This is a genomic window from Pseudonocardia halophobica, assembly GCF_050948485.1.
Taxonomy (GTDB): domain Bacteria; phylum Actinomycetota; class Actinomycetes; order Mycobacteriales; family Pseudonocardiaceae; genus Pseudonocardia; species Pseudonocardia halophobica.
This window is the reverse complement of record NZ_CP192046.1, coordinates 4537601-4592963: the sequence shown is the minus strand read 5'-3', so window position 1 is coordinate 4592963 and position 55363 is coordinate 4537601. Positions and strand designations below refer to the sequence as shown.

60 protein-coding genes and 1 pseudogene (2 of these 61 cut by a window edge) are annotated in these 55363 nt (G+C 74.8%); 24 read left to right on the top strand and 37 right to left on the bottom strand.

The window, feature by feature from the left end; all coding sequences use genetic code 11:
* A protein-coding gene (locus ACQP04_RS21810) for an ATP-binding protein (RefSeq protein ID WP_433502410.1) crosses the window boundary here: on the top strand, positions 1–2200 show its 3' portion. The gene continues 365 nt to the left of window position 1, outside the view; 2200 of the gene's 2565 nt are visible here — the last part of the coding sequence; its start codon lies off the left edge, out of view; its stop codon occupies positions 2198–2200.
* Positions 2201–2212: 12 nt separating this feature from the next.
* On the opposite strand, the gene ACQP04_RS21805 is transcribed toward ACQP04_RS21810, so the two are convergent.
* Entirely contained in the window at positions 2213–2467 is a 255-nt protein-coding gene (locus ACQP04_RS21805; protein WP_433502409.1) for a hypothetical protein, read from the bottom strand.
* 244 nt (positions 2468–2711) lie between these two features.
* On the opposite strand from ACQP04_RS21805, the gene ACQP04_RS21800 reads away from it, so the two are divergent.
* From ACQP04_RS21800 to ACQP04_RS21790, 3 genes are all read left to right on the top strand, one after another.
* A complete protein-coding gene (locus tag ACQP04_RS21800) occupies positions 2712–3287 on the top strand; it encodes an OsmC family protein (protein ID WP_433502408.1) in 576 nt (191 codons plus the stop codon).
* A gap of 65 nt (positions 3288–3352) precedes the next feature.
* Complete coding sequence (locus ACQP04_RS21795; RefSeq protein ID WP_433502407.1) at positions 3353–4462, top strand: NAD(P)/FAD-dependent oxidoreductase; 1110 nt, start codon at positions 3353–3355, stop codon at positions 4460–4462.
* Positions 4459–4818, top strand: coding sequence for a hypothetical protein (locus ACQP04_RS21790; protein ID WP_433502406.1), 360 nt, complete (start codon positions 4459–4461; stop codon positions 4816–4818). The genes ACQP04_RS21795 and ACQP04_RS21790 overlap by 4 nt, the downstream gene beginning before the upstream one ends.
* A gap of 981 nt (positions 4819–5799) precedes the next feature.
* Here ACQP04_RS21790 and ACQP04_RS21785 read toward each other — a convergent pair.
* Both ACQP04_RS21785 and ACQP04_RS21780 read right to left on the bottom strand, forming a co-directional pair.
* Positions 5800–5931: a hypothetical protein gene (locus tag ACQP04_RS21785; RefSeq protein WP_433502405.1), complete on the bottom strand. Its 132-nt coding sequence runs from the start codon at positions 5929–5931 to the stop codon at positions 5800–5802.
* Positions 5932–6475: 544 nt separating this feature from the next.
* On the bottom strand, positions 6476–7708 hold the full coding sequence (locus ACQP04_RS21780) for an NAD(P)-binding domain-containing protein (RefSeq protein WP_433502404.1): 1233 nt from the start codon (positions 7706–7708) through the stop codon (positions 6476–6478).
* 230 nt (positions 7709–7938) lie between these two features.
* On the opposite strand from ACQP04_RS21780, the gene ACQP04_RS21775 reads away from it, so the two are divergent.
* Both ACQP04_RS21775 and ACQP04_RS21770 read left to right on the top strand, forming a co-directional pair.
* Positions 7939–8370, top strand: coding sequence for a MaoC family dehydratase (locus tag ACQP04_RS21775; protein ID WP_433502403.1), 432 nt, complete (start codon positions 7939–7941; stop codon positions 8368–8370).
* Positions 8367–8735: a hypothetical protein gene (locus tag ACQP04_RS21770; RefSeq protein WP_433502402.1), complete on the top strand. Its 369-nt coding sequence runs from the start codon at positions 8367–8369 to the stop codon at positions 8733–8735. Before ACQP04_RS21775 ends, ACQP04_RS21770 begins: the two co-directional genes overlap by 4 nt.
* Before the next feature lie 4 nt (positions 8736–8739).
* Here the strand turns inward: ACQP04_RS21770 and ACQP04_RS21765 are convergent, their stop codons facing one another.
* Positions 8740–9201 carry a MarR family winged helix-turn-helix transcriptional regulator gene (locus ACQP04_RS21765; RefSeq protein ID WP_433502401.1) on the bottom strand — a complete coding sequence of 154 codons (462 nt, stop codon included), beginning with the start codon at positions 9199–9201 and terminating at the stop codon, positions 8740–8742.
* Between the two features lie 50 nt (positions 9202–9251).
* On the opposite strand from ACQP04_RS21765, the gene ACQP04_RS21760 reads away from it, so the two are divergent.
* Both ACQP04_RS21760 and ACQP04_RS21755 read left to right on the top strand, forming a co-directional pair.
* Positions 9252–9749: a pyridoxamine 5'-phosphate oxidase family protein gene (locus ACQP04_RS21760; RefSeq protein WP_433502400.1), complete on the top strand. Its 498-nt coding sequence runs from the start codon at positions 9252–9254 to the stop codon at positions 9747–9749.
* 58 nt (positions 9750–9807) lie between these two features.
* Positions 9808–10539, top strand: a complete 732-nt coding sequence (locus tag ACQP04_RS21755; protein WP_433502399.1) for a helix-turn-helix domain-containing protein — start codon at positions 9808–9810, stop codon at positions 10537–10539.
* Here ACQP04_RS21755 and ACQP04_RS21750 read toward each other — a convergent pair whose 3' ends face one another.
* The 6 genes from ACQP04_RS21750 to ACQP04_RS21725 form a co-directional block, all read right to left on the bottom strand.
* On the bottom strand, positions 10540–11025 hold the full coding sequence (locus ACQP04_RS21750) for a nuclear transport factor 2 family protein (RefSeq protein WP_433502398.1): 486 nt from the start codon (positions 11023–11025) through the stop codon (positions 10540–10542).
* Positions 11026–11054: 29 nt separating this feature from the next.
* Complete coding sequence (locus ACQP04_RS21745) at positions 11055–12272, bottom strand: cytochrome P450 (protein ID WP_433502397.1); 1218 nt, start codon at positions 12270–12272, stop codon at positions 11055–11057.
* A 29-nt stretch (positions 12273–12301) separates the two neighbouring features.
* Positions 12302–13240, bottom strand: coding sequence for a PDR/VanB family oxidoreductase (locus tag ACQP04_RS21740; RefSeq protein WP_433508415.1), 939 nt, complete (start codon positions 13238–13240; stop codon positions 12302–12304).
* A 129-nt stretch (positions 13241–13369) separates the two neighbouring features.
* Positions 13370–14149, bottom strand: coding sequence for an IclR family transcriptional regulator (locus ACQP04_RS21735; RefSeq protein WP_433502396.1), 780 nt, complete (start codon positions 14147–14149; stop codon positions 13370–13372).
* Between the two features lie 25 nt (positions 14150–14174).
* Complete coding sequence (locus ACQP04_RS21730; RefSeq protein WP_433502395.1) at positions 14175–15023, bottom strand: PrsW family intramembrane metalloprotease; 849 nt, start codon at positions 15021–15023, stop codon at positions 14175–14177.
* A 103-nt stretch (positions 15024–15126) separates the two neighbouring features.
* Positions 15127–16326: an alpha/beta hydrolase family protein gene (locus ACQP04_RS21725; RefSeq protein WP_433502394.1), complete on the bottom strand. Its 1200-nt coding sequence runs from the start codon at positions 16324–16326 to the stop codon at positions 15127–15129.
* 212 nt (positions 16327–16538) lie between these two features.
* Here ACQP04_RS21725 and ACQP04_RS21720 point away from each other — a divergent pair, with 212 nt between their 5' ends.
* The gene (locus ACQP04_RS21720) at positions 16539–18014 is read left to right on the top strand and encodes a class I adenylate-forming enzyme family protein (RefSeq protein ID WP_433502393.1); all 1476 of its coding nucleotides are present in this window, start codon (positions 16539–16541) and stop codon (positions 18012–18014) included.
* Positions 18015–18017: 3 nt separating this feature from the next.
* On the opposite strand, the gene ACQP04_RS21715 is transcribed toward ACQP04_RS21720, so the two are convergent.
* Genes ACQP04_RS21715 through ACQP04_RS21705 form a run of 3 tightly spaced genes read right to left on the bottom strand, consistent with a single transcriptional unit; the run spans position 18018 to position 20117 of the window.
* Positions 18018–18665: a hypothetical protein gene (locus ACQP04_RS21715; RefSeq protein ID WP_433502392.1), complete on the bottom strand. Its 648-nt coding sequence runs from the start codon at positions 18663–18665 to the stop codon at positions 18018–18020.
* Positions 18662–19441 carry an ATP-binding cassette domain-containing protein gene (locus ACQP04_RS21710; protein WP_433502391.1) on the bottom strand — a complete coding sequence of 260 codons (780 nt, stop codon included), beginning with the start codon at positions 19439–19441 and terminating at the stop codon, positions 18662–18664. The genes ACQP04_RS21715 and ACQP04_RS21710 overlap by 4 nt, the downstream gene beginning before the upstream one ends.
* Before the next feature lie 31 nt (positions 19442–19472).
* Positions 19473–20117: an FMN-dependent NADH-azoreductase gene (locus ACQP04_RS21705; RefSeq protein ID WP_433502390.1), complete on the bottom strand. Its 645-nt coding sequence runs from the start codon at positions 20115–20117 to the stop codon at positions 19473–19475.
* A gap of 94 nt (positions 20118–20211) precedes the next feature.
* Here ACQP04_RS21705 and ACQP04_RS21700 point away from each other — a divergent pair, with 94 nt between their 5' ends.
* The gene (locus ACQP04_RS21700) at positions 20212–20700 is read left to right on the top strand and encodes a MarR family winged helix-turn-helix transcriptional regulator (RefSeq protein WP_433502389.1); all 489 of its coding nucleotides are present in this window, start codon (positions 20212–20214) and stop codon (positions 20698–20700) included.
* A gap of 6 nt (positions 20701–20706) precedes the next feature.
* On the opposite strand, the gene ACQP04_RS21695 is transcribed toward ACQP04_RS21700, so the two are convergent.
* Positions 20707–21165, bottom strand: coding sequence for a nuclear transport factor 2 family protein (locus ACQP04_RS21695; protein WP_433502388.1), 459 nt, complete (start codon positions 21163–21165; stop codon positions 20707–20709).
* Between the two features lie 117 nt (positions 21166–21282).
* Positions 21283–21849, bottom strand: coding sequence for a TetR/AcrR family transcriptional regulator (locus tag ACQP04_RS21690; protein WP_433502387.1), 567 nt, complete (start codon positions 21847–21849; stop codon positions 21283–21285).
* Positions 21850–21916: 67 nt separating this feature from the next.
* Here ACQP04_RS21690 and ACQP04_RS21685 point away from each other — a divergent pair, with 67 nt between their 5' ends.
* Entirely contained in the window at positions 21917–22822 is a 906-nt protein-coding gene (locus ACQP04_RS21685) for a cation diffusion facilitator family transporter (protein WP_433502386.1), read from the top strand.
* Between the two features lie 13 nt (positions 22823–22835).
* Here ACQP04_RS21685 and ACQP04_RS21680 read toward each other — a convergent pair whose 3' ends face one another.
* The 4 genes from ACQP04_RS21680 to ACQP04_RS21665 form a co-directional block, all read right to left on the bottom strand.
* Positions 22836–23240, bottom strand: coding sequence for a VOC family protein (locus ACQP04_RS21680; RefSeq protein ID WP_433502385.1), 405 nt, complete (start codon positions 23238–23240; stop codon positions 22836–22838).
* A 198-nt stretch (positions 23241–23438) separates the two neighbouring features.
* Positions 23439–24731 (bottom strand): MFS transporter, encoded by a 1293-nt coding sequence (locus ACQP04_RS21675; protein WP_433502384.1) that lies wholly within the window; start codon positions 24729–24731, stop codon positions 23439–23441.
* Between the two features lie 414 nt (positions 24732–25145).
* Positions 25146–26153: an HNH endonuclease gene (locus ACQP04_RS21670; RefSeq protein WP_433502383.1), complete on the bottom strand. Its 1008-nt coding sequence runs from the start codon at positions 26151–26153 to the stop codon at positions 25146–25148.
* A gap of 148 nt (positions 26154–26301) precedes the next feature.
* Positions 26302–26775: a group II truncated hemoglobin gene (locus tag ACQP04_RS21665; RefSeq protein ID WP_433502382.1), complete on the bottom strand. Its 474-nt coding sequence runs from the start codon at positions 26773–26775 to the stop codon at positions 26302–26304.
* A 136-nt stretch (positions 26776–26911) separates the two neighbouring features.
* Here ACQP04_RS21665 and ctaD point away from each other — a divergent pair, with 136 nt between their 5' ends.
* Together ctaD and ACQP04_RS21655 are read left to right on the top strand one after the other, a co-directional pair.
* On the top strand, positions 26912–28666 hold the full coding sequence (gene ctaD / locus ACQP04_RS21660) for an aa3-type cytochrome oxidase subunit I (RefSeq protein WP_433502381.1): 1755 nt from the start codon (positions 26912–26914) through the stop codon (positions 28664–28666).
* Positions 28667–28721: 55 nt separating this feature from the next.
* Positions 28722–29024 carry a hypothetical protein gene (locus tag ACQP04_RS21655; RefSeq protein ID WP_433502380.1) on the top strand — a complete coding sequence of 101 codons (303 nt, stop codon included), beginning with the start codon at positions 28722–28724 and terminating at the stop codon, positions 29022–29024.
* 12 nt (positions 29025–29036) lie between these two features.
* On the opposite strand, the gene ACQP04_RS21650 is transcribed toward ACQP04_RS21655, so the two are convergent.
* From ACQP04_RS21650 to ACQP04_RS21635, 4 genes and pseudogenes are all read right to left on the bottom strand, one after another.
* On the bottom strand, positions 29037–29843 hold the full coding sequence (locus ACQP04_RS21650; RefSeq protein WP_433502379.1) for an alpha/beta hydrolase: 807 nt from the start codon (positions 29841–29843) through the stop codon (positions 29037–29039).
* A gap of 152 nt (positions 29844–29995) precedes the next feature.
* Complete coding sequence (locus tag ACQP04_RS21645) at positions 29996–31084, bottom strand: aromatic acid exporter family protein (RefSeq protein WP_433502378.1); 1089 nt, start codon at positions 31082–31084, stop codon at positions 29996–29998.
* A 109-nt stretch (positions 31085–31193) separates the two neighbouring features.
* Positions 31194–31985, bottom strand: coding sequence for an MSCRAMM family protein (locus ACQP04_RS21640; protein WP_433502377.1), 792 nt, complete (start codon positions 31983–31985; stop codon positions 31194–31196).
* 326 nt (positions 31986–32311) lie between these two features.
* Positions 32312–33645, bottom strand: a pseudogene (locus ACQP04_RS21635) (MFS transporter); the annotation flags it as partial.
* Positions 33646–33888: 243 nt separating this feature from the next.
* Here ACQP04_RS21635 and ACQP04_RS21630 point away from each other — a divergent pair.
* Together ACQP04_RS21630 and ACQP04_RS21625 are read left to right on the top strand one after the other, a co-directional pair.
* Positions 33889–34590, top strand: coding sequence for a TetR/AcrR family transcriptional regulator (locus ACQP04_RS21630; protein ID WP_433508414.1), 702 nt, complete (start codon positions 33889–33891; stop codon positions 34588–34590).
* Entirely contained in the window at positions 34590–35801 is a 1212-nt protein-coding gene (locus ACQP04_RS21625) for a cytochrome P450 (RefSeq protein WP_433508413.1), read from the top strand. The genes ACQP04_RS21630 and ACQP04_RS21625 overlap by 1 nt, the downstream gene beginning before the upstream one ends.
* 12 nt (positions 35802–35813) lie before the next feature.
* Here ACQP04_RS21625 and ACQP04_RS21620 read toward each other — a convergent pair whose 3' ends face one another.
* From ACQP04_RS21620 to ACQP04_RS21610, 3 genes are all read right to left on the bottom strand, one after another.
* A complete protein-coding gene (locus ACQP04_RS21620) occupies positions 35814–36875 on the bottom strand; it encodes an LLM class flavin-dependent oxidoreductase (RefSeq protein ID WP_433502376.1) in 1062 nt (353 codons plus the stop codon).
* A gap of 72 nt (positions 36876–36947) precedes the next feature.
* On the bottom strand, positions 36948–37490 hold the full coding sequence (locus tag ACQP04_RS21615; protein ID WP_433502375.1) for a nitroreductase family protein: 543 nt from the start codon (positions 37488–37490) through the stop codon (positions 36948–36950).
* Complete coding sequence (locus tag ACQP04_RS21610) at positions 37487–37822, bottom strand: DUF6092 family protein (RefSeq protein WP_433502374.1); 336 nt, start codon at positions 37820–37822, stop codon at positions 37487–37489. The genes ACQP04_RS21615 and ACQP04_RS21610 overlap by 4 nt, the downstream gene beginning before the upstream one ends.
* Between ACQP04_RS21610 and ACQP04_RS21605 the strand changes: the two genes are divergently transcribed.
* Entirely contained in the window at positions 37812–38150 is a 339-nt protein-coding gene (locus tag ACQP04_RS21605) for an alpha/beta hydrolase (RefSeq protein ID WP_433502373.1), read from the top strand. The two genes, ACQP04_RS21610 and ACQP04_RS21605, sit on opposite strands and share 11 nt — an antisense overlap.
* Here ACQP04_RS21605 and ACQP04_RS21600 read toward each other — a convergent pair.
* From ACQP04_RS21600 to ACQP04_RS21580, 5 genes are all read right to left on the bottom strand, one after another.
* Positions 38137–38421, bottom strand: a complete 285-nt coding sequence (locus ACQP04_RS21600; protein WP_433502372.1) for a hypothetical protein — start codon at positions 38419–38421, stop codon at positions 38137–38139. The two genes, ACQP04_RS21605 and ACQP04_RS21600, sit on opposite strands and share 14 nt — an antisense overlap.
* Positions 38422–38496: 75 nt before the next feature.
* A complete protein-coding gene (locus ACQP04_RS21595) occupies positions 38497–38706 on the bottom strand; it encodes a hypothetical protein (RefSeq protein ID WP_433502371.1) in 210 nt (69 codons plus the stop codon).
* Positions 38703–39176, bottom strand: coding sequence for a DUF1707 SHOCT-like domain-containing protein (locus ACQP04_RS21590; protein ID WP_433502370.1), 474 nt, complete (start codon positions 39174–39176; stop codon positions 38703–38705). Before ACQP04_RS21590 ends, ACQP04_RS21595 begins: the two co-directional genes overlap by 4 nt.
* 20 nt (positions 39177–39196) lie before the next feature.
* Positions 39197–40630, bottom strand: coding sequence for an ATP-binding protein (locus ACQP04_RS21585; protein WP_433502369.1), 1434 nt, complete (start codon positions 40628–40630; stop codon positions 39197–39199).
* Positions 40627–41322 carry a response regulator transcription factor gene (locus tag ACQP04_RS21580; RefSeq protein ID WP_433502368.1) on the bottom strand — a complete coding sequence of 232 codons (696 nt, stop codon included), beginning with the start codon at positions 41320–41322 and terminating at the stop codon, positions 40627–40629. The genes ACQP04_RS21585 and ACQP04_RS21580 overlap by 4 nt, the downstream gene beginning before the upstream one ends.
* A gap of 385 nt (positions 41323–41707) precedes the next feature.
* Here ACQP04_RS21580 and ACQP04_RS21575 point away from each other — a divergent pair, with 385 nt between their 5' ends.
* Together ACQP04_RS21575 and ACQP04_RS21570 are read left to right on the top strand one after the other, a co-directional pair.
* Complete coding sequence (locus ACQP04_RS21575) at positions 41708–42280, top strand: hypothetical protein (protein ID WP_433502367.1); 573 nt, start codon at positions 41708–41710, stop codon at positions 42278–42280.
* 105 nt (positions 42281–42385) lie between these two features.
* Positions 42386–43321, top strand: coding sequence for a chitosanase (locus ACQP04_RS21570; RefSeq protein WP_433502366.1), 936 nt, complete (start codon positions 42386–42388; stop codon positions 43319–43321).
* Between the two features lie 3 nt (positions 43322–43324).
* On the opposite strand, the gene ACQP04_RS21565 is transcribed toward ACQP04_RS21570, so the two are convergent.
* Complete coding sequence (locus tag ACQP04_RS21565; protein WP_433502365.1) at positions 43325–44659, bottom strand: histidine kinase dimerization/phospho-acceptor domain-containing protein; 1335 nt, start codon at positions 44657–44659, stop codon at positions 43325–43327.
* 84 nt (positions 44660–44743) lie between these two features.
* Complete coding sequence (locus ACQP04_RS21560; protein WP_433502364.1) at positions 44744–45448, bottom strand: response regulator transcription factor; 705 nt, start codon at positions 45446–45448, stop codon at positions 44744–44746.
* 77 nt (positions 45449–45525) lie between these two features.
* On the opposite strand from ACQP04_RS21560, the gene ACQP04_RS21555 reads away from it, so the two are divergent.
* Positions 45526–46413, top strand: coding sequence for an LLM class flavin-dependent oxidoreductase (locus ACQP04_RS21555; protein WP_433502363.1), 888 nt, complete (start codon positions 45526–45528; stop codon positions 46411–46413).
* A gap of 23 nt (positions 46414–46436) precedes the next feature.
* On the opposite strand, the gene ACQP04_RS21550 is transcribed toward ACQP04_RS21555, so the two are convergent.
* Positions 46437–47294 carry a MerR family transcriptional regulator gene (locus ACQP04_RS21550; protein WP_433502362.1) on the bottom strand — a complete coding sequence of 286 codons (858 nt, stop codon included), beginning with the start codon at positions 47292–47294 and terminating at the stop codon, positions 46437–46439.
* A gap of 361 nt (positions 47295–47655) precedes the next feature.
* Between ACQP04_RS21550 and ACQP04_RS21545 the strand changes: the two genes are divergently transcribed.
* From ACQP04_RS21545 to ACQP04_RS21530, 4 genes are all read left to right on the top strand, one after another.
* Complete coding sequence (locus ACQP04_RS21545; protein WP_433502361.1) at positions 47656–48501, top strand: phosphatase PAP2 family protein; 846 nt, start codon at positions 47656–47658, stop codon at positions 48499–48501.
* Between the two features lie 85 nt (positions 48502–48586).
* Complete coding sequence (locus ACQP04_RS21540; RefSeq protein WP_433502360.1) at positions 48587–48997, top strand: helix-turn-helix transcriptional regulator; 411 nt, start codon at positions 48587–48589, stop codon at positions 48995–48997.
* A gap of 290 nt (positions 48998–49287) precedes the next feature.
* Positions 49288–49989, top strand: a complete 702-nt coding sequence (locus ACQP04_RS21535; protein ID WP_433502359.1) for a YoaK family protein — start codon at positions 49288–49290, stop codon at positions 49987–49989.
* Positions 49990–49996: 7 nt separating this feature from the next.
* Positions 49997–50767 (top strand): DUF6544 family protein, encoded by a 771-nt coding sequence (locus ACQP04_RS21530; protein WP_433502358.1) that lies wholly within the window; start codon positions 49997–49999, stop codon positions 50765–50767.
* Here the strand turns inward: ACQP04_RS21530 and ACQP04_RS21525 are convergent.
* Together ACQP04_RS21525 and ACQP04_RS21520 are read right to left on the bottom strand one after the other, a co-directional pair.
* Positions 50760–51137, bottom strand: coding sequence for a hypothetical protein (locus ACQP04_RS21525; protein ID WP_433508412.1), 378 nt, complete (start codon positions 51135–51137; stop codon positions 50760–50762). The two genes, ACQP04_RS21530 and ACQP04_RS21525, sit on opposite strands and share 8 nt — an antisense overlap.
* Positions 51138–51798: 661 nt before the next feature.
* Positions 51799–52278, bottom strand: a complete 480-nt coding sequence (locus tag ACQP04_RS21520; protein ID WP_433502357.1) for a DinB family protein — start codon at positions 52276–52278, stop codon at positions 51799–51801.
* A gap of 768 nt (positions 52279–53046) precedes the next feature.
* Here ACQP04_RS21520 and ACQP04_RS21515 point away from each other — a divergent pair.
* Entirely contained in the window at positions 53047–54921 is a 1875-nt protein-coding gene (locus ACQP04_RS21515) for a N,N-dimethylformamidase beta subunit family domain-containing protein (protein ID WP_433502356.1), read from the top strand.
* A gap of 3 nt (positions 54922–54924) precedes the next feature.
* Here ACQP04_RS21515 and ACQP04_RS21510 read toward each other — a convergent pair whose 3' ends face one another.
* Positions 54925–55363, bottom strand: partial view of a N,N-dimethylformamidase beta subunit family domain-containing protein gene (locus ACQP04_RS21510; protein WP_433502355.1) — the end only. 1604 nt of this gene lie beyond the right edge of the window; the window shows 439 of its 2043 coding nt (coding positions 1605–2043); its start codon lies beyond the right edge, outside the window; it ends in the stop codon at positions 54925–54927.

Here is a 55363-nt window from a genome sequence, read left to right as displayed (position 1 = left end):
CACGCTCGACGTCCTGCGCCACGTCGGGCGGCGGATCGCGGACCTGCCCGCGATGCTCGTGCTGACCTACCGCGACGACGAGCTGGGCCCCGACCACCCGTTGCGCCCGGTCCTCGGGGCCCTGCCCCGCTCACGCCGGCTCCCGCTGACCGGCCTCTCCCGGGGTGCAGTGGCGACGCTCGCCGGCGGTACGACCGCGACCTCGGCCGCGCTGTACCGGCTCACCGGCGGCAACCCGTTCTTCGTCACCGAGGCCGTCGCGGCCGGGCCGGACGCGGTGCCCGCCACCGTCGTCGACGCCGTGCTGGCCCGCGCCCGGGGCCTGCCGCCGGACGCACTCGCGGCCCTGGAGCAGCTCGCCGTCGTCCCCTCGGGGGCGGGGCTGCCGCTGGCCAGGGCCCTGCTCGGCGACCTGTCGGTGCTCGCCCCCGCCGAGCGCGCGGGAATCCTCGAGGTGCACCCGGGTGCGGTGACCTTCCGACACGAGCTCGCGCGCCGCGCGGTCGAGGGCTCCCTCCCCGCGACGCGGCGGATGGCCCTGCACTCCGCCGTCCTGCGGGCCCTGCTGACCGACGACGAGCCGGACCTCGCCCGCGTCGTGCACCACGCCGCCGGCGCGGGCGACGACGCCGCGCTGGCCGAGTACGCGCCCGCCGCCGCGCGGCAGGCGGCCGCCGCCGGCGCGCACCGCCAGGCCGCCGCGCTGTACGAGCAGGCCCTGCGCACCGCGCTCCCCGACGCCGAGCGGGCCGCGCTGCTGGAGGACCTCGCCTGGACGCACTTCCACGGCAACGACCGGCCGGGCGCGGTCCGCGCGGGCACCGAGGCCGTCGCGCTGCGCGAACAGCTCGGCGACCCCGCCGCGCTCGGGCAGGCGCTGAGCACCCTGGCGCTGCAGCAGTGGGCCGCCCTGCAGATCGACGACGGGCTGCGGTCGGTCGACCGGGCCGTCGCGTCGCTGCGCCCCGGGGGAGACTCGTTCGCGCTGGCCTTCGCCCTGACCTACCGCGCCGTGATCCTGGTGAACCTGGACCGCGAGCGCGAGGGGCTGGAGGCCGCGGACGAGGCCCTCACCCTCGGCGGGCGGCTCGGCCTGGCCCCGCTGCGGCCCACCGGCCTGATCTACCGGGGCCGCGCGCGGTGGCAGCTCGGCGACGCCGGCGGCCGCGAGGACGTGCTGGCCGGGACCGCCCTCGCGGAGGAGCTCGGCCGGCTCGACGACGTCGTCATGGGCCACACGAACCTCGCCTCGCTCCTCTGGCGCTATGCCCGGTACGCCGAGCTGGAGGAGGTGCTCGAGGTGAACCGGCGCCAGACGGACGTCACCGAGCACACCACGCACGACCGCGTGGTGCGCTCCTTCGGCGCCCGGCTCACGGCGCTGCGGGGGAACTGGGCCGAGGCCGACGCGGAGCTGCGGTGGGGGCTCGACGACGTCGAGGGCGGCGGGATGGTCGCCCGGCAGGCCCTGCCCACGCTGGCCCAGATCGCCGTGCGGCAGGGCAGCGCCGAGGCGCCCGAGCTGTTGGCGACGGCCTGGGCGAACGCCGAGAGCGCCCGCACCCTGCCCGCGATGGTCGCCACGGCCGTCGCGGAGGCCGAGCAGGCGTGGCTGACCGGGCAGGACTCCCTCGCCGACCATGCCCGCGCCCTGCTCGCGCGGACCGAGGGCTCCGGCCGTGAGCGGGAGCGGGGCGAGCTCCTGCGCTGGCTGCACCGGCTGGGCGACGCGGTCGCCCCCTTCCCCGGGTGCCCCGAGGAGTACGCCGCCGGGCTCCGCGGCGACTGGCGGGCGGCGGCGGCCGCATGGGAGCACATCGGCGCCCCGTACGAGCGGGCGCTCGAACTGACCGCGTCGGGCGAGCCCGCCCCCACCCTCGAGGGCCTCGCGGTGCTCGACGCCCTCGGCGCCCGGCCGGCCGCCGCGCTCGTCCGCGCCCGGCTGCGCGGAATGGGCGTGCACCGGGTCCCGCGCGGACCCCAGCAGGCCACGCGCGAGAACCCGGCCGGCCTCACCGACCGCCAGCTGGAGATCCTCCGGCTGGTCGCCGCCGGGCGGACCAACCCCGAGATCGCGGCGACCCTCGTGCTGTCGGTGCGGACCGTCGACCACCACGTCTCGGCGGTGCTGCAGAAGCTGGGCGTCGCCTCCCGCCGGGACGCGGCGAGGGCGCTGGCCGCGCTGGAGGTGCCGGACTGAGCGGCTGATCGCTCATGCCGCGTCGCCCGCCTTGACCGCGCGGAGACCCGGAGCCCAGTCGGGCTGCGCGCCGGGGGGCAGCGGGGCGGCGAGGATCTCGTCGGCCACCCGCATCGAGAGCCGCCCGCCGCCGAAGCGGTGCCCGAAGTCCTGCCAGGCCAGCAGCTCACGGTGCAGCAGCTCGCCGATCGGGCCGGGATGGGTGCGCAGGGCGCGCGCCGCCGCACGGCGCAGGTGGGACGCCTCGGCGGGGGTCATGGCGGTCATGTCTCGTCCTCCGTGTCTCGTCTCCTCGGATCGGAACGCCGGAATCGTCCGTCCGCGGGGGTGCCGCTCTCATCGGTGACGGACACCCATCTCGGGCACCTACCCATGCCCACCCGCACGGGCATGGGTAGGTGCCCGGCCGAGATGGGTGGCTCTCGCCGATGGGCCGACCCGCCGCTCCCGGGCACGGTGTGTCCCGTCGGGCCGGACCGCCGGCCGCGAGACCAGCACCGAGGAGCACCCCATGAGCCAGACCGTCACCGACACCGTCCGCAACGGCGTCGACACCGCGACCATGTTCGCCACGCTCGACGCCATCAAGGCCCAGCCGGAGATCGCGCAGTTCCGGTTCCGCGCCACCAACACCTGGATCGACGGCGCGCACAACCGCTCGACGATCAAGGGCTTCTACGCCGCCTGCGCCGAGGACACCTCGCGCACCGAGGCCTTCACCCTCGACGCCGGCGAGCCCGCGATCCTGCTGGGCACCGACACCGGCCCCAACCCGGCCGAGTTCCTGCTGCACGCCCTCGCCGCGTGCGTCACGACCTCGCTGGTCTACTCCGCCGCCGCCCGCGGCGTACGGCTGACCTCGGTGTCCTCCATGCTCGAGGGCGACCTCGACGTGCAGGGCGCGATGGGCGTCAACACCGAGGACTACCGCAACGGCTTCGAGCGGATCCGGATGACCGTGACCATCGCGGGCGACGCGCCGCCGGAGAAGCTGCGCCAGGTCGTCGAGCGGGGTCGCGACCGGTCCGTGGTGTTCGACTCGGTGACCAACGGCGTCCCGGTCGACCTCGAGGTCGTCACCGCCTGAGCTGCAGGTGGCCGGGCGCGCCGAGGGGTCGCCCGGCCACCTGCCCGTCATCCCGGAGGTCCGTCATGGACTCGTACGACGCGATCGTCGTGGGCGCCCGGTGCGCCGGCTCCGCGACCGCGATGCTGCTGGCCCGGGCCGGGCTCGACGTCCTGCTCGTCGACCGCGCCGACCCCACCCGGGACACCCTCTCCACCCACGCGCTGATGCGCGGCGGGGTGGTCCAGCTCGAACGCTGGGGCCTGCTCGACGCGGTCGTCGCGGCCGGGACGCCGCCGGTCGCCACCACGACCTTCCACTACGGACCTGAGTCCGAGGTCGTCGAGATGTCCGCGCCGCTCTACGCGCCGCGCCGGACCGTGCTCGACGCGGCGCTGCTCGACGCCGCGCAGGCGGCCGGTGCGACCGTGCGGCTCGGGGTGGACGTGACCGGCCTGCTCCGGCGCGACGACCGCGTGTCCGGCATCGAGGCGCGGGTGCGCGGCGGGGGGACGCTGCGCGCCCGCGCCCCGCTGACCGTCGGTGCCGACGGGGCCCGCTCGACCATGGCGACGCTGGTCGGCGCCGGGACCGTGCGCCGCGGCCGGGCCGCGAGCGCGATCGTCTACGGGTACTTCCCGGCGCCGGCCACCGGGTACGAGTGGTTCTACGTCCCCGGGGCGACCGCCGGGATCATCCCGACCAACGACGGCCTGGCCTGCGTGTGGGCCGGGATGCCGCCGGCCGAGTTCGCCGCGGGCCGGCCCCGCGGGCTCGACGTGCTGTTCGACGACGTGTTCGGCCGGGCCGCGGGCGTCGCGCTGGGGGAGCGGCAGGGTCCGCTGCGGGGGTTCCCCGGCGCACCCGCGGTGCTGCGCACGCCGACCGGGCCCGGCTGGGCGCTGGTCGGCGACGCCGGGTACTTCAAGGACCCGCTCACCGCGCACGGGATCACCGACGCGCTGCGCGACGCCGAGCTGCTCACCCGCTCCGTCCTGGGCGAGCTCGACTACGGCCGCACCCGCGACCACGTGTCCCGGCTGCTCTTCTCGGTGGCCGAGGAGATCGCGGGGTACCGCTGGGACCTGCGGGAGATCCGCGCGCTGCTGCTCGCCGAGAGTGCGGCGATGCGGCCCGAGGTGCGCCTCCTGCGCCGGCTCGACGAGCGGGACGCGGTGGGGGAGGTGGCAGCATGATCGGCATGGTCGGGGTGGTGAGCGACCGGGATCGGTTGCTGCTCGCCCTCACCGAGCTCGTCCGGTACGGCGTGGCCGCGGAGGAGTCGCTGCCGGGCACCGCCGACGAGGCCCGGGAGCGCCTGCTCGTGGACCTGTGGACGCGGGCGCCCGAAGCCCTCGGGTCCTACGCCTTCTGGCTCCGCACCGACGAGACCTGCTTCGGCCCCGACGGCACTCTGCGGGCCGCCCTCCCGCTCCACACCAGTGACGAAGTGCACGAGCCGCTGCAGTTCCTCCTCGCCCGCGCGGGCTTCGAGGTGCACACCTCCGGCCCGGAGCTGCTGGTCGACGTTCCTCTTGCCGAGGCCGCCTGAGTTCCGCCCGATCGCCGTCCCGGGTACCGGGGCGGCGATCGGTGGTGTAGGGGGTCTCGCGCCACTCTCGGCGAGTGATCGCGATTGCGGTGCACACAGGGCTCGTGGCACTGCCACAACGGCACGCAAACGCCGATCACCGGGCGGAGGATCGGCAGTGTGCGGCGTCAAGCAGCCCGGCGTGCACCTGCACCTGGCTTCCATGATCGGCGGAAGTATGCGCGGAGGGCTAGTGAGCTCGCCACCACCGCACTCAAGCACCGATCACGAGCGCCGGCAGCACCTTTGTGATCGCCATTGAAGTGCAGATGCGGCTGGTCGAACCGCCGCTACCGCAGGCAGACACCGATCATGGACGGACGTCCGGGTGGCGGCGCGTAGTGATCACGTGCGGACTGTCCTCGGGAGCGCACGCACGCTCCGTTTCCATGATCGCCAGTGATGTGCACTCAGGGCTCCCTGGACCGCCATCACGGCACCGAAGCGCTGATCACGGCGCCGGCTGCACCTCGTGACTGCGCCGACAGCAGCTGGTGATTGCCGATGGCGGGCGCGTGCGGCTGGTCGAACCGCCGCCGCCGCACGCAAATGCCGATCACGGGGCGGAGGGGCGTTGATGTGCCGCACCGACAGATGGGGCGCGCACCTGTAGCCCGTCTTCATGGTCGCCGGGAGCGTGCGCCGAGGGCTCGCTCGATCGCCACCATCGCACGGGGCACTGATCACGGCGCCGGCCGCACCTCTCAGTGCGCCGACAGCAGCGGGTGATCGCTGATGACGTGCACGTGCGGCTGGTTGAACTGCCGTCGCTGCACACGAACGCCGATCACGGGCGGAGGGGCGCGGAGGGGCGTGATGTGCACCGACACGTGGGGCGTGCACCAGCAGCTCGGCTCCGTGATCGTCGGCGATGTGCACTGAAAGCACTCCTGACCGCCACCACCGCACGCAAGCTCTGATCACGGCGCTGGCTGCACCACATCAGGGCGCCGACGGCAGCCGATGGTCGCTGATGGCGTGCACCTGCGGCTGGTCGAGCCGCCGCCGCTGCACCCGAACGCCGATCGTGGGCGCGAGGACGTTGGTGGGCGGCCCGACTAGCGCGGCGCGCACCAGCAAGCTCGTTCTCGTGATCGTCGAAGACGTGCGCCCAGGGCTCAGAGGACCGCCGCCACCGCACGCAAGTGCCGATCACGGACGCGGGCTGCAACTTGTGATCGCCGTTGGAGTGCTCGTGCGGCTGGTTCGGACCGCCGCCTCCGCACGCAAGTGCCGATCACGGACGCGGGCTGCAACTTGTGACCGCCGTTGGAGTGCTCGTGCGGCTGGTCGTACCGCCGCCTCCGCACGCAAGTGCCGATCACGGACGCGGGCTGCAACTTGTGACCGCCGTTGGGGTGCACGTGCGGCTGGTCGGACCGCCGCCTCCGCACGCAAGTGCCGACCACGCGGGCTGCATCTCGTGATCACCGTCGGGGTGCGCCTGCGAGTGGCCGGGCCGCTGCTGTCGCACGTAGACAGCGATCACGCGGGCGTCGGCGGCATTTCACCAACGAGGACGAGCGGGTCAACCTGCTGCCACCGCCTCCACCCAGCTATCACGGGCACCCCGAGAACGCCGGACGCCACGCACCTGGCGGGGCGTCCGGGTCGGTGGTCAGGCGGCGAGGGCGGTGGGGCGCTCCGCGGCCCGCTCGGCGATCACCTCCGCCAGGTACTGCGCGTCGGCGCCGACGCCGTCGAGGAAGCTCGAGGAGCGGCGGTACTGCCAGCGCAGGCCGAGCACGTAGAGCCCGGCGGCAGCGGTGACGCCGCGTGAGTGGACGATCTCCCCGTCCATGCCGGACACCGGCGCCTCGATCCAGCCGTGGTCGCGGCCGAACCCGGTCGCCCACACCACGGCGGCGATCCCGTCCAGCGCCGGCGCCGTGCCGGCCTGCGCGGAAGCGGCCGGAGGTGCAGACTCGACCGGCACGTCCATTCCCGTCCGCGTGACGAACTCGTCGACCGCGCGTCGGAAGCGGGTCGCGTTGGCCGCGGCGTCGGCGACCACGGCGGCCAGGTCGTCGTCGCCGAACCGGAACCGGCCGTCCGCGCAGCCCAGCAGCCGCCCGTGCACGACGACGCCCTCGCCGGCCAGTCGCGGGACGTCGAGGTCCCGGGTCCCGCCGGCCAGCACGGCGTTGGGGGTGCGTCCGGGCGGGCCGGGCAGGGTGTCGACCGTGCGGTCCAGCATGCCGAGCCGCTCCATCCAGCAGTAGGCGTCGTGCCCGCGGTAGCGGCGGGGCAGCGCCTTGTGCCGCCCGACGGCGAGGTGCACGGTCCGGCCGGCCCGGGCCAGCTCGAGGGCGATCTGCTGCCCGGAGGGCCCGGCGCCGACCACCAGCACCGCGCCGGGCGGCAGCTGGTCGGGGTTGCGGTAGTCGGCGGTGTGCAGCTGGTGGATCCGTGCCGGGAGGTCCGCCGCCACCGCGGGGATCCGCGGGCGCGCCAGGTCCCCGGTCGCGACGACGACGCTCCGCGCGAGAAACCGGCCCGCGCTCGTCGTGAGCCGCCAGCCACCGGCGACCCGGTACAACCGCCGGACGTCCACCCCGGTGCGCACCGGCGCGTCGAACGACCAGGCGTAGTCCTGCAGGTACCGGGCCACTTCCGTGCCGGTCATGAAGCCGCCCGGATCGGCGCCCGCGTAGTGCCAGCCCGGTAGCCGGGTCTGCCAGTTGGGGCTGAGCAGCCGGAACGAGTCCCAGCGGCGGCTGTGCCAGCTGTCGGCGATCCCGGCGCGTTCCAGCACGACGTGCGGCAGGCCGCGGTCGGTGAGGCAGCGGCTCATCGCGAGTCCCGCCTGCCCGGCGCCGACGACGACGGTCCCGGTCACGGTCTCGATCATGGTGCCCTCCTGGGGGATCCGGTGTGGTGACGACGCTAGGGAGCGGGGGCCCGCGGGCCATCGGTGGCGAGTGCCCATCTCCGGCGGACGATGACCCATGTGGCGCGGGGGCGGAGGGTGGGCAGGTGGGCCCGCGAGATGGGTAGCCGACACCGATGGCGGGGCGGCGCCGCGCTCCTAGCGTCGATCCCGACCGAGCACCACCCCGACACCACCTCCGGGAGCCCGACATGACCGACACCCGCGACACCGCCCAGCGGACCGTGCCCCGCGTCGGCACGACCGCGAGCCGCTCCCGGCTCGTGACCCGCCGCGACATCACGCTGTTCACCGAGATCTCCGGGGACCGCAACCCGCTGCACTACGACGAGGAGCGCGCCGCCGCGACCCGCTTCGGCGGGATCGTGGTGCAGGGCGGGGTCACCACGGCGCTGCTGAACGCCGTCGTCGCGGAGGACCTGCCCGGTCCCGGGAGCGTGTTCCTGCAGCTCGACCTGGGGTTCAAGGCCCCCGTCCGGCCCGGCGACGTGATCACCGGGACGGTCGAGGTCACCTCCGCCCGCGAGGACAAGCCGATCACCGCCCTCGACGTCCGGGTGACCCGCGACGACGGCGTGGTGGCCGTCGAGGGCAAGGCCGTCTGCTACACCGAGCCGTTGTGACCGCCGACCCGGTGGCCGCGCTCGTCCCGGACCGGGACGTCGTCGCCGGCCAGGCCCGCGAGGCCGCCGCCCGGTTCGCCGTGCCGGTCCGCCGGATCGGCCCGGGCGACCCGCCCGCCGTCGGGGACTGGTCGGTGCGCGACGGGGCGGTGCACGTGGCCTGGGCGATGGACCGGTACACCGACTTCCTCGGCGGCACGCCCTCGACGGCCACCGCCGTGGAGCAGACCGCCACGTCCAGCGCCGCCACGATCGCCGAGGCCACCGAGCGCACGCCCGAGGGGCTGGCGCGGGCCGTCGACGAGGCGGGGGAGCGGTACCTCGTGGCTCGGTTCGCGCTGCCCGGCTACTTCCGTCGACCGTGACGGTTCACGAGAGGGCGCGGACCCGGCGGGCCCGGACGGCCTCCCCGCCGCCCGCCCAGTCCAGGGCCTCCTGGGCCGCGGACCGCAGCGCGGCGGCGCGACCGGCGCCGAGGACGTCGGCCAACTCCTCCTCCATCTCCGCGCGGATCCGCCGGGTGTCCTCGACGACCGCCGTGCCGCGCGCCGACAGCCGCACGAGCCGGACTCGCGCGTCCCGCGGATCGGACGTCCGCTCCAGGTAGCCGAGCCGTTCGAGCTCGGCGACGGCCTTCGACGCCGCCTGCTGCGTGACCCCCATCCGCTCGGCGATCTCGCCGATCGGCCGCGGCCCCTCGACGACGTGCTGGACGACGAATCCGTGCGACACCCGGATCTCCGGGTGCCCGGCGGCGTGCACCCGGCGCAGCGCCTCGGCGTTCAGGGCGAGGCCCGCGAGGTGCACCGCCGTGACGAGGTCGATCTCCATGCGAACAACCCTAGTTGTGCAACCATGGTTGTGCATCTACCGTGGTCGGCATGTCCACCACGGCGTCCGAGTTCGCCGAGTTCGTCGCGATCGCCCACCGCATCGTCTGGTGCACGCTCGCGACCGTCGACGCCCGCGGCCGCCCCCGCTCCCGGGTGGTGCACCCGCTGTGGACGGTCGAGGCCGACGGGAGCCTGGTCGGGCGGGTGACGAGCCGGCGCTCGTCGCCGAAGTCCGCCCACCTCGCCGTCCACCCCTACGCCTCGTGCTCGTACTGGGACCAGCAGCACGACGTCGCGGTCGCCGAGTGCCACGCGGAGTGGGACCCGGAGCCGGCCCGCTCCTGGCACCTGTTCACCGAGCCGGACCCGCCCGTCGGGTTCGACCCGGCCGCGATGTTCGCCGGCGGTCTCACCTCGCCCGACGCCGGGATCGTCGTGCTGCGGCCGTGGCGGTTGCGGTGGGGACGCGCCGAGGATCTCGCCGCGGGCGCGAGGCCCACCGTCCGGAGTCTCGGTGCCGCGGTGAGTGACAGGTGTCACCTCTGATGTAACACGGCTAGTTCCGTGCCGAGCGTCTTCCTGCGGGGAGCGGAAGGGCACGCGGATGGCGACGAGCGAACGTCCGGAGGGGCGGGACGAGGGCGCCCGGGCCCGGGCCGGCGACTCGCAGGCCCGGCGGGACTCGCGTCGGCGCACCGCCCTGGCGCGCCGCGCCCGCACCCGCACCGCGCTGCTGACCGCGGCTCGCGACGTCTTCGCCGACCAGGGCTGGGTGGAGACGCGGGTGGAGGACGTCGCGCGGGTCGCCGGGGTCAGCCCCGCCACCGCCTACAACCACTTCTCCACCAAACACGCACTGATCGGCGCCGCCTACGCCGTGGCGTGGCAGGAGGGCCTCGACGCCGAGCCCGAGGAGGAGGCCGAGCCCGAGGGCGAGACCGCAGGCGGGGGGCCTCCGCTGCCGGGGGCCCGAACCGCGGCGCTCGCCGCCCACCTGCGGCGGATCAGCCGGGTCGCCCGGCGGCAGCAGGCGCTCACCGCGGCCTTCGCCTGCGCGGTCCAGGACTACACCGCCCGGGTGCAGCGCCGGCCGTCGGCGCCGGACCCGGAGGACCCCCGCCTCGGCACGCCCGTTCCCGAACCGATCGCGGTCCTGCTCGACGCCGCGCAGCGCAGCGGCGAGCTGGGCCACCAGCGCGACCCCGTGGACCTGGCCGAGCAGCTGACCTTCCTGCTGTTCCTGCGCTGCTTCACCCACCCCGACGAGGACGCCGCCGACACCGCCGCGATGCTCCTCGCCATCGCCGTGGGCGTGCTTCCCGCGGCCCGGCGCTGATCACCGACCGCCCGGCCCGTGATCCTCGGCGCCCGGGTGGACGAGGCTGCGCTCCGCACCGGGCACGGAGTAGCCGCGCTCGGCGTAGGGGAACCCGTTGAGCTCCGTGGTCTCGGGCCGCAGCTGGTAGTAGGAGCGGATCTCCCGGATCAGCCCGTCCTCGGCCGTGAACCACTCGGCCCCGCGGGTGGCGACGCGGGCGGCCGCGCCCTCGGGCAGCCAGAACATGGTCCACTCGATGACCGCCTGCTCGCGCGTGGCGCAGATGCCGTCGACGACCCAGCGCGCCTGCAGCATGCGGGTGACCTTGCGCCAGTACCGGGCGAGGTGCTCCGCGCCCGCGACCGCCGTCGAGCCGGTGTTCGGGGCCAGGAACCAGTGCACGACGTCGCGGTGCAGGGTCGCGAGCATCGCGTCGACGTCGCCCGCGCTGCACCCGTCGTAGTAGCGGGTGATCAGCGCGGTCCACTCGGCCTCATCGGGCACGGGTCCCTCCTCCGCTCGAGGTGGCGCGCTCAGGCCGGGCGCAGCCGCAGGGGGAGAGCCTCCCAGGCGCGCAGGGTGTTGTTGAGGTGGCGCCGTGGCGGGCCCGCGAGCTCGATCGTCTCCACCCGCCGGGCCAGGGCGGTGAGCAGGGCCTCCGCCTCGAGCCGGGCCACGTGCTGCCCGACGCACTGGTGGATGCCCATCCCGAACCCGACGTGCCCGGACGGGTCCCGGGCCAGGTCGAACGCGTCGGCGTCGGGACCCCAGCGGGCCGGGTCGCGGTTGGCGGCGCCCAGGAACATGAGGATCTTGTGGCCGTCGGGGATCACGTGCCCGCCGATCGCGACGTCCCGGGTCGCGGTGCGGAAGAAGGTCTGCACCGGGGACTCCCAGCGCACCGCCTCGTCGAAGGCGACCCGGGCCAGGCCCGGCTCCTCCCGCAGCCGGCGCCACTGCTCGGGGTGGGTCGCGAAGGTGCACAGCACCGCGGACAGGCCGTGCACGGTGGTGTCCACCCCCGCGGTGAGCAGGGAGCGGACGACGAGCGGCGCCTGCTCGGGGGTGATGTCCCCGCGGTCGGACGCGGCCCAGATGTCCGCGCCGAACCCCTCCGGGGCGAGGACCTCGCGCGCGCACTGCGCGGCGACCCACGCCGACAGCTCGCCGACCCGCGGCGCCCCCGTCTCCACCAGCGCGTTGGCCGGGCCGAAGGCGTTGAACGCATGGTCGCCGTAGGGCAGCAGGTGCTCGCGGCCCTCCTGCGGGATGCCGACGGCGTCGGGGAACACCCGCAGCGGGAAGGCCTCGGTGAGGTGCGGGACGGCGTCGAACTCCGGGCCCTGCGCGTCGAGGACCTCGGCGACGAGCCGGTCGGCGTCGGCGAGCCAGGCCTCGTGCAGCTTCCGCAGCGCCCGCGGGCCGAGGATCTTCTGCAGCACCCGGCGGGGCGCGTCGTGCCGCGGCGGGTCGGCCTCGAGCAGCAGGCTCGGCGGGCGCCACGGCTTCTCGTGCCGGAAGTTCGACAGCCCGACGCCGGCGGCGGACTGGAACCCCTGCCAGTCGACGAGGGCGGCGCGGACCTGCTCGTAGCGGGCGAACGCGAACACGTCGTAGCGGCGCAGGTGGACGACCGGGCCGGCCTCGCGCAGGGCGGCGTGGAAGGGCAGCGGGTCCTCCAGGACCTCCGGCCCGAACGGGTCGACGTCGCTGGTGGGGAGGTCGTGGGCGGGCTCGGCGGTGAGCGTCACGGCGGGCTCCTGGTGGTGGAGGGTGGGCGTCAGAGGTCGAGGACGAGGCGGTCGCTGCGGGCCCGGGAGACGCACGGGAACAGGCAGTCGCCGGCGGCGCGCTCGTCGTCGTCGAGGATCGAGTCGCGGTGGTCGGGCTCGCCGGCGAGCACCCCGGTCTCGCAGGTCCCGCAGGTGCCCTGCCGACAGGACGAGAGGACCTCCACGCCGGCGTCCGCGATCGCGGCGAGCACGGACCGCCCGGGCGGGACCGTGACGGTCCGGCCGCTACGTGCGAGCTCGACCTCGAACGCCGTGTCCCGGGCGGGCGTGCCGAGCTCCCGGGCCACGAACCGCTCGGTCCGGACCGTATGGGTCGGCCACGCGGCGGTCGCGTCGGCCAGCGCGGCGAGCATCGGCGCGGGGCCGCAGGCGTAGACCCGCGTGCCGGGGTCGGGATCGCCGAGGAAGCCGCGCAGGTCCAGCAGGCCGTGCTCGTCCTGCGGCACGATCCGGACCCGCTCGCCGTGCTCCGCCAGCTCCCCGACGAACGCCATCGACGCGCGCGTCCGGCCGCCGTAGAGCAGCTCCCAGTCCGCCCCGAGCAGCGCGGCCTGGCGGATCATCGGCAGCAGCGGGGTGATCCCGATGCCGCCGCCCACGAACAGGTACCGCTCCGCGGGCACGAGCGGGAAGTTGTTGCGCGGGCCGCCGAGACCGACCGCGTCGCCCACGGCCAGGCGGTCGTGGACGTAGGCGGAGCCGCCGCGGCCGGCGGGCTCGCGCAGCACCCCGACGCGGTAGCGGTGGGCGTCCCACCGGTCCCCGCACAGCGAGTACTGGCGCGTCGTCCCGTCCGGCAGGACCAGGTCGACGTGGGCGCCCGGGGTCCAGTCCGGCAGCCGCGCGCCGTCGGGGGCCACGAGCTCCAGGGACACCACGCCGTCGGCCTCGACGCGCTTGGCGGCGACCCGGACCGTCGCCGCCACGGCGGTGCTCGGGACGGACGGTTCGGGGGCGACGGGCGGGCGATCGGCGGTGATCACGGGCGGTCCTCCGGCGGTGGGATCGGGTGGACAGAGGATGCGGACCCCGTCCCGCCGCGCAGAAGGCCGTTCTCAATGATTGAGAGAGGTTCTCCGTTCGCGCTGGTCAGGTGCCAGTGCCCGCTCGATGCCCCGTGCCGCGGCCTTCAGCACGGCGACGACGGTGAAGGCCTGGCCGTCGTTCGGCACGATCGCCGACAGCGCGGCCACGACCTCGCCGCCGGCGTCGCGCACGGGCACGGCGGTCCCGGTCGCGTCGGGATGGATGTGCCCGGGCGTGATCACGTGCCCGTCACGCCGGATCGCGGCGAGGACGGCCCGCAGCCGGCCCGCGTCGGTGAGGGTCTCGGCGGTGTACCGCTCCCGTGGTCCGGCGAGCACGCGTTCCTGCAGCTCACGCGGCCCGAACGCGGTGAGCACCAGCCCCGACGACGAGGCGTGCAGCGGAAGCCGGCCGGCGATCCGGGTGTAGTTGATCACCGCGCCGGGGGCGGACAGCCGCTCGAGGAACAGCACCTCGTCCCCGTCGAGGACGCCGACCTGCACGTGGTGCCCGACGACGGCGTGCAGGTCCTCCAGGAACGGCATCGCGGCCTCGCGCAGCGACAGGGTGGGGGAGGCCCGCTGGGCCAGCTCCCACAGCCGCACCCCGATCCGGACCCGGCCGTCCGGCCGCCGGGCGAGCAGCCCGTGCTCGACGAGCTCGGCGACCAGCCGGGACGCGGTGGCGACGTGCAGCCCCGACCGCCGCGCGATCTCCGTGACGGTCAGGTCCGGCTGCGCCGCCCCGAACGCCTCGAAGATCCGTACCGCGCGGGAGAGCACGGACTCCCCGGTCGCCACCCGTGGCATGCCGCCCAGCCTGCCACCCCTCCGCTCATCGGACGGCGGCCCGCCGGCCGTGCCGACCGGGCACGCCGGCACTGCGCGCGACCCGGTGGACCGTCCAGCCGAGGGCCGCGAGGCTCACGATCGCCACGATCGCCGTCCCGATCAGCGAGGACTGGCTGTCCCACAGGGTGTGCAGCGCGACGGCCAGCAGGTACGCCGCGATGAACCGGCCGATCGCGCGACCCCGCCAGTGCGACTCCGCTGCGGCGAACAGTGCGGCCGCCGCGATGCCGGTCCACGCCATGTGCCCGGCCGGACTCATGATCCCGCGCAGGAGCAGCACGTCGACGGTCGCGATGAGGCTGCCCTTCGACTGCAGCAGGGTCACGAAGGCGTAGCCCATCGTCTCCAGGGCGGCGAAGCCCGCGCCCGCGGCGACGCCGACGAGCAGCCCGTCGGCCGCGGTGCGGTAGCGGCGGAAGAAGATCAGCACGGCGAGCGGGATCAGCAGCTTGCTGGTCTCCTCGATCAGCCCGACGGCGGCCATCGGCAGGAAGCCGAGGTCGCGCTGGGCGTCGTACTCCAGGGTGCCGGCGACGACGGTGCCGATCACGCCGCCGAGGAAGGCGGCGGTCGCGACGACCGGGGCCGGGACGTCGTAGGGAAGCCGGCGGCCGTAGACGAAGGTCAGGAACGCGGCCGGGACGATCGCGGCGCCGAGCAGGATCGACGAGGGCACGAAGTTCGGGTCGCCGGTGGCGACCATGGTCCGCTCGACCGCGAGGAACAGCACGGCGCCGACCACGAGCACCCCGATCCAGGCGTGCCGGCGGGCGAAGGACGGGGGCGCGGAAGCCACGCCGCTGGGGCGCCGGGCGGCGTCGTCGGTGGTCACGGGTATCACGATTCTCCTCGCAGGGGCGTTCGAAGGGGTTCGACGGGGATGCAGCGGAGACGGTCGCCCGGCCGTCTTCCGATCCGTCTCCAGGCCGGACGGGTCAAGCGGGGACGTGCTCGTCGAGCCAGTCGAGGACCCGCTCGTCCCGTAGGCCGGCGGCGAGGGGCTCGCAGTGCCCGTCGGCACCCTCGGCGGCGGTGAACGGCATCAGCGTGATGTCGCAGGTCAGGGCCTCGGCCATGCGTGCGGACTGGCCGGGCCAGAACTGCTCGTGCTCGGGGTCGGTGACCAGCATCGGGCAGGTGATCGCGGCCAGCTCGGCGTCGGTCAGCGTGTACGCGCGGGCCGCGGTGAAGAAGTCGAAGGGCGAGGTGACGCCGTAGGGGCGCATCCGCCACTGCAGCACCCGGCGGGTGCGGGCGGAGAGCTTCAGCGCCCAGGCCATGTCCCGGTCGAACTTCTCCCGCTCGCCGGCGTCGAGGAGCTTCACCATCGAGTGCCCCAGCTGGGCGAGCATCGTGGTGGAGACGTCGACGACGCCGGGGTCGGCCACGGCCGCGGCGATGCGGTGCTCGTACGCGACGGCGCGCGGCACCCAGAAGCCGCCCTGGCTCACGCCCGCCACCGCGATCCGGGCGGGATCGACGTCCGGCCGCGCGACGAGGTGGTCGACCACGGGCGTCAGGACGTGCTCCCAGTCGGGACGGAACGGGATGCCCTGCCGGACCAGCGCCGCGTTCTGCCCCGGGCCGTCGTAGGTGACCACGGTCCACCCGCACTCGAGCGCGGCGGCCGCGGCGCGCGTCCACACACCGACGACGGAGCCGTCGCTGCCGTTGGTGAAGACGAGGGTGCGGCGGGGGCCGTCGGCGGGGCCGGAGCGGAAGACGTACCCGGGCAGGGTGGTGTCCTCGTAGGGGATCGCGAGGCGCTCGACGGCGACGTCCCCGATGCCGTTCGTGAGGTCGACGAACCGGTCCCAGGCGTCGCGGTGGCGCTCCCACAGCTGGGCGAAGCCGGGATCGCCGGCCATGTTGGCGGCCTCGGCGTAGTAGGTCGCGGCCCGCAGGTACCGGGCGGCGGCGGAGCGGGCGTGTCCGGCGGCCTCCGCCGTGCGGGCCTGCTCGACGACCCGGTCGGCCGTGGCGGTCCACTGCGCGACCCAGGCCGCGGCGTCGCCGTTCGGGATGCGGTCGATCGTCGCCAGCACCTCGCCCACGTCGGTGGCCCGGTGGAAGGCGCGGCCGAGCAGGTTCTCGACGGCGAACTGGAAGTCGGCGTCCTTGTAGAAGGCGTGCACGGGAGCTCCTCGACTGGTCGTGCGTCCGGTGTCCTGCTCGGTGCCGTACCGCCCGCCGCTACGTGCCGCGCCGTCCGACCGAGTGTCCCCACGCTCGCCCGCGCGCCTGTAACCGCGGTCCAACGGTCGTCGAGCAGCGGCTGGAGCGGAGTTGGAGCGCACCCCGGGAGGGTCGGCCCGGCACCGACACGGACACGGGGAGAGGAAGCGTCGTGCACGTCTACATCGAGGACCTGGTCACCACGCTGGAGGCGGCAGGGGAGCGGCCCGTGCTGCGCTGCGACGGGGTCGACACCACCGGCTCCGAGCTGCTGGCCGCCATCCGGCGGACCGCCCGGGCGCTCGACGGGCTCGGCGTCGGCCGCGGCGACCTCGTCGCGCTGCTCGCCCCGAACCGGCCGGAGGCGCTGGCCGTGCGGTACGCCGCGCACCTGATCGGGGCCGGCGCGGTGTTCCTGTCGGTGCCGCCGGACCCCGACCGCCGCGCCCGGATGATCGCCCAGTTCGACCCGCGGCTCGTCGTGGTCTTCCCGGAGACGGCGGAGCTGCTGCCCGCGGGCGTCACCGCCCCGGTGGGCGCGGTCGGCCCGGTGCCCGGCGTCGACCAGCGGCTCGACGAGCTGGCGGCCGCCGAGGACGCCGGCCCGCTGCCCTGCCGCGCCCGTCCCGAGGACCTCGCCGTGGTGATCTCCTCCGGCGGGACGACCGGCGTGCCGAAGGGCAGCCGGCGCGACTTCACCCACTACAGCGCCATGACCGCGGTCGCGCCCGCCCCCGGGCGCCGCCAGCTGGCCAACGGCAGGCTGGCCTACCTCACCCAGATCCTGGTCGACCAGACCCTGCTCGCCGGCGGCAGCGTGGTGCTGCAGGACCACTACGAGCCGCTCGCCACCCTCGAGACGATCGAGAAGGAGCGGATCACGCACCTGTTCCTGGTCGAGCCGCAGCTGTTCGACCTCATGGACCGCCCCGAGCTCGCCGAGCACGACCTGAGCTCGCTGCGCGCGCTGACCCACATCGGGGCGATGGCCGCGCCCGTGCTCCGGATCCCCGCCCACGACCGGCTGGGCCCGGTGATCATGCACACCTACGGGGCCAGCGAGATCGGGATCGTCAGCGCGCTGCTGCCCGCCGAGCACGACCGGCCCTCCCGCTTCCGCTGCGCCGGGCGGATCTTCCCGGGCGTCGACGTCCGGTTCCGCGGCGCGGGCGGCGCCCTCGACCCGCGGGCGGGGGCGATCGAGGTGCGGTCGCCGGCCATGGCCCAGGGCTACCGGCACCGCCCGGTGGAGGAGGCCGAGCACTTCGTCGACGGCTGGTACCGCACCGGGGACCTCGGCGAGCTCGACGCCGAGGGCATGCTGCGCGTCCTCGGCCGCGAGACCGACATCGGCGCGCTGGGTGCGGTCACCACGGTGGACCTGCAGGACACGCTGTGCCGGCTGCCGTCCGTGCGGTACGCGGTGCTGGTGGCGGACCTGGAGGAGGGCGTGCGCATCGCCGCGGTGGAGGCCTGGCCGGGCGGCACCGTCGACGCCGAGGAGTGCCGCGACGCGGTGGCCGCCGAGCACGGGCCGGAGGTGGCGGCGTCCCTGCGCGTGCTGCCCGTCGACCGTGTCCCGCTCACCGAGCAGGGCAAGCCGAACCGGCCGGCGATCCGGGCAGCGGCGCTGAGCGGCCGCGTGTAGCGCTCACTCCCGCCGGGCCCGCACGACGCCCGCCCAGGCGACCAGCACGGCCAGGCCCAGCGCGAGAAGGACGGGGAGCACGAACGCGCCCGGCCCCGCCCCGCGCTCCAGGGCGCGCACGGCGCTGCCGACCGGCGGCAGCCAGGGCTGCACGGCGGTCGCGATCACCACGACCGCCCCGACCAGCAACGACCGGCCGATCCGGCGGATCCACGGCCGCGCGCACAGCAGACCGACGGCCGTGCCCGTCGCCCCGGCCGCGAGGTGCGCCAGCAGCCCGGCGACGACGACCGCGGGCGACGCGGAGTACGGGGTCGTGACCAGCGGCCACACCACGCCGAGCACGGCGAGCCCGACGTCCCCGGCCAGTGCGACCAGCAGTGTTCCGGCCGCGACAGGCCCGAACCCGCCGGCCGCGGCGACCGTGACGCCCCGCTGCACCGGGTCCTCGGTGTGCGCGACGGTGAGCGCGAGCCAGGCCGCGACCGGGTAGAGCGTGATCACCGAGGCACCCCACGGCTCCGGCAGCCGGCCGGGATCGCCACCGAACAGCACCGCGAGCACCGCCACCTGCAGCACGACGGGGAGCACCACGCGCTGCGACCGCACGGCGTCGGCCAGCAGGTAGCGGGCCACGGCGACGGCGGTCACGCCGGCCCCACCGACTCGACCGAGCACCCCAGCTGCAGCGCCGTGAACAGCACGGCGTCGGACTCGGCGGGCGCGGCGCGCAGGTGCAGCCGCCCGCCCTCGAGCCGCCCCGCCGGCCCGAGCCGGCGCCGGACCTGCTCGGCGTCGGGGCATCGCAGCACGATCGCGACGGCCGGCGGGGGAGGCGGGGCCTCGCCGACCCGTCCCCCGGCCAGCCGCAGGTGCCGGGCGCCGCGGAGGCGCGCGGCCCGCCCGGTGTGGTCGGTGACCAGCACCGTCGCCTCGGCCGCCGCCTCGGCGAGCAGGTCGGCGAGGGTGTCCGCCGCCGCCGCGTCGAGGCCGGCCCACGGCTCGTCGAGCACGATCAGGCCCGCTCCGGCGCCGAGCGCCTGTGCGAGCCCGACCTTCTGCGCGTTGCCCTTCGACAGCCGGGCCATCGGCTCGCGGCGCGGCCCGGCGAACCCGAGGCGGTCGAGCAGGCCCGGCTCGGGCCCGACGCCCCGGATCCGCGCGAGGTGGCGCAGGTAGGCGTCGGCGGGCAGGCGCAGCTGGGCCGGGAAGCGGTCCGGGAGGTACCCGACGACCGCCGGACGCCCGGTCACCCGGCCCGCGGTGGGGACGGCACAGCCGGCCACGATGCGCAGCAGCGTCGACTTGCCGGACCCGTTGCCGCCGGCGAGCACCACCGGTGCGCCGGGCCCGAGGGCGAGATCGACACCGGCCAGGACCGGCGGGCCGTGCCGGTATCGCTTGTGGACCCCCTCCACCCGCAGCACGGGTGTCAGGTTTCCACGGGGGCCGGGAGCCTCAGGCGGCGGTCCGGCCGAAGTCCTTGCCGACGGTCTCGGCCCGCTCGTGGGCCTGCGCCCGGACCTGGGCGGCGAGGGGGCGGAGCTCGGCCATCGCGGGCTGCACGTCGGCCAGGGTCAGCTCGGCCTCGATGAGCGTGACGTCGGCACCCCAGACGTCGGCGAGGATCCGGACGATCCAGCCCGTGGCGTGGTCCCAGCCCTCGCGGGGCGTGCCGGCGCCGTAGCCGCCGCCGCGCGCGACGACCAGCGCGACGGACCGGCCCGCCAGCGGCGCGGTGCCGGGCGCGAAACGCGGGTCGGTGATGAGCAGGTCGATCCATGCCTTGAGGTGCTGGGACACCCCGAAGTTGTAGAGCGGCGTCGCGAGGACGACGGCGTCGGCACGGAGCACCTCGTCGGCCAGCCGGGCGGCCAGCCCGAGGGCCTCCCGCTGGGCGTCCGTGCGCTGGTCTTCCGGGGTGAAGCCGGCCAGCGCGGCGGTCGGCCACGCGTCGACGGGGATCGGGTCGGCGACGAGGTCGCGGCGCACGACGGTGCCGCCCGGGTGCTGGTCGAGGTAGGCCCGCTCGAGGGTGTCGGCGACCTCGCGGCTCACCGAGCCCTCGGTGCGGATGCTGCTGTCGAGGCGGAACAGGGACACGGGAACCTCCGGGAAGAGAAAACGCGGTCGATAGATGTTCTGTATAACAGATTATCTTGTCAACAGAGCGCCTCGTGACGGTAGTCTCGACGGCGTGACCACCCCGCAGCGCGTCGACGCCGACCTCGGCTGGGCGCTGGGCCGGGTCACCCGCGCGCACCTGCACACGGCGCAGGAGGTGGTCTCCGGGCTGCCCGGCGGCCCGCGCGGCTACCAGGTGCTGGCCGCCGCGAACGACGGCGAGGTCAGCACCCAGCTCGCCATCGCCCGCATGCTCGGCGTCGACCGGACCGTGATGACCTACCTGCTCGACGAGCTGGAGGGCGCCGGCCTGGTCGAGCGCCGTCCGGACCCGGCGGACCGGCGGGCCCGCCGGATCGTCCTCACGCCGGCCGGCCGCGAGCGGCTCTGCGACCTCGACCGCAGGCTCCGCGAGGCCGAGGAGCGGCTCCTCGCCCCGCTCGAGCCGGCCGAGCGGGACACGCTCCGGGAGCTCCTGCGCCGCCTTGCCACCGGCACCGGGCACGACGGCGCCTCCGCCTGCCAGGTCGCCGAGGAGATCACCGCGACGGACGGCTGCTGACCGGCGCTACTGCAACGGGATCTCCAGGTCGCGGTCGGCCTCGCCGCGCGGCCCGAAGATCCGCCGCTCGGACTCGTCGATCACGAGGTCGTTGATGCTGGCCTCGCGGCGGACCATCAGCCCGTGCTCGTCGAACTCCCAGTTCTCGTTGCCGTAGCTGCGGTACCAGGTGCCGGCGGCGTCGTGGCACTCGTACTGGAAGCGGACGGCGATGCGGTTGCCGGCGAAGGTCCACAGCGACTTCCGCAGCGCGTAGTCGAGCTCGCGCTCCCACTTCTCCGTGAGGAAGGCGACGATCTCCGCACGGCCGCGGACGAAGCGGTCGCGGTTGCGCCACACGGAGTCCTCGCTGTAGGCGAGCGACACCTTCTCCGGGTCGCAGGTGTTCCAGGCGTCCTCGGCGGCCTGGACCTTCTTCCGTGCGGTCTCGAGGGTGAACGGGGGGAGGGGCGGTCGGTCGGCCACGGCGTCGTCTCCTGACGGGGTTGAGAACGTGCGTTCTCCCGGACCGTAGAGAACAGGCGTTCTCCGATCAATGCCGGTCACACGAAGTTGTCCGCCGATAACCGGACGGACATGCGGTCAGCCCCGCGCGGCCCGGAGCAGCGCCGCGGCGGCGGTGCGGGCCTGGGCGGCCGGCGCGTCCGTGCCGAAGATCCCGGCCGTGACCATCGCGCCCTCGGCGAGCAGCACCAGCTGCGGGCCGACGTCGACGGGCAGGCCGGCCGCGGCGACCAGGCCGTCGAGGTAGTCGGCGAACGCCCGTTTGTGCGCGCGGGCCTGGCGGGCCATCGCCGCCGACACCGCGCCGAGCTCGCCGAACCCGTTGATCCAGGCGCAGCCGCGGAAGCCGGGCTCGCGGAACCAGGCGCCGAGCCAGTCGAACACCGCGAGGATCCGTCCATCCGGGTCGTCGACCCCCTCGACCGCGGCGGCGAGCCGGCCCCGCCACCGCACGTCACGGCGCTCGAGGTAGGCCTCGACGAGGCTCTCCTTGGCCGGGTACAGCGCGTAGACGCGCTTGAGCGGCAGCCCCGCGCCGGTCCGGATGTCGTCCATGCCGACGGCCTGGATCCCACGGGCGTAGAAGAGCTCCTCCGCGGCGTCGAGCAGCCGGGTGCGGGCGGCCTCGGTGTCGAAGGGCGGCATGGGTGTGGTCCTCGGTACGGCGGTGGTCCTCGCGGGAAACGGTCGTTCTCCACGCTACCGTCCGGCCGTGACCTCCTCGCGGGACGACCGGGTCCTGGCGATCTCGCTCTGGGCCTCTGCCGGGTTCGCGGTGCTCGCGCTGGTGTGGGGCGCGCTGACCGGCTCCCGGCTGATCGTGTTCGACGGCCTCTACTCCTTCGCGAGCGTCGGGCTCACCCTGCTCGCGGTCCTGGCCCTGCGCACCGCGCGCCGCGGCCCGGACGAGCGGTACCCCTGGGGGCGGGAGGCGTGGGAGCCGCTCGCGGTCGTCCTCAAGGCGGCGGCGATGGCCGGGCTGTGCGTGTACGCGCTGGTGGGCGCGGTGCTGGAGCTGCTCGCCGGGCCCACGGGGATCGCGGTGCGCGCCGCGCTGGTCTACGGCGTGGTGTCGACGCTCGGCGGCGTGGTGGTGACGGCCCTGCTGCGGCGGATGTCCACGCGCGGCTCGGACCTGGCGCGCGCGGAGGCGGCGGAGTGGGCGGGGGACACGCTGCTCAGCGTCGGGGTGCTCGTCGGGTTCGGCGTCGCCTGGGCCCTGGAGGCGACCGAGCGGGCCGCGGCGGCCGCCTACGTCGACCCGGTGATGGTCGTGCTCGCGTCGGCAGCGTTCCTGCCGGTCCCGGTGCGGCTCATCCTGCGCAGCGGCCGCGAGATCCTCACGATGGCGCCGCCCGCGGAGGTCCTCGACCGCATCCGGGCGGAGGTGCGCGCGGTCGAGGAGGCCCACGGCTTCGCCGAGTCGTTCGTCCGGGCAGGCAAGGTCGGGGGCCGCCTCGACCTGGAGGTCGACTTCGTCGTCGACGCCCGCTCGACGGCCCGCACGGTCGAGGACCTCGACGACGTGCGGGCCGAGCTGTACCGGCGGTTGCGCGACCTCGACCCGCCGCCCGCGATGTCGGTGGGGTTCACCGCCGACCGGGGCTGGGTCAGCTGACCGCGGGGGTGGATCAGCCCTGGCCGGCGTCGGGGTCCATCCACACGACCTCCCAGTGGTGGCCGTCCGGGTCGAGGAACGAGCGGCCGTACATGAAGCCGTGGTCCTGGGGGTCCTGCGCCTTCGCGCCGCCGTTCGCGAGCGCCGCTTCGGCGAGCCGGTCGACCTCGTCCCGGCTGTCGACGCCGAGGGCCAGGATCGCCTCGGTGGCGCTGCCGTCGGCGATGGGCTTGACCGTGAACCCGCCGAAGTGCGAGTGGGACAGCAGCATCGCGGAGATGCCCGGCCCGATCTCGAGCGCGAGCGACTCGTCGCCGGAGAAGTCGGCGTTGAACGTGTAGCCCAGCGCGGTCCAGAACGCGCGGGTGGTCGCCAGGTCGGTGATCGGCAGGTTGACGAAGATCTGGGTGGTGGCCATCGGGGGTGCCTCCTCGCTGCGGTCCGGTCGGTCCGGAGTGCGTGCGCTGTCGGGGTGTCGCAGGGGAGACCGGGGCCCCACGCGGAAGTCATCGCCCCCGGTACGGCCGATCGGGTGATCGTCGATCATGGGCGACGTCATCGACGGTGGGGCCCGGGCTGACGGTGCGGGCCCGGCAGGTGCCGGGCCCGCACGTCGTCAGGCGACGGGCGTCGGCCGGGCGACGGCGCGGCGCAGGCCGTGCCGCGCGGCGTCCCGGTCCGGCCGCACGACGAGCATGGCGGTGAGGCCGCCGAGCACCATCAGCAGGCCCGCGATGTCGAAGGCCCGCGCGTACCCCTCGACGGGGGTGGGTGCGGCGTCGACCAGTACGCCGGTGAGCAGGGGCGACACGACGCTCGCCACGGAGACGATCGCGTACCAGATGCCCAGCGTGGCGCCCCGCTGACGGGTCGGCGTCACGTCCGCGACGGCGGCCTGCGAGAGCGGGGTCTGCGAGTTGCCGATCCCGAAGGCCAACGCGACGAACGGGAGCAGCAGGATCGGCGCGTCGACCCGGGTGATCAGCAGCATGCTGATCCCGGCGACCAGCGCGAACGCCCCGCCGAGCACACCCTGGGCCAGGTGCCGGGACAGGCCGCGGCGGAGCAGGCGCTGCGACAGCCACCCGCCGACCAACATGAACACGATCGAGATGTACGCCGGGACGGTCACGACGAAGCCGAGGGCGGTGCCGCTGAAGCCGGCCTGACCGAGGTAGAGCGGCAGGAACGCGATGGCGAGCGCGAGGCCCCAGTAGACGGTGAACCCGGAGAACATCGTGCCCAGCCAGGTGCCGGAGGTGAGCAGCCGGCGGTAGGGCACCCGCGGCTCGTCGGTCGCGGCCGGCGCGACCCGGGCGGACTTCGCGGCGGTGGTGGCGAACGGGCCGTCGCCGCCGACGATCACCCACGCGATCGCCCAGAGCAGCCCGATCGCGCCGAGGATGCCGAAGGCGGAACGCCAGCCCCACGCGGCGATGGCCGCGTTGAGCAGCGGAGCGCCGATGATCACGCCGAGGCCGGAGCCGACGGTCAGCAACGCCGCGGTGAACCCGCGCTTGCGCTCCTCCACCCAGGAGAAGGCGACGTGCATACCGAGCGGGATGCCGGGACCCTCGCCCGCGCCCAGCAGGACGCGGGTGATCAGCAGGACCGCGAAGCCCGCGGCGGGCACCAGGATCGGCAGCTGCGCGGCGGACCAGATCACCGCCAGCGCCACCAGCATCCACTTCGCGGAGAACCGGTTGCCGAGGAAGCCGAACACGACGGCCGAGATGCTGAACAACAGGTAGAAGGAGCTGGCGATGGTGCCGTACTCGGTGGCGCTGAGCCCGAGCTCCTTCATCATGGGGGCCGCGGCGAGCCCGATGATCGACTTGTCGGCGAAGTTGATCGCCACGAACAGCATGAGCAGGGCGATCACCCAGCGGGTGCGGGTCTGGGGAGTCACAGGGTCTCCTGACGTCCTCGTCGAGGTGACATGGGGCACAGTGTGGCCGGACGACCTTAACGTACGTTCGGCAAGATTTGTCCAGCTTCAGTGGTGGCGTCCGATGTGGGCGGGCGGCGGCCGCGAGCCTGGCGGCGTGAGATCGAGATCGGCGTGACGAGCGGCTGTGGCAGCTGATCGTCAGATCGGAGCAGAGCCAGGTCTGGTCCGGGGTCGAGGGGATAGGTGGCGCGCAGGAGGCAGGTGCGGGTCAGGCCGCAGGTGACGGGGCCGGGCCGCAAGTGACGAGCGCTGCAGCGCCGGTGATGGGACACCCCCGAGGTGACGGGCGCCGGGAAGGCGCACCGGGCGGTGGTCCCAAGCGAGACGATCGCTGCGCTTCCGTACCGGGCCGGTGCTCGTTCCTGGAGCTGGTCAGCGCGGAGAGCGAAGCACATCGGCCCTGGCGCGCCAACTGCCGTTCAGCCACGCCGCGGTGCTGTGGCACCTTGCCGTCCTCGAGAGGACGAGCCTCGCTTCCCGCCACCGCTCGATCGCGAGGTGCGGACCGGGTGCGGACCAACCCGCTGCAGCGCACGGCCGCTGTCGCGCGCGTAGCGGGCGGGGGGCTCGACGCCCCGCGCCGGCTCGCCGAGGGGGTTGAGGGGGCGGCGCGGCCGGTGATCGTGCGGGAGCGGTGTCCGAGGTCGGCCAGGGCTGCGGTATCGCGCGATCAGAATGGGGCGGGGTCATCGAGATCGGCGGGGAGGACCTCGCCGCGCATGCTGGCGAGGGTCCAGCGCCGCGGGGAGCGGCGGGCGGGATGTCACCGGGCTGATCGGTGTCGGCGTCGGCGTCGAGCTGGGCGCGGGCGGCGAACTCGGCGGCGGTGTCCGGATCCGGGACGGTCGGGTCGTCGGGCGCGGAGGTGAAGGGCCGGTAGTCGTACGGCCGGCTGACATACCGGTATCCGGTGGGGGTGACCCAGGTCAGCGAGCCGTCGGGGTGGGCGAGGACCTGCCAGGTCTCGTGCTCCTTGAGGGTGTGGTGGTGCTTGCACAGCCCGTGCAGGTTGCGCTCGCAGGTGGGCCCGCAGTCCGCCGCGCGTTGATGGTGGTCGAGGTCGCCGTCGAGGGCGCGGCGGTTGCAGGTGGGTAGGCGGCAGGTCTGGTCGCGGGCGGTGACGAAGTCGCGCACGGCGGTGGGTGGTCGGTAGACGGTGCGGTCGTGGTCGAGCAGCGCCCCGGACAGCGGGTCGGTGACCAGTCGTTTCCAGACGCCGTCGGCGGCGGCTTCGCGGGCGAGCCCGGCGGGGATGGGTCCGTAGCCGATGAGTTCGGCCGGGGTGTCGGTGGTGCCGGTGAGGGTGTCGTAGCCGACCACGACCTGGATCAGTGGTTTCCCGCGCCCGACCGTGCGCGGGTCGGGCCGGTGGGCGAGCACGGCCTCGACCGCGGCCGCGAGTTGCGCCTCGCTCCAGGCCGACGCGGCTTCCCCGAGCGGGTTCGCGTTCTCCCTGCGTGGTCGCGGCTCGGGCGGAGGGCTCCCTGCGGAAGCTCCGGCGGGTTCGGCTGGGTCGCAACCACCCGGGTCAGGGCTGGTACGGCGGGGCCACTCCCCACCCCCACCGCGGCACCGGGGCGTGGGCGACGACGTCGTCGGCGCCCGGGCGGGAGTTGTGCAGGGCCAGCCGCGTGCCCCACTCCACGTAGCCGACGAAGGCGGCGCGGAACTCGGGGTCGTCCGGGAGGCCCGCGTCGTCGGCGGCGAGGCTCATGAGCGAGGCGAAGCGGAAACGCTGCTCGGGGGTGATGCCGAGGTCGCGGTGGTGGGCGAGCATCGCCTCGTAACCCCCGTGCTCGCGGGTGTAGCGGGGCTCGCCCCCGAACACCTCGATCCACCACGTGGTGACGTGGCTGCGGTGGGCCTCGGAGACGCCGCCGGGGAAGAAGGGGGCGAGGAGGTCGTCGCGCTCGACCCGGTCGTAGAAGGCGTCGACGAGCTTCCGGAAGGCGGCGTCGCCCCCGGCCCAGGCGTGCAGGGTGGGAATGGTGGCGTCGGTCATCTGCAACAAGGTAATCAAAATCGTTGCACGGGGAAGAGGTTTTCCGCCCGACGCTGCCGGTCGGCCCTACCCGGGCAGGTCCGAACCGCAGTACGGTGGTCGCCCACCTAACCGGCACCGCCGTCGAGGGGGAGCGATGACCGCAGTTGCGCCGCGCCCGATCGAGACCCGGCCCTATCCCGCGCGACGCACGGGCAAGGGGTCGACGTTCCTCAAGATGCTCAAGACGACGGACCCCAAGGACATCGCGATCCTGTACCTGGTCACGTCGTTCGGCTTCTTCATGGCGGGTGGCGCGATGGCGCTGCTGATCCGCGCGGAGCTGGCCCGGCCCGGACAGCAGTTCCTGTCGAGCGAGCAGTACAACCAGCTGTTCACGATGCACGGCACGATCATGCTGCTGCTCTACGCCACGCCGATTCTGTTCGGCTTCGCGAACTACATCGTGCCGCTGCAGATCGGCGCACCCGATGTCGCCTTCCCGCGGCTGAACGCCTTCTCCTACTGGCTCTTCCTGTTCGGCGGACTGATCGTCATGTCCGGCTTCCTCACGCCCGGCGGCGCGGCGGACTTCGGGTGGTTCGCCTACACCCCGTTGTCCGACGCCATCCGCTCGCCGGGGGCGGGCGGCGACCTGTGGCTCGGCGGGCTGATCGTCGCCGGTCTGGGGACGATCCTCGGCGGCGTCAACTTCATCACCACGATCATCTGCCTGCGCGCCCCCGGCATGACGATGTTCCGGATGCCGATCTTCACGTGGAACATCTTCGTGACGGCGCTGCTGGTCCTGATCGCCTTCCCCGTCCTCACCTCGGCGTTGTTCGGGCTGCTGATGGATCGGCACCTCGGCGCCCACGTGTTCGACCCGGCCAACGGCGGGGCGATCCTCTGGCAGCACCTGTTCTGGTTCTTCGGCCATCCCGAGGTCTACATCGTGGCGCTGCCGTTCTTCGGGATCGTCACGGAGATCTTCCCGGTGTTCAGCCGCAAGCCGATCTTCGGCTACAAGACCCTGGTGTTCGCCACGATCGCGATCGGGTTCCTCTCGGCGGCGGTGTGGGCGCACCACATGTACGCCACCGGCGCCGTGCTGCTCGCCTTCTTCTCGTTCACGACGTTGCTCATCGCGATCCCGACGGGCATCAAGTTCGTGAACTGGATCGGCACGATGTGGCGGGGCAAGCTGACCTTCGAGACGCCGATGCTGTTCGCCCTCGGCTTCCTGGCCACCTTCCTGTTCGGCGGGGTCACGGGCGTGCTGCTGGCCTCGCCGCCGATCGACTTCATGGTCTCGGACACGTACTTCGTGGTGGCGCACTTCCACTACGTGCTGTTCGGCACGATCGTGTTCGCGACCTACGGCGGGATCTACTTCTGGTTCCCGAAGATGACCGGCCGGATGCTCGACGAGACGGTGGGCAAGTTCCACTTCTGGCTCACCTTCATCGGCTTCCACACGACGTTCCTGGTGCAGCACTGGCTGGGCAACGAGGGCATGCCGCGCCGCTACGTGGACTACCTGCCGACGGACGGCTTCACGGTCCTGAACATGGTCTCGTCGATCGGCGCGTTCGTGCTGGGGTTCTCGATCCTGCCGTTCATCTGGAACGTCTTCCACAGCTACCGCTACGGCCGGGTGGTGACCGTCGACGACCCGTGGGGCTTCGGGAACTCGCTGGAGTGGGCCACCACATGCCCGCCGCCGCGGCACAACTTCACCGAGCTGCCGCGGATCCGCTCGGAGCGGCCCGCCTTCGAGCTGCACTACCCGCACCTGGTGGAACGGGCGCGGGCCGAGGCGCACAGCGGGGGACACGCGGCGCCCTCGGAGCACGTCGCGCAGGCCGTGGGGCGTGAGCAGCAGCCGGACGAGGATCCGCGCTCACGCTGACGACAACGGCTCCGCACCACCGGAGCCGACCGATCCGAGTGTCGGGGAGGCGACCATGACCCTCGACGACCGGGGCGTGCGCCCGCTGACCGCGCGGGAGCGGCGCGTCCTGGCCCGCCTCGAACAGAGCCTGACGGGCCGCCCCCGGGAAGCCGCGCCGCCCGGCCCGCCAGGGCCCACCGGCGACGTCGCGATGCACCGGGCGGACCGGGTGGCCGCGGTGGTCGGCCTGCTCATCCTGTGCGGCATGACCGCCGAGGCCGCGATCGCGGGCGGACCGGTCCTGGGGCTGGCCGTGGGCATCGCCTTCGTGATCATGGTGCTCGTGTTCGTCCGGGTGGTCCGCTGCCGCCGGTGACCTGCGGGAGGGTCAGCCGGCCGCCCGCACGACCGCGTCGACCAGCGCGGGCCCGTAGCCGAGGTCCGGGTCGTCGTGGCGCGCTCCCGGCACCTCGACGGCGGCGCTGCCGGCGGCCGCGGCGACCGCCCTGCTCTGCTCGACGGGCACGATCTCGTCCGCGCCGCCGGCCACCACCGTGACCGGGGCGGCCACCGAACCGACCGTCGTGACGACCGGGAACCGGTCGCGCAGCAGGGTCCGGACGGGCAGGAACGGGTACTGCTCCGCGGCCACGTCGGCGAGCTCGGTGAACGGGCTGCGCAGGACCACCGCCCGGACCGGCCGCTCCTGCGCGAGCCGGGTCGCGACCGCCGCACCGATGCTCTCGCCCAGCACCACGAGCCGCGACGGGTCGATGCCGCGGTGTCCGGTGAGGTACCGGTGCGCGGCCAGGGCGTCGGCCGCCAGTCCCTCCTCGCTCGGCGATCCCGGGTTGCCGCCGTAGCCGCGGTAGTCCAGCAGCACGACGTCGAGCCCCCGGGCCGTGAGCGCCTCGGCGAGCGGCACGCGATCGGCGCGACTGCCGGCGTTGCCCGGCAGCACGAGCACGGTGACGCCGCGGGACGGGCCGGTGGCGGGCGCGTGCCAGGCCGCGAGGACGAGCCCGTCGGCGGTCGGGACCGCCAGCGGGCTCCCGCCGGCCAGCACCTGCTCCGGCGCGACGGACGGCGCCCCGCCGGGCAGGAACACGAGCCGTCGCTGGATCGCCCACAGCAGCGCGACCGCCACGGCGACGACCACGACCAGGCCGATCACCAGCCGCAGCGCCGTGCCCATACGGGCATCGTGCCAGCCCGCCCCGTCGTCGCGGCCGCGAAGCCGCAACCCCCGTTACGTTGAACCGCCCGGCTCAGTGATGTAGACCACAACGGGGGGTTCGGAGGGGGTCGGCGGGATGGCGCCGGAGGGTGCCGGCGCCATCCCGTGTGTCACGGCCCGGAACCACCCGTGCCGGCGGGCCGGTCGGGCCCGGCGAGGGCGGTGAGCACCCGTTCGGCGCGCCGCAGCGGGCGCCGGATCAGGCCTCCCAACGCCGAGTGGTCCGCCGCCGCGTGCGCCTCCACGGCCGCGGCGGCCTCGGCGAGTGCGTCGCGATCGGGAGTGCCCTTCAGACCGGCCGCGACGGCGTCGGCCAGCGGCCGCACGACGGCCCGGGTCCGCGGCGCCGTGCGGGCCCACCACGCGCAGGTGTCCGGGCGTCTGCCCAGCTCGACGACGTCGGTGACGTGCGTGCGGACCAGCTCCGTGATCTCCGGCGCCGCGGCCGTCGGCTCCTCCAGCGCCGCCAGCTCGGCGGTGTGACGGCGGCGCCAGAGCGGGTGCAGGCGCACCGCCCGCCGCGCCGACGCGAGCTGGCCCGGGAGCTTGCGGGCGACGTCGTCGCGCCGGTGGGACCGGTCGGTCAGCCGGGCCGCCAGGTCCTCGCGGGCCGGGTCCGCCGGATCGACCGGCAGGTCCGCGGCCAGCAGCAGGTCCTCGGCCGCGCCGTCGGCGACCCCGCGCAGCGCGGCGACGAAGGTCCGCGCCGGGTTCGTCGGCAGCAGCAGCGGCGACAGGACGACGGTGACCACCGCCCCGACCGCCGTCTCCCACAGCCGGGCCACGGCGTAGGACGAGGGATCGGAGTTCGCGAAGACGAGCAGGGCGGACACCGCGACCTGGACGTTCAGCGTGTCGCCGATGCGCAGCACCATCCCGATCGCGAGCGCCACGGCGAGGACCAGCGCCACCGTGAGCGCCGACGGCCGCAGCCACGCCAGCACCCCGATGCCCACGGCGAGCCCGGCGACCACCCCCACGAGTCGGGCCAGCGAGACGTTGAGCGCGGAGCCCGGCGCGTCCCGGATGGCCACGAGCGGGACGACCACCGCGTAGACCGGCGGCTGGGTCGCGCCGAGCCACACGCAGACCTGCCAGCTCACAGCCGCGGCGACCACGATCCGGACCACCGAGGGGCCCTCGCGGGGCAGGGCGGCCCGCACGGCGCTCCACGGGTGGACGTCGCGCAGCACCGGCACGTGCCGAGCAGACCAGGTGATCGGCCCGTGGTCATCCCTTCCGGCGGATGGTTCACGCCCCGTGGCGACGCCGATCACCGAGCGTCGCGTGGCTCCGCCCGCCGCGGGCTCAGCGGGGGGCGAGGGTCAGGTGACAGACGCCGTCGTCCGGCCCGATCCCCGCCGCCTGCGGCCCGCTGGTGGCACTGCGGACCGTGTAGCTCCCGGCCGGGACGCCCTCGAAGCGGTACGTGCCCTCCGCGTCCGTCCGGGCGTGGGCGACGGTCCGGCCGCGGTGGTCGTGCAGCGTGAGGGGGAGCCGGGGGAGCGGTCGCCCGCCCCCGGTCACGGTGCCGGTCAGCGTGCTGAGGGTCTGCACGGCCAGGTCGACGGTGTGCTCGCCACCGGTGGCGCCGAGCTCGACGCTGCGGGCGACCGGGTCGGCACCCGGCGCGGCCACGACGAGCGTGAGCGGACCGGCGGTGTCGACCCCCTCCAGCAGGTAGCTGCCGTCGGGCTCGGACATCGTCGACGCGACGACCTCCCCGGCCGGGTCCACGGCGACGACGGCGGCCGCGACCACCGGCAGTCCGGTGTCCGGGTCCCGGACCGTGCCCCGCAGGCTCGCGACGGGTTCGAGCACCAGGTCCAGCCCGCCGTCGTGCCGCACCCCGCCGGGAGGCAGTGCCTCCACGGCCGTGGCCTGCGGCCGGTGCCCGTTGCGGTGCGCGACCAGGACGTACCGGCCGGGCCGCAGGCCGGGGAACGCGAAGGCGCCGTCGGCCGCGCTGCGGGTGCGGGCAACCTGGATGCCGGCGCCGTCGGTGAGGGTGAGGGTCGCGTCGGGGACCGGGCGTGCGGTCGTCCGGACCTGGCCCGCGACCTGCACCGACGCGGTCCCGTCGAGGCCGGGGTCGATCACCGGAGCTCCACCCCGACGGCGCCGGCGAGCGGTTCCGGATCCGGTTCGGGTGGCGACGACGTGTCCGCGGGGAGCGTGATGTCGTGCCGCTGCGTGAGCCCGGCCCGGACCGTCACCGCCTCGTGGACCGCCGGGTGCTCGACGGCGACGAGGGTCAGCGGCCCGGCCGGGACGTCGAGCCGGTAGCGGCCGTCGGGGTCAGCCCGCGCGGTGCCGACGACCGCGCCGTCGGCGCCGTGTGCCGTCACCGTGACAAGAGCGGGAACCGGCCCGGCCACGCCGTCGATCCTGCCCTTCACGGTCCGGCCGGTGGGGACGGGGGGTTCTCCGGTCCGGACGGGTGCGGTGGCGGGCCGCCGGCCCGGGATGAACGCGGCGACCAGAACCGCGACGAGCGCGGCTCCGGCGCCGACGGCCAGGACGACCCGGAAGCCGTTCTGGGTCGGCAGGGCCACGCCCCCGATCTCCACCGTCATGTGCGCCAGGACCACGCCCGCGACAGCGCTGGACACCGACGTGCCGATGGAACGCATCAGGGTGTTCAAGCTGTTGGCGGCGGCTGTCTCCGAGCGCGGGACCGCGCCCATGACCAGGGCCGGCATGGCGCCGTAGCCGAGCCCGATGCCCGCGCCGATGACGCTGGAGGCCAGCACGAAGTGCCAGATCTCGGACATGAGCAGGATGCTCACCCCGTACCCGACGGCGACGACCAGCGCGCCGAGCATCAGCGTGGTCTTCGGGCCCGACACGCGCGAGATCCGGGCCGACACCGGTGCCATCGCCATCATGACCAGCCCGCTCGGCGCCATCACGAGACCGACGGCGAGCATGCTCTGCCCCAGCCCGAAGCCCGTCGCCCCGGGCAGCTGGAGCAGCTGCGGCAGCACCAGGGACATCGCGAACATCGCGAACCCGTAGACCGCAGAGGCGATGTTGGTCAGCAGCACCTGGCGGCGGGCGAGCGTGCGCAGGTCGACCAGCGGCTGCGGCCGGCGCAGCTCGTACCACCCCCACACGCCGAGCACGACCACCGCGCCGGCGAAGAGGCCGAGCGTGTTGCCGCTCGCCCAGCCCCAGTCGGCGCCCTTGGAGATACCGAGGAGCAGGCAGAGCAGCGCCACCGAGATGCCCAGTGCGCCGAGCCCGTCGAACCGGCCCCCGCTCCGCACGGACGACTCGGGGACGAGCGTGAGCACGGGACGGCGGCGACCAGGCCGAGCCCGCCGGAGACCCAGAACAGGACGTGCCAGTCCGTCTCCTCGGCCAGGAACGCCGCGGCGGGCAGGCCGAGCGCGCCGCCGACGCCCAGCGAGGCGCTCATCATCGCCGTGGCCGAGCCGAGGCGCTCCGCGGGCAGCTCGTCGCGCATGATGCTGATGCCCAGGGGGATCACGCCGGCGGCGAGGCCCTGCAGGGCCCGGCCGACGATCGCGGGCACGAGCGAGTCGCTCAGCGCGGCCACGACCGAACCCGCCATCAGTACGACCAGGCTCAGCAGCAGCATCCGCCGCTTGCCGTACATGTCGCCGAGCCGGCCGACCGTCGGCGTGGCGACCGCGGCGGCGAGCAGGGTGGCGGTGACCACCCACGCCGTGTCGGCCGGCGACGCCCCGAGCAGGGCGGGCAGCCGGGGGACCAGCGGGATGATCACGGTCTGCATGAGCGCGACGACGATCCCGGAGAAGGCCAGGACGGGGACGAGCGCGCCCGGGCGGGCACGGTCCGGCTGGAGGGGGGTCACGGGGCTCCCTGGGCGCTACTTCAACCACGTGTTTGACGAAGCGTGGCACGAGGATGTGCGCCGCGACCAGAGCGAGCCAAGTTTAAATCACTCGGTTGACTGAGTTGTGCGGTGAGCGGTTCACTGGACGCGGCGGAGAAGGACGGCGAGGCGGGGGACAGGGTGAGGCGCGAGTACGGCGGCCGGGCGGCCGCCACCCGGGAGCTCCTCCTCGACACCGCCGAGCGGCTGTTCGCCGAGCACGGCGTGTACACGGTGTCGAACCGGCAGATCGGCGAGGCCGCCGGGCAGGGCAACACCGCCGTCGTCGGCTACCATTTCGGCGGCAAGCAGGACCTGGTGCGCACGATCGTCCGCCGGCACACCGCGGACATCGAGCGGATCCGCGCGGCGATGGTCGCCGAGGTGGCCGGGTCGACCGAGGTCCGGGACTGGGTGGCGTGCCTGGTGCACCCCACGACGGAGCATCTGGAGGCCCTCGGCAGCCCCACCTGGTTCGCCCGCTTCGGCGCACAGCTCGCCACCGACCCGGCGCTGCGCGAGATCATGGACGACGAGGCGCTGTCCTCGCCCTCGCCGCTGCAGGCCCTCGACGGCCTCAACGCCTGCCTGCCGGCGCTGCCGCTGGAGGTGCGCGCCGAGCGCGGCGCCATGGTGCGCCAGCTGATGGTGCACCTGACCGCCGAGCGGGAGCGCGCACTCGCCGACGGCACCGCCACCCCGCGCGCGACCTGGCGGGACGCGGCGACCGGCCTGGTCGACGCGATCACCGGAATCTGGCTTGCCCCCTGGACGCCGCCCGGCGCGGTGCGGCCCACGGTCCCGTCCCGAACTCTCCCAGCACCCGGAGGACCCCCGCAGTGATCTCAGCACGGCCTTCCGTCCCCGCCCCCGACCGGCCGCTCACCCTGCGCAGGGACGGGTTCGGACCCGCCCCCGACCTCGCGGCGCTGCGCGCGCAGGAGGGGCTGATCCAGGTCCCGACGCCGTTCGGACCGCCGGCCTGGCTGCTCACCCGGCACGCCGACGTCCGGCGGATGCTCGGCGACGCCGAGTCGTTCGCCAACGGCTGGACGCCGGCCGATCTCGTGGGCGCCTCGCGGGACCCGCGCCAGCTCACCGGCGACCGCAGCGGCAACCTGCTCGCACTCGACCCGCCGGACCACACGCGGCTGCGCCGCATGCTCACCCCGGAGTTCACGGTGCGCCGGATGCGGCGGCTCGAACCGCGGATCGTCGAGATCGTCGACCAGCACCTGGACGCGCTGGAACGCCACGGTCCGCCGGCGGACCTGGTCGCGCGGTACGCCCTGCCCATCCCGTCGCTGGTCATCTGCGAGCTGCTGGGCGTGCCGCCGGCGGACCAGGAGGAGTTCCAGGCCCGCACCGGCCGCCAGCTCGACGTGTCCCTGCCGGACGACGAGCGCGCCGCCCTCGCCGCCGACTCGCTGGCCTACATGCAGGACCTGGTCGCCCGAGCACGCCGCGACCCGGGCGAGGACATGCTCGGCATGCTCATCCGCGACCACGACGAGGACCTCACCGACCCCGAGCTCGTCGGGATCGCCACCCTCCTGCTCGTGGCCGGGCACGAGACCACGTCGAACATGCTCGGGCTGGGCACCCTGGCCCTGCTACGGCACCCGGACCAGCTCGCGCTGGTGCGCGACGACCCGGACGCCGTACCGGGCGCGGTCGAGGAGCTCCTGCGCTGGCTGAGCGTGGTGAACTCCGGCTCGCCGCGCCTGGCGACCCGCGACGTCGAGATCGACGGCACGATCATCCGCCGCGGCGACCTCGTGTCGTTCAACCCGCCCGCGGCCAACCGGGACCCCGCGCTGACGGACGACCCCGACCGGCTCGACGTCACGCGCAAGGCCGGCACGCACGTCGGGTTCGGGCACGGCATCCACCACTGCCTCGGCGCCCCGCTGGCGCGGATGGAGATGCGGGTGGCCTTCCCGGCCCTGCTGCGCCGCTTCCCGGGCCTGCGCCTCGCCTGCGCCGACGACGAGGTTTCCTTCGCCGTGCACAAGGCGATCTACGGCCTGGAGGCGCTGCCCGTCGCCTGGTGACGGGGCCGCTGGTCAGACCGCGATGCCCTCGGGTCGCTCGTCGGACCCGTCGGCGAGCAACTCGCGCACGCGGGGCGCGACCACCGTGCCGTACAGCTCGATCGACTTCATCAGCTCGGCGTGCGGCAGCGTGCCGGTCGTGTACTTGAGGTCGAAGCGCTGCAGGCCCAGCGCCCGCACCGTGCGGGCGATCTTGCGGGCCACGGTCTCCGGCGACCCGACGTGCTGGGCGCCCTCGCGGACGTCGGCCTCGAACCGGGCGCGGGTCAGCGGCGGCCAGCCGCGCTCGCGGCCGATGCGGTCGAGGGCGATCTTCGCGTGCGGGAAGAGCGTGTCGACGGCCTCCTGGTCGGTCTCGGCGACGAACCCCGGCGCGTGCACCGCGATCGGCAGCGGCCCGCGGCCGAGCTGCTCCAGGGTGCGCCGGTACAGCTCCGCGTACGGCGCGAAGCGCACCGGGTCGCCGCCGATCACCGCGAGGACCAGTGGGAAGCCGTAGCTCGCAGCGCGGACCACGGACTGCGGGCTGCCGCCCACGCCGACCCACGCGGTGATCCCGGCCTCGGTCTTGGGGTAGACCTGCTGGTCCCGCAGCGCGGCACGGACCGTGCCCTCCCAGGTCACCGGGCCCTCGTCGAGCAGGTGGGCCATCAGGTCGAGCTTCTCGGCGAAGAGCGTCTCGTAGTCGGCCAGGTCGTAGCCGAACAGCGGGAACGACTCGGTGAAGGAGCCGCGACCGAGGGTGATCTCCGCGCGGCCGTTCGACACGGCGTCGAGCGTGGCGAAGCGCTCGAAGACGCGCACCGGGTCGTCCGAGCTGAGGACCGTCACGGCGGTGCCGAGCTTGATCCGCTCGGTGCGCCCGGCGATCGCGGCGAGCACGACCTCGGGCGCGGAGATCGCGTAGTCGTCGCGGTGGTGCTCGCCCACCCCGAACACGTCGATCCCGACCCGGTCGGCGAGCACGGCCTGCTCCACGACGTCCCGGATGACCTGGGCGTACGACGTGCGGTCGCCCTGCCCGTCGACGGTCACGTCGCCGAAGGTGTCGAGCCCCAGTTCCAGCGTGTCCATGCGGTTCCTCCCGATCTCGTCACCGACGGTACCGCAAACGATTGAGCGCTCAACGTTATGCCCGGGGTCCGATCAGGGCACCCAGGTGGTGAGGTCACGCCAGGTCAGCCGCGGGCGGGCACGCATCGGCGCGGGGGCGCCGCGCGCTGGGTGGCCGAGGCACACGATCATCTCCGGCACCCAGCCGTCGGGCAGCCGCAGCACCACCCCGACCGCGGCGCGGCTGAAGGAGGTGACGGGTCCGGCGCCGAGGCCGATCGCGTGCGCCGCGAGCAGCAGCGTCGCGGCCGCGGTGCCGACGTCGACGTGCAGGCCCGGGGCGTCCGGCGGGAACCCGAACGCCGCGGCCCGCGGACGGTCGGTGCAGATCGTGATCGCCGCCGCCGGGCGCTGGATCATCCCGGGCGACACCATCCGCAGCACCCGCAGCGTGGCCGGGTCGTCCGTGGCGACGAAGCGCTGCAGGTGCCGGTTGCCGGCCGTCGGGGCCCAGCGGCCGGCGTCGAGCACCGTCTCGAGATCCTCGCGCGCCACCGGTTCGTCGGTCAGCGCCCGCACCACGCGGCGGCTGCGGATGGCGGCCAGCACCGCCTCGCCGTCCGGGGTGCGGCTCACGGGCTCTCCTGCGCGAAGTGCGCGCTGAGGTGGCCGGCGAGGGCCCGGCACAGCTCGTCGAGCCGGGCGGCGTACTCCTCCCGGCCGTCGCGCGGTACCGCGAGCTCCGGGACCGCGGCAAGCGGCCCGCCGACGAACCCGGCCGTCGCCGCCGAGGCCCGCGGCGCGATCGCGGCCCCGAGCCGGCGCGCGGCGGTCAGCAGCCGCAGCGGCCCGTACTCCGCGGCCTCGTCGACCTGGGTGCGGGCGGCCGTGACGAGGTAGGCGAGCAGTTCCAGCGCCTCGTCCTCGTCGAGCACGGGCGGGTTGCCCTGTCCCTTCGTGATCTCCACGGGCCGGGGCTCGCTCGGTGCGGGCGGGAGGTTACGTGCATCGGCGGCAGTCGTCGGTCGTGCCCCCGCGGGCGACCGACCCCGGGGGCTCCCGGCGGCGTGGATCGGTGTCGGGACCCACGACCTGTTCCACGACGAGAACGCCGCCCACGCCGAGCGGCTGCGCGCCGCCGGCGTGCCCTGCCGGCTCGACGTGGTCCCCGGCGCCGACGACGGGTTCGACGCCGTCGAGGCTGGCGCCGAGGTCTCGCGCAGCTTCACCCGTACCCGGCTCGCGGTGCTCGCCGAGGCCCTGGGAACCACGGTCCCGGACGTCAGCCGGGCGTGACCGGGGCGCCGCCGCGGGGGAGCGGGGTGGCGCTGAACTGGCCGGTCCACGCCGCGCGGGCGCCCGAGTCGCCGATCCGGTAGACGGTCACGACCGAGCCGGCGGCGACCACGACGGCGACGAGGGCGAGTGCGGCGGCCGGCCAGGCGAGCCGGCGCCGCGCCGCGGGCCACAGCGACTCGACCACCAGCAGCAGCGCGGTCAGCGGGACGAGCACGACCACGGCGTGCACGAGGAGGATGTGGGCGGGCAGCCCGGCGACGGTCGTCATGGTTCTCCGGGTTCGGGGGATCTCGGAATTCGGGGGTTCCCGCCGGGGGAGCAGGGGAGCGGGTGCCGGGCGGGATCAGTCGTCGTCGAACCGGTCGTGGTCGTGGTGCCAGTGGTGGAACCCGGGGCCGGGCGAGGAGTCGGAGGAGGCGTGGGAGATCCGGTCCGACACCGCCGCGCCGATGCCGCCGAGCGCCATCCCGGTGATCCCGCCGGCCGCGCCGAGCCCCAGCACGGCTGCGGTCAGCACGATCACGGGCCGGCGGGCCGCCCGGGCGGCGCTCACGCGGCCACCACCACGGCGCCGACGACCATGCAGAGCAGGACCCACACCACGGCTGCGGCCACCACCGCGGCGGCGGTGCGGCACTGCGGCGCGGTCGGGCGGCCGGCCTCGGGACCCCACACGGCCCGGTGGCCGCGCCAGACCACGGACTCCCAGATCGCCGACCAGGGCTCGGCGCCGGCGGGCCCGCCGGGCAGGTCGACGAGCAGCGGGTCGAGCTCGTCGCGGAAGCGGGCGGCGTACGCGGCGGCGGTCCGCTCCTCGGCCTCGGCGAGGTCGAGCCGGCCCTCGCCGACGGCGTGGTGCAGCCGGGTGACGACGCGCTCGCGCTCGGCGTCGGACGCCCGCGTGCGGGATCCGGCGGTGGCTGCGGTGGGCGCTCCGCCGGGCGCTGGGGCGCTCGCTGCGGTGGGCGTGGCGGCGGTGGGCGCCTCGGAGTGGTCCGGCGCGGGACCGGCGGGGGAGGTCATCGGGCTCCCGGGGTCGTCGTTCAGGTTCCGCCCATGCTGGAGGCCGCCGGTGAGTCCCCGACGTGGCCAGGTTCGGAGCCGGGTAAGAACCGGCCCTCGCCCACGGTGAAGCCCACGCACGCCCCGCCGCCCTCGCGCGCCTCCGCGAACACCGTGCCGTCGTGCCGATCCGCCACGTCGCGCACGATCGCCAGCCCGAGCCCGGAGCCGGGCAGGCCGCGGGCGGCGTCGGCGCGGTAGAAGCGGTCGAACACCCGCTCGGCGTCCCGCGGCGTGATCCCCGGGCCGCGGTCGGCGACGGCGATCCGGCCCCCGCCCACCCACACCTCGAGGCGCTCGCTTCCCCCGTCGAACTTCGCCGCGTTCTCCAGCAGGTTGCTCACGGCCCGGTCCAGCGCCCGCGGCCGTCCGCGGACCGACACGACCCCGTCCTCGACCAGCACCTCGATCCGCCGCCCGGTCCGCCGCCGGACCCGCTCGGCGGCCCGCTCCGCGAGGGCGCCCAGGTCGACGGGCTCGTCGACCTCGTCCCCCTGCCGGGACAGCGCGAGCTCGACCAGCTCGTCGACCAGCTTGCTGAGCTCGCGGGTCTCGCCCTCGACGTCGTCGATCAGCCGGGCCCGCGCCTCGGGGGACAGCTCGTCGAGCCGCCTGAGCACGCGGGCGTTGGTCCGCAGGCTGGTCAGCGGGGTGCGGAGCTCGTGGGCGGCGTCCTGGACCAGGCGGTCCTGCGCCTCGCGGGCGGCCGCGAGCCGGCCCAGCATCGTGGTGAAGGATGCCGACAGCCGACCCACCTCGTCCCGCCCGTGCACCGGGACCTCCCGCTCGACCACCCCGCTCGCGCTGACCTCCTCGGCGATCCCGGCCAGCTGCACCAGCCGGCGGGTGATCCGCCGCGCGAGCAGCCAGCCCACGGCCGCGGCCACGACCACCACGAGGGCGGTGACCCAGAGGATGCGGCTCGCCGTCCCGGCCAGGACACGCTCGCTCTCCTCGGCGTCGGTCGCCACCTGCAGCGCGCCCCGGCCGCCGCCGAGCGCGGTCGTCAGCTGGCGGTAGTCCTCGCCGTCGACGCGGACGTCGCGGCTCGCCGTGGCCCCCGCGACCCCCGATGTGGCGAGGGCGCGGTCGGTCGCCGACACCGGCAGGGTCTCCGGGCGGCCGCCGAGGAACCGGGTGGTCCCGTCCGGGTTCACGAGCTGGCCGACGAGCGGCTGGTCCCCGTCGTGATCGCCGTCGTGGTCCCCGTCGGGCCCGTGCCCGTGCCGGACGACGACGGGCTCGAGCACTTCGGTCCGTCCCGCGGCGACCGCCGCGGCCGTCGCGCGGAGGGAGCGGTCGATCTCGTCGGTGGTGCGGTCCGACGCGGCCCGGTAGCTGAGGAAGCCGACCAGCCCGGCCACGACGACCGCGACCAGCGCGAACGCGAGGGCGAACCGGGTGCGCAGGCTCATGCCGCACGCACCGTGTAGCCCACCCCGCGGACGGTGTGGATCAGCGGGGGAGCGCCCGCGGCGGCGAGCTTGCGGCGCAGGTAGCCGATGTAGACGGCGAGGTTCTTGGAGTCGGCGCCGAAGTCGTAGCCCCAGATCCGCTGGTAGATCGTGGCGTGGTCGAGCACGATGCCCTCGTTGCGGACCAGCAGCTCCAGCAGGTCGAACTCGGTCTTCGACAGCTGCAGCTCGGACTCGTCCCACCACGCCCGGCGGGCCGCCGGGACGATGCGCAGCGCGCCCGTCCGCAGCGTCTCGGCCGCGCGCGGGGTGTCGCCCCCGTGCACGGCGGCCCGGCGGATGAGGGCCCGCAGCCGGGCGAGCAACTCGTCGAGCTCGAACGGCTTGGGCAGGTAGTCGTCGGCGCCCGCGTCGAGCCCGGCCACCCGGTCCGGGGTCTCGACCCGGGCGGTGAGCATGAGGATCGGCGTGTGGTCGCCGTCGCCGCGCAGCACGCGGCACACGGCCAGTCCGTCGACGCCGGGCATCATCACGTCCACGACCAGCGCGTCGAACGACTCCCGGCGGACGAGCGACAGCGCCTCCACCCCGTCGACGGCCGGGACCACGGCATAGCCCTCCAGCTCGAGGGCGCGCGCGAGGGACTCCCGGATCGCCCGGTCGTCGTCGGCGACCAGCACACGACTCGGCATGTCCCCATGGTGCCCGGTCCGGTCGCGGAAGCTGCGGCGTCGGCCGCCCGGCCGATGCTGCCTCAGCACATCCACTCCTGCCCGGGCACACCCGCTCCTGGCTCGTGCCACACCCGACGGGTGTGCGGCACAGGGCGTCGACGGCCTGTACGACGCCCGAGTGGGTGTGGGTGTGCCGGCCTCTGCTCGCGGATGAGCTCGATGTGCCCCTGGTGCCGGGGGGGGCGGTCGGGAAGCGCCCGTCGCTCGGTTCTCGCGGGCCTACGGTCAGCGTGCGGAGGTCTCCCCCGGACTGGGGACCGTCACCGTCTCGTGCAGCAGCAGGTGTGGGTGCCGTGGCGGCGCCCAGGGGTGCCCGCGCCCGCCAGGACCGCCTCGACGGCCCGTGGGGCGGCTGCTGTGCCGGCTCACCGCCGACGCCGGCGGCCTGCCCGCGCTGCGCGAGGTGCTGCGGTCGACCCAGGAGGTCCGCCGCTACACCCCGTCCGGCTCCGACGCGGAGATCGGCCGGGCGGCCCGCTGCGCCGGACTGGACCGACGCCTCGCGGCTGACCCCTGCGACGCAGGCCGTCGGGCAGACCGCCGGGGCGCCCGACGGGCCGGTGAGGACCTCGCAGTCCACGCCGTAGAGCCGGCCGACCAACTCGGCGATGACGACGGCGGCGGGCTCGCCCTGGGCGACCGCCTCGCCGCCGAGCATCGCGACCGTGCGGTCGGCGTGCAGGCAGCCGGCGGAGAGGTCGTGCAGCACCATCACGACCGTGCGGCCGCGCCCGGCGAGCCCGGCGAGCCCGGCGAGCCCGTGCAGCATCTCGTGCACCTCGAGCTGGTGCCCGAGGTGCCCGACGACCCCACCGCCCTCGCGGCCGCCGTCACCGCGCGCTGCGGCACCTGCGCCGATTGCTGGAGGAGCGGGCCGGAGCCGGCCTGGCGAGGTGAGACCTGCACCTCGATTTGAGGTTCCCCTTACACGGATCTGCCGAACCGTTGGCCGGGCCCTTCCTAGGGTCGACGGCGACCCCGGCCGGCGCGTCCGGCCCCGCCCCCACGACCATGGACAGTGATGCAGCGGACCCTGTTCCTCTCCCGGGAGGCCCGCCCGGCCGGCGGGTCGCCCCGGCGCCCGGCCCCGGGGCGCGCCCGGTTCCTCGCCGTGCTCGGCGCAGTCGTCGCCGGTGCGGTCCTCCTCACGGCCGCCCTCTTCCTGCTCCTGGGCGGAGCGGGCAGCCCGGGCACCGCGGGCCCGACCGGATCCGCGGGCGGCGGGTCCGCGGCGAGCGACCGCGACCTCGACCGGGTCATCGCGCAGATGGTCAGCGTGTTCGAGAACGGCACGCCGGAGGTCCAGTACGCCTACGTCGAGGACCTCGACGACGGCCGCGGCTACACCGCGGGCCGGGCGGGCTTCTGCACCGCGTGCGGCGACCTGCTCATGGTGGTGAAGAGCTACACCGCGCGGGTCCCGGACAACCCTCTCGCCGGCTACGTCCCGGCCCTGACCGAGCTCGCCGCGGCGTACGACGACTCGACGGGGACGCTCGACGGCTTCGCGGACGCCTGGCGGACCGCCGCGGACGACCCGGTGTTCCGTCAGGTGCAGGACCAGGTCACGGACGCGCTGTACGTCGCCCCGGCGCGCAAGCTCGCCGACGCCGACGGGATCCGTTCGGCGCTGGGCCTGGCGATCCTCGTCGACACCGCGGTCGAGCACGGCACCCAGGACGGCCCCGACGGCCTGCCCTCGCTGGTCCGGCAGACCGACGCGGACATGGACGGGTCGCCCGCCGACGGCATCGACGAGACCGAGTGGCTGCGGGACTTCCTCGACATCCGGCGGACCACGCTGGAGAACCCGAGCTCGTCGGCCACCAGCGAGGTGTGGAGCGAGTCCGTCGGCCGCGTCGACGCCCTCGACGCCCTGCTCGACCACGGCAACCTCGACCTCGCGACCCCATTCACGGTGAACCCCTGGGGCGAGCCGCAGACCATCACCGGGTAGCGGTCACCGGCCGAGCGGGACCTCCTCGGCCGGCTCGGGCTCGGCCGGGGCGGGTTCGACGACGGCCTCCGGCCACGCCGCCGGCACGAACAGCGTGAACACCGGCGGCACCGACCGGCCCAGCACCAGGCGCCCGCCCTCCGCCTCGGCGAGCCGGCGGGCCAGCGGCAGCCCGATCCCGTGGACCCCGCCGCCGGCGGCCGGCCGCTCCGGCGGGGCGGCGAACGGGTCGGGGCCGGGCCCGGCGCCCTCGTCGGTGACGTCGACGGCCAGCGCTTCGCCCGACTCGCGCACCACGATCCGCACGGTGCCGGCCCCGTGGACCTCGGCGTTGTCCAGCAGCACACCGAGGACCTGCCGGATCGCCGCCGCCGACGCGGCCGCCGGGGGCAGCTGCGGTGCCACGTCCACGACCAGCCCGCGCCCGGACACCGCCAGCCGCTCGGCCCGCGCCGGCTCCAGCTCCCGGACCAGCGCGTCGACGTCCGTCGGCTCGCCGCGGCCGGTGCGCTCCCGAGCGAGCTGCAGCAGCTCGTCGATCGTGCGCTCGAGACGGTCGGCCTCGGCGATCCCGGCCACCAGCGCCGGCCTCAGGTCCGCGTCGGGGCGGTCGAGCGCGGCCTCCAGCCGCAGCCGCAGCCCGGTGAGCGGGGTGCGCAGCTGGTGCGAGGCGTCCTGGGAGAAGGCGCGCTCCCGCGCCAGCAGGGCGTCGAGCCGCTCGGCGGTGCTGTCCAGCGCCCCGCCGACCTGGTCGATCTCGGCGACGCCCGCCCGGCCGGTGCGCACGCTGAAGTCGCCCTCGCCGAGCCGGCGCGCGGCGCCCGCGAGGTCCTCCAGCGGCGTGGCGAGCCGGCGGGCCTGGCGCCGGGCCAGCAGCCACACGGTGACCAGCACCGCGCCGGCGAGCCCGGCCATCCCGAGCCAGATCGGCACGAGCCCGGCGTAGACCGCCGAGACCGGCATCGCGGCGCGGACGGCGCCGTCGGGGTCGTGTCGCCCGGTCACCGGCACCGTCACGACGATGTTCCCGTCGATGGTCGCGTGCGAGCCCCGGCCGCCGAGGGCCCGGCCGATCTCGTCGCCCGCGGGTTCGGGGCCGTCGCCCAGGACGAGGTCGCCGTCGCCGTCGTACACGGCGAGGACGACGTCGGCCGGCAGGTCCGGCAGGACGGTCGGGGCATCGCCGCGGGCCAGCTCGCTCTGCACCGACCGCGCGGTGAGGCTGGCGGTCCGCTGCAGCACCGACTCCTGGTCCTCCAGGCTGTACTGCACCAGCCCGACGGCGAGCGGGATGCCGAAGAGCCCCACGGCGATCGCGGCGGTGGCGACGGTGAGCACGACCAGGCGGCGGCGGACCGGCTCGGGCCGGCCCCGATCAGCCCTCCGACCGTCAGCCCGGCGCCGATCAACCCTGGGCATCCGTCAGCCCTCCGGGGCGACGCGGTCCGGGTGCTCCAGCCGGTAGCCGTGCCCGCGCAGCGTCGTGATCCGCGGGACCCGGGCCCCGTCGAAGGAGGCGATGCGCCGCCGCAGCGAGGCGACGTGCACATCCAGCGTGCGGGTGGGGCCGTGCCAGTGCTCGTCCCAGACGTCGGCCATCAGGGTCTCCCGGCTCACGGCGGTGTCCGGCTCGCGGGCCAGCCGCGCGAGCAGGTCGAACTCCTTGCTGCGCAACGCCAGCTCGCGGCCCTGCACCAGCACCCGCCGACCGCCGACGTCGAGGCTCAGGTCGCCCAGCTGCACCACCGCCGGCGCCACGGGCGGCCCGGCCCGGCGCAGGTGGGCGCGGATGCGGGCGAGCAGCTCGTGCAGCCGGACGGGCTTGGTGAGGTAGTCGTCCGCGCCGGCGTCGAGCCCCACGACGACGTCCATCTCGGCCCGCCGCGCCGTGAGCATCACGATCACCGCGGCGGGCAGCCGCTGCCGCAGCCGCCGGCAGACCTCCACGCCGTCGAGGTCGGGCAGCCCGAGGTCGAGCAGGACGAGGTCGAAGCCGGGGCCGCGGGCCGCCTCGACGGCCGCCGTCCCCGTCCGCGCCAGCTCCACCCCGTAGCCGTGCGACCGCAGGCTGGAGGCCACGACGTCGCCGATCGTGTCGTCGTCCTCCACTACCAGGACCGAGGCCATCCGGCGATGCTAACGGCCGTAGACGCCGCGCCGCCGCACTCGTGATCTCCTGGACCCCTCGCGATCGAGGAGGAGACGTGGCGGAACTGGCGGTCGGGGCCTGGCTGGGCACCACGTGGTCGGCCGGCGACATCGTGGCGGTGGCGCGGGAGGTGGAGGCCGCCGGCTACGACGGCATCTGGGTCGCCGACCACTTCATGGGCAACACCGGTACCGAGGAGCGGTCCGACATCCGGATGCGCGAGTGCTTCGGCGTGCTCGCCGGCCTGGCGACGGCGGTGCCCCGGGTCCGGCTGGGCAGCCTCGTCGCGTCCATGACCTACCGGCACCCCGCGGTGCTCGCCGCCACCGCGGCCACCGTCGACGACCTCAGCGGCGGCCGGCTGGTGCTCGGCATGGGCGCGGGCTGGCAGCTCAACGAGCACGCCGCCTACGGCATCGCGCTGGGCCCGGTCCGCGAGCGGATCGACCGGCTCGAGGAGGGCCTGGCCGTGCTCGACGGCCTGCTCCGCACCCCGCGGACGACCGTCGCCGGCACGCACTACACGGTCGTCGACGCCCCGCCCGTCACTTCGGGCAGGCGGATCCCGATCATGCTCGGGGCCTCGGGCGAGCAGCGGATGCTCGGCGTCGTCGCCCGGTACGCGGACGAGTGGAACTGCTGGTCCACGCCGGAGGTGTTCGCGCACAAGTCCGCCGTGCTCGACGAGCACTGCGTGCGGATCGGCCGCGACCCGCGCACGATCCGGCGCTCCACCCAGGCCGTGCTGCAGATCGACGGCTCCGCTGCCGACGCGCCGGCCGGGGTCGTCGCCGGATCGGTGGCCGAGATCGTCGACGTCATCGGCCGTTGGCGGGAGGCGGGTCTCGACGAGCTGATCGTGCCGGCCATCCGTGGCACCGCCGACCAGGGGCGCGAGCTGTTCGGCCGGTTCCACACGGAGATCCGGCCGCAGCTGGACTAGCGGTCACCGGCGCCGGTCCGCCCTCACCCCGTGCCGATCGCGGCGAGGCAGGAGGCCACGTCGTTGCAGACCCGGACGGCGGCGTCGAGCGGCAGGCCGCCCCAGGCCGGTCCGGCGGCGATCACGGCCGCGGGGTCGGGGAGCATGCGGATCGCGCCCTCCGGGTCGTCGACCGTCAGGTGCGCGTAGAGGACGATCCGCGTGGAACCGGGCATGGCGGCGGCGGCCAGGAGCGTCGCCGCCGGGGTGCGGCTGCCGAGCAGGGTGCCCCGCACCGCGCGTTCGGCGAGCGCGGCGGCGAGCACCGCCATCGGCAGCTCGTGCTGCTCGGCGGGGGCGCAGGCCAGCACGACGGCGGACCGGTCCCGCGGCTCGCGGCCGACCCGGGCGCCCAGCGTGCCGAGCACGACGTGTGAGAGCAGGTGCTCGGCGCCCACCGTCCGGGCCGCGGGCAGCGGCAGGCGTTCCAGGGTGGTGAAGGCCGGCCGGACCAGGGTCTCCCACGTCCGGACCACCCCCTCGGCCGCCAGCAGGGCGCCGACGAGGTGGCGGGCGGCGTGCCCGTCGAGCTCCATGCACACCGCGGCGAGCTTGCGTGCGGCGGACACGTCCGGCTCGGGGACGACGGGCGGCCGGCGGGGACCCTGCACGGTGCGCACGGCCACGGCGGTCGACTCGCCCGCCTCGACCAGGTCCCGCACGGTGCGCAGCCGGACCAGGTCGTCGAAGGTGTAGCGGCGATGACCGCCGGGGGTCACCGCGCTGGCCCCGACGCCGTAGCGCCGCTGCCACGCCCGCAGCGTCTCGACCGACACCCCGACGTAGTCCGCCGCGGCGCCGATCGACACCCCGGCGGGACCCGGACAGGGCCCATTGCCCATGCCACCGTCCACCCCGGTCACCCTCCTCGGGGGTCCGTCCTGCCCCCAGGGCCTTCCGGCCCGAACCTGGACGCGGTGGGCGCGGAATCTACTAGCCCGTGGACAGGGCCGCCCATCGGTGACTACCACTGTTGGCAGCCGGTGGGGCACACCGCCCCGGAACCGGCGAACGCCACGGCGTCGTCGCTGGGGAGCCGACGATGCCCGCCTCGCGTGCTGGGCCCGGAGGGAGGGGCACCCGGGCCCAGCACGCAATAATCCCCGGCTCCTCTCAGCTCCGCTACAGCATCCGCGGCGCACACTCCCCGTCGTCGGATCCCACCCGCCGGGTGGGACGGTCGAGACGACGAGGAGGCACACCGTGCGGTTCGCCGATCTCCAGCAGGGCGCCGGGGTGCTGGTCTGGGTGTGCTGGCTGGTGACCGCGGTCGCCCTGTGCGCCTACCGCGTGGGACTGCGTGCCACCACCGGCACCGGGGGCGCCCCGCTGCCGGGCCTGCCCGCCGTGGGCGCGCTGGTCGCGCCGGCCCGCCGGGTGCTGCGCCGGCCCGCGGTCTGGGGGACCGGCGTCGCGTCGACGCTCTTCACGGCGCAGGCCACGGTCGTCGACTCGGTGGCCGACCACAGCAGCCTCGCCGCCGCCGACCGGCCGGTGCTCGGCTGGCTCGTCGCGCACCGGGCGCCGGACTGGACCGCGGTGATGGAGACCGCGAGCCGCTACGGCGGCACCCTCGGCACGCTGGTGCTGGCCCTCGTCGCGGTCGCGCTGCTCGCGTGGCGGCGGCACTGGTGGGAGGCCGCGACGGTCACCGTCGCGAGCGCCGGGGTGGCCGTGCTCGTGCCCGCCTTCAAGGACTTCTACGCCCGACCGCGCCCGCCCGTCGCCACCCAGCTGGTGCCGCAGTTCGACCCGTCGCTGCCCTCGGGGCACGCGCTGGGGTCGATCGTGATCGTCGGCGTGGTCGCGATCGTCGCCGTCCGGCTCGTGCGGTCCCTCGTGGTGCGCGTGGCCGCGCTCGGCACGGCCGCGGCGACGATCGTCCTCATCGGGATCTCGCGGCTCTACCTGGGCGTCCACTGGTTCACCGACATGCTCGCCGGGTGGTTCCTCGGCGGGGCGTGGCTGGCGGTCTGTCTCGCCGCGCTGCACGCCCTCACCGCAGGTCGCGCCCCGGTCCGGCGGGACGGGACGCCCGCCCTGCTCTGATCGATCCGGGCCTTGTGCTCCAGGTCACAGGCGGCCAGTATCGCTTCCGGAGGCGTCCACCACCGCCATCGTCCCGGGAGCCCGCATGGCCGTGCTCGAACCGCGCAACTTCCTGCAACCCTGCCTGCTCCTGCTGCTGCGTGAGCAGGCCGACCACGGCTACGAGCTCGTCTCCCGGCTCGGCCCGCTGCACGACGGCGAGGGGGACTCCGGAGGTGTGTACCGCGCGCTCCGCGGCCTCGAGCGGCGCGGCCTGGTGCGCTCGCAGTGGTCCATCCCGAAGGCCGGGCCCGCCCGCCGCACCTACCGCCTGACCGGGGAGGGTGAGGCCTTCCTCGACCTGCAGGCCGCCGAGCTGCGCCAGGTCGACGACGCGCTCCACCTCTTCCTGGACCGCTACGAGCGCTCGACGCCCGGCGCCGACGGGGTGCCGGACGACGGGTTCGGGCAGGACCGCACCCACGCCCGCCCGGGGGCCGGGCACGCCGCCCCCTGAGCGGGATCGCCTCGTCGGGGTGTTTCGCGGGTACCGGTGCCCGGACGTGCCAAGATCGACTTGCGGCCCACCCGCGGCACCCCGACGCTCGATGGTCGAGACATCGGGAGGCGGTGGCGCGGGTGGCGCGGATACTGAAGGACCTGAGCGGTCCCCGGCGGGGGCCGCGTCCAGGGGGCGGTCCGCTCGGCCGGGTGCTGGTGCTGGTGCCGCTGATCGGCTCGTTGGTGCGCCGGGGTCCGCGGGCCTGACCCTTCCGCGCGTGGCCCGCGGCTGCTTCACTCGTCCGTATGACGGCCGGCCCGCGGTTGCTCCTCGCCGGGGAGCGCCACGGATCCCTCCCGGTGCTGCTGCTCGTCCTCACCACGGTCACCGGGGTGATCGACGCGATCAGCCTGCTCAGCCTCGGCCGGGTCTTCGTGGCCAACATGACCGGCAACGTGGTGATCACCGGCTTCGCGATCGCGGGTTCGCCCGGATTCTCCCTCCGCACCTCGCTGGCCGCGCTGGTGGGTTTCCTGGCCGGCGCGACGGCGGCGGGGTTCCTCATCGACAGGATCGACGGGCGGGGTGCGCTGCTCCGGGCGGCGGTCCTGATCGAGTGGGTGCTGCTGGCGGTCTGCCTCGTCCTGGTGGCCGTCCACCCGCCGGTGGTCGACTCCGCCTCGACCCTGGCGACGGCCGTGATCGCGGCCGTGGCGATGGGCCTGCAGAACGCGGTGGGCCGCCGGATCGCCGTCCCGGACCTCACCACCAGCGTCGTCGGGATGTCCATGACGGGGCTCGTCGCGGACCGCACGCACTCGACCCGGGAGGTGGTCCTGCGGCGGGCGTCGGCGGTCCTCAGTCTGCTCCTCGGGGCGATCGTGGGGGCGATCCTGGTGCGCACCGTCGGCGACGTCCCCGCGTTCGCGCTGATCCTCGTGCTGCTCGCGGGCGTCGGGATCGCGGCCCACACGCTGCTGCGGCGGGGGCCGGACTGGGAGGGGTGAGGTGTCGGTGCGGCGACTCGACCGGGCCGTCGGTGCACTGGCGCTGCCCTGGGACCCGGCCGAGCGCCCGGCGGTGACGGCGGCGGACCTGGCGGGCCTGCCCGAGCCGGCGCAGCGGTTCCTGCGGGCCATGGGCGTGCCGGGCCGGCCGCGCCCGCGATCCTTCCGTGTCCGGCTCCGCGCCCGGTTCCGGTTGCGGCGCACCGGGAGCCCGCTCCCGTGCGATGCCTGGCAGTACAACCTCGCCGACCCCGTCGCCCGGGTGTTCGTGATGCGGTTGCGGGTCGCCGGCGTCGTCCCGATGCTCGGCACCGACACCTACGTCGGCGGGCACGGGCGGATGCGGGGCACCCTGCTCGGCCTGGTCCCCGTCGCCGACGGGCGTGGGCCGGAGTTCGACCTCGGCGAGCTCGCCACCTGGGTCGACGACGCCTGCCTCCTCGCCCCGGGCATGCTCCTCACCCCCGCCGCGACCTGGAGCCCGGTCGACGACTCGTCGTTCGACGTCACGGTGGCCGACTCGGGCCTGACAGTCACCGTCCGGCTGACGGTCGACGAGCTGGGGCGGCTCCTGGACGTCTCCACCACGGACCGGTACCTCGCCCTGCCCTCCGGGCCGGTCCGGGCCCGCTGGACCACGCCGGTCGACGGCTGGGAGTGCGTCGGCGGGCACCTGCTCCCCACCCGCGCGCGAGCGGTGTGGCACCTCGACGACGGCGACTTCTGCTACGTCGACGGCCGGTTCGAGCAGCTGCGGCTCGACATGCCCCCTAGATGACGGCGAACGCGGCGAGGCCGAGCGCGACCAGTCCGCCGACCTTGACGAGCTCCAGCGCGATGTAGGCGAGGTGGGCGCGCGAGCCGGTGTGCGGGTCGCCCGCGAGGACGCGGCGGGTGCGGGCGGCCAGCGCGGGCCGGACCGCGGCGAGTTGGACGACGAGCAGGAGGGCGACCGCGGCGGTGGCCCACAGGATCGGCGTGGACCGCGGCCCGACGAGCAGCGCGATCCCGACTCCCAGGAGCAGTACGACCTCGACGATGTTCAGCGCCCGGAACACGAGACGCCCGATGCCGAGCCCGAGCGGCACCGTGATGCCGGGGGCGCGGAACTTGAGGGGCGCCTCCAGGAACGACAACGCCAGCACCATGCCCAGCCACAGGAAGGCGATCGCACCGACCGCGAGGTTCACCGCCGACTCCCTTCTCGTGCTCCTTCCATCCTGCACCCAGGGTGGGGGAGGGGCTTCAGGGCACGTCCTCCGCAGGCGACGTTGGGCGGAGCGCCGCTCCAGCGCGACGCGGCCTGGCACTCGGCCGTCCCGGGCGGTGTACTCCTGCTCGGGCGCGGTCAGCTCCTGCCAGGAGAGCCGGCTTGTGGTCGAGGACGATCGGTAGGCGCGATCGCTCTGAGCCTCGCGTAGATCTCGGACGTGCCGGCGTCCGCATCTGCGGCGCTGTCGACGATCACGTCGGGCTGCTGGGCGGCCACCGACTCGGCGCGCGCCGTCGGGCCGCCGAGGCCCGCGACGCCGTGGTCGACGGCCTGGCCGGCCCGCTTGCAGGAAGAAGCCTTGGTGTCGGCGACCCCGCCGGGCCGGGGTGGTCCCCGATCGCGCCGGGTGACAGGCCGCGGTGGACGATCGCTGTTTAGCTTGATCTCTGCACGTGAAGTAGCTACCCGCTGGTGCTGTAGCCCAGATTGACGGCCCTGCCGGCAACGGTGGCATCGCCCAGTACGGCGACACGGACCTCGCGCTGTCCGAATTGCCGGAGAGGGCGATCGGTTCGGCTGAGACCCGGTCTCGAAGCTCAGCCGACGAGTATCTGTTCGCGCAGGATGTCGGCGTGTCCGCAGTGGTGGGCCAGCTCGCGCAGAACCTGCAGGTACACCCAGCGCAGCGTGCGCGGCCCGGCCCGGTGGCCGGTGACGACCGCGTCCAGCGGCAGGTCGGCGGCCTTCGCCCGGGCCGTCGCGCAGGCCTCCCGGTGGGCCGCCGTGACCGAGGCGATGGTGTCGTCGTCGGCGAGCCGGAAGGACTCGTCCGGACTCTGCACCAGGCCGAGCTCCCGACGGGACGTGCCGCCGACGCACTCCTCGAACCACACCCGCTGCATCCACGTGACGTGCTTGAGCAGCCCGAGCAACGTCGTCGCCGACGGGACGAGCCGGCGGCGGGCCTGCTCCTCGGTAAGGCCGTCGAGCGTAGCCTCGAGCGCGCCGCGGTACTCCTCGATGAACGCCTCGAGCTGGGTGCGTTCCTCGTCGAGCGGCACGTCGAACGAGCCCATCGATGTCTCCCCTCGCGGTCGCAGACGACGGCCACCGCAGCGAGTGCGAGCAGCGGCCCACGGCGAGGATCCTAGGATCTGGTCTCGCTGGTTGACCCGGGTGCGGCCTGGTGCTGGAGCAGCCTGCCTCTGCGCCCCGGCGTCGTTGGTGTATCGCCAGGCTGATCGAGCCCTCGTTTGTGGGACGGCATGCCTGAGCGTGGGTGGGCCCGGCGGCCGGGTCCTGTGGGCTGGCGACAGGGCTGCGCGCCGTGAGCGCCGATCAGTGGGCGACCGAGGGATGGACTGATCCTGGGGAGCGGCATGCGATCTGTGTGCTCGAGACCGACGGCGAGCTCAGGGTAGTTCGAGGTCGCCCACATGCAGCCGGCCTGACCGAGGCGACGCGGCGGCTGCACCGGGCTGAGGTCGAACGCGCGCCGATCGAACGCCGTGACGGCCCGATCGTCGATGCCCTGCTGGCGGCGGCCCTGCTGGTCCTGGTGCTCAGCCCGCGGCAAGTCAAAGGCGCTGCCTGTCGCTGGCGCTTCGTGGGTCATGCTTCGGAATCGCCTGGGAGCGGCCGCCGCTACCGACGGTGTCGACCTCGAACCTCTCGCAGAGAGCGTCAACGGTCCGGGCGACCGGGAGCGAGGCGGTGATGGTCTCCCCGGCCATCGACGGTTCCGCGGCACGCGACCTCGGGCGCCGGAGTTGCCCCGTTCGCAGCTGTCCCGGTCGTCCCGGGCTGCGGCACGATCGGCCACGCGCCGACTCCGGGGGGATCCGATGGCGGTCAGAGCCTACGCACGGCAGACGTCGGTCGCGGCGGGGGAGACCTTGCAGCTGTGCCTGGGCGCCGACGTCGCCACCGACGCAACGGTGAGGATCTCCGAGTTTGTCGGGGGCGCCGTCGTCGACGAGATGACGGTCGCGGTAGCGGCTCGGCCGGTACCCGCCGATCCGGCCGCCGACCACGGCTGGCCGGTCTCCGCGGACATCGTCGTCCCCGCGGCCTGGGCGAGCGGGCTCTACGCCGTCGATGTCACCCCGTCCGACAACCCCGACCGCGACCGCGTGCTGTTCGTCGTACGCGCGGCGAGCCCCGCGGCACCGGTCGTCGTCGCCGTTCCGTTCCCGACCTACCACGCCTACGCCTACATGGGCGAGACGCCGGGTGCGTCGGTCTACTGGAACGAGCAGCCCGACCGGGCCCGCCGGGTCAGCGTTCGGCGCCCGATGCGGATGTCGATCCCCTGGGAGGACCCGATCCTGCGCTGGTTCGCCGGCAGTGGCCGCGACGTCGAGTACTGCTCGGGCTACGACCTCGACAACCGGTCCCTGCTCGACGAGTACCGGCTGCTGGTCTGTATAGGGCATGACGAGTACTGGTCGCGAGGGATGCGCGACACCGTCGAGGGCTGGGTGGCAGACGGGGGCAACGTCGCGTTCCTGACCGGTAACACGTGCTGGTGGCAGTTCCGGCTGGAGGACGCCGGCGACACGTTCGTCTGCTATCGCGATGCGGCGGAGGACCCCCTCACGGGACAGCGCGACGACCTGGTGACCGTCGAGTGGGGCAGCGCACCGGTGAACCGACCGGAGAACCACCTGCTCGGGGTCAGCTTCCGACGGGGCGCCGGCTGCTGGAACGACCTGAGCGTCATGGCCGACTCGGCCTGGACAGCCCGGTTCGCCGATCACTGGGTGTTCGCCGGGACCGGGCTCGCGGACGGCACCGAGTTCGGCCGCCGAACCGTCGGCTACGAGACCGACGCCGCCGAAACCGTCGACGTCGCCGGTGTTCCACGCGTGACCGGCCGCGACGGCACCCCGCCGGACTTCGTCGTCCTCGCGACCGCGGATCTCCGGCATTGGCGGACCGTGGGCCAGGGCGGTGCGGCCACGATGGGCGTGTACCGCTCGCCGGCCGGCGGGACCGTCTTCAACGCGGCCACCACAGGATGGGGCGCCGGCCTGCACCCGGTGGCGGACGCGGTCGTCGAACGGATCACGACCAATGTGCTCGACCGGCTCACCGCGCCGCCCGCCGCGCCCGGGTGGGAGCCCGTGGGCCACGCCGAGGACGTCGTCGCTATGGTGGCCTGCGAGAACATGCTGTTCGCCGCCGACGCCGCCGGAACACTGTGGACCCGTGAACCCGCGGCGCAGAACGTCGGCTGGACCGATCTGGGCAACGCCGCCGGTGTCCGTGCGCTGGCGAGCCCCCGTGAGGCGATCAACGGGGAACCGATCGGCCTGTACGCGCTCGTCGCCGGCCGGGTGCGGTACCGGTCGCCGGACGGGGCGAGTTGGACCGACCGGCGCGCCGCCGACGGTCTGATCGCCCTGGCGATGTCCTACGTGTCCTACTTCGCCGTGACGACGACCGACAGGCTCGTGGCGGTCCCGATCGGGGACTCGACCCGCCAGTGGGAGAGTGTGGGTGACGCAGGCGGTGTCACTGTGCTCACCAACCTCAACGGCCGGCTGTTCGGGGCAGGGCTCGACGCGCTCGTCACCCGGCGCCCCCTGCTCGGTCCGGCCACCTGGGAGCCCGTCGCGGACCTGCCCGGCCCGGCCGCTGCGCTGGCCGGCCACGGCGGCCGGATCTACCTCGCGACGACCGACGGGCTGCTGTACCGCCGCGACGTCGCGGGGTGAGCATCATGGGGCGGCGGTCGCCGCCGCGACGACGTTGCGCAGGATCCTCGCCACGACCGGGTCCTCGTCGAGGGCTCCGTTGAAGCACAGCGACGCCGCGGCGAACGTCCAGCCGCCACCGGGGTGGGCGAGCCGACACATCTGTGCGCCGAAGGGCTGCTCGCCCTCCGCGAAGACATCGGCCGCGCCACCGGGTGGGACACGGTCGGTCTCCCAGCCGGACGCCGCGATGTTCACCGACGTCCGGCCGAACACGTCACCCGCCGCCATTCCCGTGCCGTCGAGGAACGGATTGGCCGGATCGGTCACTCGGTAGCCGGCGAAGGTCAGGAACCCGTCCAGGGCGAAGTCGACGCCGAGCAGCTCCGACTCGGGCAGGCCGGCCTCCGCGTAGATGTCGCGGGACCCGTCGCGTCGCCGGAACGTCAGGGAGCTGCCGTCG

Coding starts and splice junctions, on each gene's coding strand:
- ACQP04_RS21805 (WP_433502409.1), bottom strand. CDS start 2,467: ATGACCGCCATGACCCCCGCCGAGGCGTCCCACCTGCGCCGTGCGGCG.
- ACQP04_RS21800 (WP_433502408.1), top strand. CDS start 2,712: ATGAGCCAGACCGTCACCGACACCGTCCGCAACGGCGTCGACACCGCG.
- ACQP04_RS21795 (WP_433502407.1), top strand. CDS start 3,353: ATGGACTCGTACGACGCGATCGTCGTGGGCGCCCGGTGCGCCGGCTCC.
- ACQP04_RS21790 (WP_433502406.1), top strand. CDS start 4,459: ATGATCGGCATGGTCGGGGTGGTGAGCGACCGGGATCGGTTGCTGCTC.
- ACQP04_RS21780 (WP_433502404.1), bottom strand. CDS start 7,708: ATGATCGAGACCGTGACCGGGACCGTCGTCGTCGGCGCCGGGCAGGCG.
- ACQP04_RS21775 (WP_433502403.1), top strand. CDS start 7,939: ATGACCGACACCCGCGACACCGCCCAGCGGACCGTGCCCCGCGTCGGC.
- ACQP04_RS21765 (WP_433502401.1), bottom strand. CDS start 9,201: ATGGAGATCGACCTCGTCACGGCGGTGCACCTCGCGGGCCTCGCCCTG.
- ACQP04_RS21760 (WP_433502400.1), top strand. CDS start 9,252: ATGTCCACCACGGCGTCCGAGTTCGCCGAGTTCGTCGCGATCGCCCAC.
- ACQP04_RS21755 (WP_433502399.1), top strand. CDS start 9,808: ATGGCGACGAGCGAACGTCCGGAGGGGCGGGACGAGGGCGCCCGGGCC.
- ACQP04_RS21735 (WP_433502396.1), bottom strand. CDS start 14,149: ATGCCACGGGTGGCGACCGGGGAGTCCGTGCTCTCCCGCGCGGTACGG.
- ACQP04_RS21690 (WP_433502387.1), bottom strand. CDS start 21,849: ATGCCGCCCTTCGACACCGAGGCCGCCCGCACCCGGCTGCTCGACGCC.
- ACQP04_RS21680 (WP_433502385.1), bottom strand. CDS start 23,240: ATGGCCACCACCCAGATCTTCGTCAACCTGCCGATCACCGACCTGGCG.
- ACQP04_RS21665 (WP_433502382.1), bottom strand. CDS start 26,775: ATGACCGACGCCACCATTCCCACCCTGCACGCCTGGGCCGGGGGCGAC.
- ctaD (WP_433502381.1), top strand. CDS start 26,912: ATGACCGCAGTTGCGCCGCGCCCGATCGAGACCCGGCCCTATCCCGCG.
- ACQP04_RS21655 (WP_433502380.1), top strand. CDS start 28,722: ATGACCCTCGACGACCGGGGCGTGCGCCCGCTGACCGCGCGGGAGCGG.
- ACQP04_RS21650 (WP_433502379.1), bottom strand. CDS start 29,843: ATGGGCACGGCGCTGCGGCTGGTGATCGGCCTGGTCGTGGTCGTCGCC.
- ACQP04_RS21620 (WP_433502376.1), bottom strand. CDS start 36,875: ATGGACACGCTGGAACTGGGGCTCGACACCTTCGGCGACGTGACCGTC.
- ACQP04_RS21600 (WP_433502372.1), bottom strand. CDS start 38,421: ATGACGACCGTCGCCGGGCTGCCCGCCCACATCCTCCTCGTGCACGCC.
- ACQP04_RS21590 (WP_433502370.1), bottom strand. CDS start 39,176: ATGACCTCCCCCGCCGGTCCCGCGCCGGACCACTCCGAGGCGCCCACC.
- ACQP04_RS21585 (WP_433502369.1), bottom strand. CDS start 40,630: ATGAGCCTGCGCACCCGGTTCGCCCTCGCGTTCGCGCTGGTCGCGGTC.
- ACQP04_RS21580 (WP_433502368.1), bottom strand. CDS start 41,322: ATGCCGAGTCGTGTGCTGGTCGCCGACGACGACCGGGCGATCCGGGAG.
- ACQP04_RS21570 (WP_433502366.1), top strand. CDS start 42,386: ATGCAGCGGACCCTGTTCCTCTCCCGGGAGGCCCGCCCGGCCGGCGGG.
- ACQP04_RS21560 (WP_433502364.1), bottom strand. CDS start 45,448: ATGGCCTCGGTCCTGGTAGTGGAGGACGACGACACGATCGGCGACGTC.
- ACQP04_RS21550 (WP_433502362.1), bottom strand. CDS start 47,294: ATGGGCAATGGGCCCTGTCCGGGTCCCGCCGGGGTGTCGATCGGCGCC.
- ACQP04_RS21540 (WP_433502360.1), top strand. CDS start 48,587: ATGGCCGTGCTCGAACCGCGCAACTTCCTGCAACCCTGCCTGCTCCTG.
- ACQP04_RS21535 (WP_433502359.1), top strand. CDS start 49,288: ATGACGGCCGGCCCGCGGTTGCTCCTCGCCGGGGAGCGCCACGGATCC.
- ACQP04_RS21525 (WP_433508412.1), bottom strand. CDS start 51,137: ATGGTGCTGGCGTTGTCGTTCCTGGAGGCGCCCCTCAAGTTCCGCGCC.
- ACQP04_RS21520 (WP_433502357.1), bottom strand. CDS start 52,278: ATGGGCTCGTTCGACGTGCCGCTCGACGAGGAACGCACCCAGCTCGAG.
- ACQP04_RS21515 (WP_433502356.1), top strand. CDS start 53,047: ATGGCGGTCAGAGCCTACGCACGGCAGACGTCGGTCGCGGCGGGGGAG.